We start from the raw sequence: 56680 nt of genomic DNA on the forward strand, positions 1-56680 counted from the left end.
AGTGAAAGTCTTCTCGAGACTGACCTGAAGAAACATATTGTTCTTCACGCTCAGCCGGCCAAACTGTGCGGTTATAGAAAGTCCTTTCTCGATACAAAATTCAAGCACTATAGACTCAAACCATATACGGCAATACACCAACGCTTGGCGCACGTCGAAAACTGATAGTGCTACATGAACCTTTTTCTGAAAGCCCGCAGAATAATCAATGACAACAATGCCTTTGTTCGTGTAGGTCAAGACATTGCTGACAATTTCATCGGCATGGGCATGGCGATCGGCAATAATGCAAAATCGCTCCCAGAAGAGGCGGTCATGAGTCGTCACCACCATTTGAACTCGACTCAGATAGGGGTCATCAAAAAAAAGATCAATGATGTTCGATCGATGATCACTATCGATGGCATTGACTACGTCATCGAACACAATCAGTGGAAAATTATTTTTTTGAGCCATCGCGAGCAGCAACGACAGCCCCAGCGCTCTCAAATGCCCCTCACTCAATACTGTAAAAGCATCAAGCGTGAAACCATTGACATCAGTTATTTTTATTCTGTAGGCATCACCATCTTTCTCGAAGTTTAGCGACTGGATCTGCTCATGCTCCTCATCATGATTATTGATCGACCTGTAGTATTCAGCAGCTTTATTTTCGATGCCTGTAATCCGCGACTTTTCCAGCTCTAACTTAAAGCCCTGCAGATCCCGATAAAGATTGGCGTACTCGGCCTCCAGATTGTGTAGCAGGTGATTGAAGTGACTGTTATCTGTGGCGTCTTCCAGCAGCGCCTCTCTTTTTCTTGAGATATCCCACATCTTCTCATTAATGACCTCGAAGCCTTTTTCAAGCGCCCTTTTTTGATTAAAGAGCTGTTCGAGCGTTTCGCGCATCTGCTTCAACCCGGCAGCTTCGCTTTCAAGTCGCGTAGCTTGTACTTCTGCCTGAGTCACTTCCTTATACTTGACATGGCAGGCATAAAGATATGCCTCTATAGCAGAGGCCTGATTCGTAAAAACAGTGACGAAAAGGCCAAGGACGCTCGCACCGATCTCGGCCCGGTCAGTAGCCGAATGAAAACTGTCGAGTTCAACGTTCAGTACTTCCATAGGAACATCGCAAGGCACGCCTGCTTGCGAGTTTGACTTGACGGCAGCTACGGCTGTCGCGATAGCCGCCGCCAGACGCGCTATGCGGGTTTCGTTTCGGCGTTTTGAATGTCTGAGTTGCTCCAAGGTGCTCAGTTCTTGGAGTTGATGCCGTGCATGCTTAAATGGATTCTCAGAAACTCGGTCCAGGGGAGTCAGACAGGCCGGGCAGTGATTATCTGAGCTGTCAGACTCAACACCTTGCAGGGCCAGATAAATTGCATGGTAATTGACGTCGCTGGCCCGCTTAATGAATTCAGCATCGATAGATTCTTTCCGAGATAGTAGGCGTTCGGCGATAGCTCGAATACGCATAGCTTGCCGGAAGGCAAAAACTACCGGTACTTGAGCGACGCGTAGCCGCTCGACTTTTCGTATTCTTAACTCAGTCAGCTTCGACAGTCTGCGCGTTCTGAATGGCACATCGTAAACTTGGTCAGTTCGCAATCCCAACAGCTGGCACACCTTTGCTACACATGAACGAATGTCTGCACCATGCTTTCGTCTCTGAAGGGCGAATTCTGATCGAATGCGCTCCAAGCCTGCGAGTTCTTCCGCGCGATCAGCACGCCTGTAATCCTTGAGCACAAAACTTTCGGGACGAACAAAGCGCGATATAACCTCCTGTAGTTCCTCTAAACCGAACAAGGTGGCCACGACATCGCCCTCAGCACTGCCCGTGTCCTTGGATCCCAGCAGCGAAAACTCCTGAAGACGATTGCGGTCGATGAAGCAGCTAGACCATGTCAAACTTTGTGTGACTTTGGAGTTATTCGTACCCATAAGCGTTAGCACGGGCCGATTGGAATCTCGCGCGATGTACTGTTTGACCTTCGTCTTACGTCGTAGCGCCTCTTTGATCGTTCCGGTTGCGCCAATTTCCAGCGCCTCGCATAAAGACGACTTTCCTCCGCCATTTGGGGCGTAGAAGATATTCTTGAGCTTGCTGAAACGAAGAGTAGTTCCTTTGTCATCAGCGCCAAATTCGCCAAATCCCCGAAAGTTTTTCACCCGCAGATAGTCGATTGGACTTAAGGCAGAGGGCGCGATCGCGTCCAGTTCCGGTCTGTTATCGAGCACCTTCTTGAAACGCGCAGCTGCACGCTGATAATCACGGCCTAACAGTGCGTCAGCCGCTGTCGAGATATGGTTCTTTATGTGGTCCGAGTAGCGCCCCTTCCCCTGATAGGCCTTGTACATACACCAGAGCAGCACAAGATAAGCGTCCGAGCGCCCTTCAAGATTCTGCCTGGCGAAACTCAAAAGGTACTGACTCATCGGGCCTCCTCCATGATGCGAGCCAGCGTATCCGGACTGAGGCCAGAAAGCCATCTCGGGAGTGTATTGCCAAGGACATCCAATTATCCGCTCCAGAGCACCATTTGTGATAGGCGTCAACTGACGAAAATGGTTCTCATATAGAGTTACGTCAGTACTAGCTCCACCAGCTCGAGAAAGCATTCAGATGTAACACCCGTAGTGTCTGTAACACCTCATTGCGGTCGAGCCAAAGGAGGTGTAATGCTATAAAAATATATATAAATCAACTACATAATAAAATGCGTAACACCTGTAACACCTGTAACACCTTTTTTAGCTCCCCTAGCCCCGCGCGTTGTTACTCCTTCAGCGATATAGATCATGGTTCTGCCCCTCCCACTTAATATTCATATGGCCCCCCAGGTGGTTGAACTACAAACGAGGTAGAGAACCCGCGTGAACGTGCCAGCGAAAAGGTGCCCGGCTTATTGAGCAGGTATACCGGGTGAACTGCTGTTCACCGGTGAGTCTGCACTAGGGACGGGAACCTCGCAGGGGACCCTGGGTATCTCGGGAAGACACGGGGTCGGAAACCCGCCGGATCGTGTTAGCGGAAATGCACCCAGCTTAGTGAACAGGTGAACCTGGTGAACTCCAGTGCACCTGCATTTGCCCTACCGTTTCAACCATCTGCGAGCACCGTTACCAATACGGTAACGATGCCCTCATTTCTTCAAGATCCTTTCAATTTCAACATTGAAATTTCAGTAAGCTGGTGTGGCTGCCGCTACCACGATCCCGCGGGTTTCCGACCCCGTGCCTTTGCGTATGCTCCAGGGTCCCCGTAGATTTCTGGAGGATGATCTACGCTGATCGCTATCCACCCCATCGAAAACCAACGACAGAGCACTCCATGAGTCAGTTAACAACCACAGCACGTTTCGAATGTCCGGTATGTCAGAAACAAGCCTGTGCCACGGTTGAAGTGCCAGAGGTGGACTGGTGTGTTGAGCCTCTCTCAGACTCACTATCTGAAGATGACGGTGAGATGGAATGTGACCAATGCGGAGAGTCTTTCAACATCAACATTCAGAACTCCCCTGCTGGTTGCTTTATCGAGATGGTTGACCATCCCAACGTGGAGGTTGATGCAGAAGAAGCCCCATTTGCATCCGATGACTCACAGGAAAACGAATGGCTGAACAACTCCATCCCGCAGAGACCATACGACATCTACATCTCTAACTATCATCATCTGGGCGACGTGCTTGCAGAGTGCTCAGGCAGCGAAGCAGGAGTCTTTAGGCGCTCTGCTGCGGTAATTCAGAGAATGATTTTCGCCGAGACGATCAGCTCGATGGAGGCGTACCTAGGGGACACACTTCAACAAGCAGTGCTAATCAGTGCAAAGGCAAAGCAGCGTTTGACCGTAAAGGATAAGGAGCTGTCAGCCGAGAAGGTCCCGTTGAATATCATCCTGGCAAATCCAAACGTGGTCAGCGACAAGATCCGTACTTACCTCAAAGGGTTGCTTTATCACAACCTGCCTAAAGTTGAGGCCATGTTTAAAATCGCCCTAGAGGTCGATATTTTTCCAGACGAGGATCTCAAGGTCCGACTTCTTGAGATCGTACAAATCAGGCACGACGTGGTACATCGGAATGGAAAGGACAAGGACGGCGAGGAACACTCATTCCCAACTGCCTGGGTGACGGAGGCGATGGAGAATGTGAGGACATTCGTTGAAAACGTAGAGGCAGCTGTCTCCCGTGCTCGTCTCGAATTACTGTACCCGTCGACTGAAACGAAGCAGCCGGAATGAATTTGTATCCCTGCTTGTATCCCTATCGTTAAAATAGCGCTGCGAGCCACGTATTATATGGAACCCGACAGTCTCCCTCGGAAATAAAAGGTCTTGCTAGCAAGACCTTTTTTGATCCAGGCGGCACATAGCGCTGCAGCCCCTACCTCACCTCAACAATATCCAACGCCCGATTAGCCAACAATTCACTCACCTCAATCACCTGCAAAATCCCCAATGCAACATGCCGTCGCGACCCATCCAGATCAAACGCCAGATCACTGATCATGGCATTCGCCGAAGCCAGGTTTTCACTCAGATTCGCAAGCAAACACTCAGAATCAACCCCCGGATCAATCCGAAAAATGGAGTCGGTCTTGTCAGACGCTTCGCCCTTAGGCTTGGGTTTCAGGTAGTAATCCAGGGCACGAGTGGCCGCTTCGTCGAGCTTTTTGTTACGGGCAGACTGAGCACGGGATGTGGGTTCGTCTGTAACTGGAGGATTCGGTGTAATTTTGACCATAGCCTTAGCTCTCTTTGGTTGAGGCTACTTCCCGCTCGCGACTAAACGATTGGGAGGCAGCTGTACGCAGGTTAGTCGACCGACGAGCTAAGGAATCGGCGCGCCCGAGGGCGCCCTGCGCACAGCCACCATCGAGTGCAGGGATGGGGATACCTGACTGATGGACGCTTGAGCGACTTAGCAACGACGGGCGACTAAACCCGATCACTGATGAGCAGTGACAGGTCCCAAACTACCGATGCAACCCAAGGCGAACAAGCCGGCGGATTCTGGCGTAGTTGTAGGCAAAGGCGCAAGGCGAGGTCGGCTGGCGAATGGCGGGCGCCCAATGACTGACAGCCCGATCTGACGCTTCAGATTGTTCCGAGCCTCAAATAGCCAGTCCTACCGGTATTGAGGAAACCAGAACAACCACTTCAAGAAAGCGCCTACATCGCGCCCCTCTCTTCACGCGTTAGCGTCTGTCCTGCATTTTTTCCGGACGAGACTCACTACGTGGCGACACGCAAAAAAGACATCCCCCAGGTCCGAAACCCACCCAGCGGCGATGGGCATCACGTCACTTATCGGGACATGACCGCCAGCGAACTGGCCGAGCGCGAAACCCGACAGCAGGCTTACCAAGCCATGCTTGCCCGGCAGGCTGCCTATGAACAAGCGCGCTGGGCCACGGTGGATAACAAGCCGTTGTCCACCGCAACCGGATGCGTGTTTGCCAAGAGCTGCAAGCTCCCCAACGGCATCATCGATTACAGCAACCCCAACGGCTACGTGCCGGCAGATCTGGTCAAGCAGTACGGCGACCTCATGTGGCTCGGCGGCCGGAGCGCCGACCCGTCCGGCACGATTCCCCTCAAGCGGATCGGCGCTGGCACGGTTCCGGTTACCTTGGGCAGGCTCGCGCTGGGCGGTTCGGCAACTTCCACGGCTGCGGCTGCCGGCGGCACCGTCGGCGCAGCGCTGCTAACCGGCATCGTCGCCCTGCTCTGGCCGTCCAATCTGGGTGACAGCGCGCTCTACAGCGAAGACCAGTTACGCAACCTCAAACAGGCCCGCAGCCGCATGCGCCTGAGCATCGAGCAGCAGGCCGACGGCAGTCTCAAGGGGTATGGCTTTTACACCGGTCAAAACCACGATTGGGAAATGGTTGATGTTGTTCAGTTCACGTCGCGAGCCGATCAGTTCATCGCCGACCTGGGGGATGGCATCGAACTGATCTGGACACCGGCCACCAATCCAGCTGACACCCTCGGCATTCCCGCCTTGGAAGCGGCGCCCCAGGCACCGCCTATTTGGATCTACCCGCCGACGCCGATGGCTGACAGCATCATCGTCGATCCGATCTATCCGCCGGAGTACAGGGATTTCATCCTGGTGTTTCCGGCGGATTCGGGGGTTCGGCCGGTTTATGTTGTGGTGAGTACGGCCCATCATGACTACCACCCGAAACCAGATTTTTTACCCGCTTTTCCAAGTGCCAAATGGGCGCCACCCAAAACCCGCATGAAAGGAGGAGGGTTACGTCCTCGCTGGAAGGACAATGAGAAATTAATATATGAATGGGATTTCCAACATGGCGCAGTAGAAAAATATAACAAGCGTGGAAAGCACTTGGGCGAATTCGACCCTATTACGGGAGCCCAAACCAAACCAGCTAACCCAACGAGGTGGGTAGAACCATGAAACACAAAATAATGGGTGTCATTGCCGGCGACGACTTCGCTTCATACGAAAAAACGCTCTGCATTGACACTCAGGCTCTAGCAAAAATAATGAACTGGACCAAAGAAGAGAACTACTTTTACGATTACGAACTGAACACATCTCAAATTGAAGCATTGGAAAATGCTTGCTCAATAGAGCTGCCCCGAAACCTATTGCTTTTTTTAACCAGCAGCAACTAACTTTCAGAGCGACAGCTATTGTTTATTTGCCCCGTTAAGGACCAATTCGAGACGTATCCCTGAGATCGGCGAAGCCACCGCCAAGCAGGGCTTTTCCATTCTTAAATTGCAAGGCTGCGAGGCATGAGATGAGCACCTATAAACCGTTGCACTGCGACCTGCACGACTACCTGGAAATTGCCTGCCTATGCGGCTATACGCTGGACATCGAGCTAACTAACGGCCAACGCCTGACAGCCCGTGCGATCACCACACGAACCGCTTCCACCCGGGAAGAGTTTCTCGAAGTCGAAACCACGGACGGCCGCCAGGAGATTCGCCTCGATCAGCTATTGGCAGTTACGCCGCAGGATAAGAACGCCAGGTTTGGCCGAGTTGTGCTGGGCGACGAATGATCACCTAACATGGCATTAGCTGAAGCCAGGCTTTCGATAGGGTTTGCTATGGCTTCCGGCGTGCGATCACAAGGCGACGCGCACCCTCAACTCTTCTTTCCAAACAACCGCTCGGCAATCTGCCGGCCTCGCTCCAACCCTTCTTCCGTCAACCAGATCGACTTATTCCTGTTTACCGGATCGCTGATGAGACCTTGTTCATGCCTCGGTTCATGACCTCGAAGTCGAAACCTTTCCAGGCGTTGCCGGTGTCGGAGCTGAAGGCTGCCAATAAGGCAAGCACAGCTTCTTCTATCAATCTGTCGTCGTATTCCATGGTTGCTGCTCCGCTCGTGTTAGCAGGTAGCGTCGATTTTATGCCTCAGCGCGCCTTAAATCTTATCCGGTCATCACCTCACCAGCTTGCTCCAGCGCCAACCGATGCAAGGAGGCATCCGCCAGTTCCAAGTCATCATCCCAGCCTCACATCAAAGCCCCATTCACCCACTTGGGGGCAGGGATGACTGACTCGTTCCTTAGGTTCACGCCACATACCGTGCCCGGCTAAAAAACAGTGCCGCTCCGATGCCAATAGCACTGGTTGAGGCGATACCCAGATCAAAACCCGAGACGAAAGACGGCAGTGTAAAAATGCTCGCAAACCCTAGGGCAACCAGGGCGATGCCTAGCCATTTCCTGAGGCCGTAGGATTTCATATAGAAAAACAACAGCAGGAACACTACGTATGCCAACGCGTATAGGCCAAACTCATTCATAGTCATCCTTATCGAGTCTGGGAAGGCGGGGATTTTGTCTTAGCTGATGGGGTTTTTCGCAAATGGTACCGACTAAGCGCCTCAGGTAGGGTCGGTGATGTGCGACGCGAGATTGTGGGTCGCCCCCCGCGGATACCTAGCCTCAAATCAAGGCTTCTCTGACGGGTCAGCTACCTGGCGGTGGGTAGTCACGATGAAGGGCTTGCCGGCCAAGTCCATTTGTTCCAAGACAATCTTGTTCTTCTCCACCTCCTTGATGCGCGCCTGCCCCGATGCCCCTGCCGGGTAGATATCACTGAGGTTGGGCATGCTGGGGCCGACAAAATGCGCCACCATCAAAGGCGGAATAGCTACGCCGTCAAGCGTATAGGCCTTGGGCAACGTCTTCATCTGCTCCAATGTGAAGGAAAGGTACTCGCTGTCAGCACTCCAATTACCCGCGCCATTTACGCTGTATTCGAACCGATAGGGTTTCGAATGATCTGTCCCAACCAATGCGGCCACGCCGCTAACGTTGTAATGGTTGTTGGCGAAGTACTCGATCATGCCCTTGAACTCGAACTGAACCCCGCCGGCATTGGGATAGCTGAACTGCTCGGTCCAACGTCCAATGAAATGGCTTTTGTAGTAGTCGGTCCTCATTTCGGCCAACCAGGATGAAATGCTGGGGAACCCCGCCATTAAGCCAACAATTGCGACGATAACGGCCCAGCTTTTTACCGAGTACTGCCTAAGTGTCGAGACAACGGTCATCAATAGCTCCTAATCCATGAGGAGGCGTGCAGCTCTCCGTTTCGCCTGAGCCATTATTGCTTCAGGTCTTCAATCAGCTTACCTACAGCCAAATCAGACACCCGGGAAAACGCCGCACGCGCTGCTTCGGGATCGGTGGCGTACTGCTCAGGGGTGTAAGCGAGGGTGTTGCTTTCATTGAATGCCGAAATGGTATTGAAGTTGCGCCAAACCGAGGTGCCGCTGCGTTTCATGGAGCCGTTGACACCAATGACTGGGTAAAGCACAGAGCTGTAGTTTTTCAGGCTAAGCCCCCACTGCATGACCATGATTTCAACGTCGGCATCCGCTCTCTCGCCTTGCGCCACGATGGTGAACAGCCCTTCTTGCTTGATGCGCCTCTCGAAGCTTTCACGCACCAGTTTGCCCACATCGATACCGTGGGCTTGCATGTTGTTCAGAATCGCTTGGGAAATATCCGCCGTCGCGCCATCGGCCGCCTTGGTGCCCACGACCGAGCCGGCGCCCGTCAACGCGCTTGTGCCAGCGCTCGATGCTCCGGCCAACATGCCAGTCGCTGCGCCTGCTCCAGCACCCAGGCCTGCACCCCACGCCTGAGTCATGCTCGTGTATTTGAAGTTTTCTACGGCAAAGTACACGGGAAGGATCTTGATCGTTTTGATCTGGTGGCGGTCTTCGACACTCAAAGACTTGGTTACACACCCGGAAAGCAGGACGACCGAAAGCAACGCGAGAATCAACTTTTTCATGGGTGGGGAAACCGATTACCTGGATGAATGGGGGCTCTGGGCGCCATGACTGACAACCGTTTCAATAGAAGCGGTCTTCTTCTTTCATGCGATAAATGCGACCGAACGTCCTGAAGGAAATACACAGGAACACCAATGTCAGCAGTACACCGCCAGTCATGACAAAAAAACCGGAGCGATACGTGTGTAGCTCGGTGGCGATGCTATTTATTTTGGGAAACCACCTCACGGCATGGAAATCTTGTACTCGGCGAGCTTGGCCTTGTGCTCCTCACGTACGTACTTCTTGTTGACGATCTGCGAGAACTTCATGAAGTCGGCCTTGGCGCCGTCCTTATCTCCCAAATGGTCGTACGCGATCCCACGCTCGTAATAGGCCCAGGCATAGTCCGCCTGGCGCTCAAGGCCGGTGCTGAATGCTTCAGCGGCCTCTCGGTACTGACCCAGGTCTGTCAGCGCGAGGCCCTGATGATAGTAGGTCGGCATGTGGAAGCCGGAGCCCTTTCCGGCTTCTCCCAGTCCGTTGTCGAGGTTGTACTGCACAAGTTCAAGCGCTTTTTTCGGGTTGCCAGCGTCGCGATACATGCTGCTCAAATCCAGATTGGCGCGCGCATCAGGCTTGGCCTCCAATTGGATGGATTTTTCCTTGGCAGCCACCGCTTCGGGGAAATGCTTGAGGTTGCTGTGGGCGTCGGCCTGCACCGCGTAAATCAAACTTTCCAGCGAGGCGGGCAAGGTATTTTTCTGCAGGCATAGATCACCTTCCTGTAGCGCCAGAGGGTAATTTTCGGCTTTGGACGCCTTAATCTGATTTGTGCAGTGCGCGAGGTTGGCTTTTTGCGGGTTCTGCATTCCGGCACATCCTGTGAGGATGAGGGAGCAGGCGATCAGTGCGGGCCAGCGAGCATTCATGAAAAGCATCCTTGTTAGTCGAACAGACGAGCGTTGAGGTCAGGGCGATAGACCTGCAAGAGCGGCGCGGTCACGGTGCCTTGTAGCGAGCAGAACACGGTGGTGTGCCCTGCCAGCGGCGGTGTTGTGCCGCCCGTGTCGACCATCAACACGCGGTCTACGAAACCAAACGGAGTGACGACGCCGGGGCCGGTCAATCCTTCGGTGCGCCATTGGCCGATCGGGTCACCGACGCGGCGAATTTCGGCGCGGGTAATGGCTTTGCCCTGACCGACAAAACGCGCGTTATCGACGATCAATGGTTTGAGTTTTGCGGCCACCTCTTGCGGCGAACCATCGGCTACGAAACCCCAGAACAGAAAATTGCCGGCATTCTTGATGGTTTCGGCCTGGTTGTAATAGCCGACCATCTGCACGCCGTTGACGATCAGGGGCGTTTCGAAGTGTTGGTAAGTGCCACCTTCCTGTAGCGGGCTCATGATGGTCGGTGCCTTGACCGAGCCGTAATCACTCAGGCGCACGGTACCTGACGGCAGGCGGGCGTCGCGCAGGCTCTCGAAGAAATGCGCATCGCAACGGGAAAATTCGGTCAGCAGTTGTTCGGGCGTGGTGACGGTCTGAGCCTGGGCAGTGCAGGCAGCGGCGACGGCGAGCAAAGCAACGCCAGAAAAAACAGAGCGGAACATTAGAATCATCCGTGAGGTGGAAACGAAGTCTGTCGGCCTATGAATCGCGAACTTTAGCAAGGCGGGCCTGCGGGAGAAGGCCTAAGTGCCGAAGCCTGCAGATAAGGCTACATAGCGAAGGGAACGGGTTTAATTTCAAGCCACTAAATAATTCCGGGGCCGGGTGTATCGGGTTGGGTGGTTTTGGGGCTGCTGCGCAGCCCAGCGGGGATAAATCCCCTCGCCACAAGTTCGGGTGCTCTTGCGTGGCCGTACGGCGGGATGTCATGTGCCGCTGGGCCCCACTTTGCTGTGATATTACGCAACCCAAGCCAGATCAGTTTGGTTGCCGCGTCGTCGGGGCGGGAGCTATCTATTACTTAATGATTGTTATCAAGTCGACGCCTTCAAATCGACGCCCAATGCCTGGGCAAATGCCTTCACCAGCGGACTGCGCACGATGTTGTGACGCAGGATCAGATTAAACGGTGTGCTAATGTGAATGAGGTCCGGCCGCAAGGCTCGCAATTGCCCTTCAGACACCATTGACGCGGCGTAATGCTGTGGGAGAAAACCCACGAAGCGCCCGGTCTTGATCAGCAGCGCCACGGCTTCCACCTGGGTCGCCGAGGCGGAAAAACTGTCGTACCGGGCAAAATTCAGTTTGTCGCGATGGATCGCGTAGCGATGGTTGATGCACTCGTACTCCTTGAGTACGTTGCTGCCGATTTCTGCGTCCGACACCGAAAACAACGGGTGGCCGATCGCGCAGTAGACCTCTGAGCGTTCTTCATACAACGCGTAATAGTCAAACTCTTCGCGCTTCTGATAAACCGGCACGATACCGGCCACCAGGCGCCCCTCTACGACCCCTCTTTCAACCTCATCCAGTTGTGAGGTCTGAAGTTGAAACCTTACTTTCGGTGACTCTTTATTTATTCGTTCAAGCGCTGCAACTAACGGCGAATTAATGTCGGAAATAGTATTGTCAATAACGCCCACACCCAGGTCGCCAACAAGTTCATTCTGCGCGGAACTAAGGCGATCACGAAAGTTATCGACCGAGGCAAATAAATCAATCGACGCCTGATAGACCAATCGGCCTTCTTCGGTCAGATGAAAACCCTCGCGACCTCGGGTGCACAAGCGCATACCGATACGAATTTCAAGGTCGGAAATTTGTTTGCTGATGGCCGCCAACCCCACATTCAGCTCGTTCTGCGCCGCACTGAAACCGCCAGCCTCGACCACGGCCTTGAACACTTTGAGCAGTTTGAAATCCAGCCCGCTGAGGGCCAGCGGCGCCCGATGCAGCGTTTTTGGCGCCGGGTTTCCGGAATTGGAAAGTGGGGTTTCCATAATGCTTATTTACCTCTGGCGCGCTATTCAACAACCTGTGTCCAACAACAAAAATAAAGCTGGCCAATAATAATGAACACAGAAAACCAGGCTTGGCAACCGCTAATAATCCCCGTACTTCAGTGCCAACTCACTGACTTCGAACTGCTAAAAGCTGACACTTCGATCAGCTCTCGCAACGCTGCAACTGCCCTCTTGAAAACTGCTTAGGCCGAACCACGCCCGAATTATTTCCGGCGGGTCTTCTCGGCTCTTCGCATCCATTTCAGTTCGCTTTACCGACGAGGAAAACAACAATGTCTCAACCCACCGAACGTCTCTGGGGGGCCCGTTTCAAAAGCGGCCCCTCCGAAGCCCTGGCGGCCCTGTCCCGTTGCCCTGAGCGTTACTTTCGCCTGACCCCGTACGACCTCGCCGGCTCCAAGGCCCATGCCCGTGAGCTGCAACGCGCCGGACTGTTGAGCGAGCAGGAAACCCACACCATGCTCGACGCGCTGGAAGGTATCGGCGCTGATTTCAAAGCCGGCAGCATCGCGCCAACGCTGGATGACGAAGACGTCCACACGTTCATCGAACGCCTGCTGACCGAGCGCCTCGGCCCATTGGGCGGCAAGCTGCGCGCCGGCCGTTCGCGCAACGACCAGACCGCCAACGACCTGCGTCTGTTCCTGCGCGACCACGTGCGCACCCTGGCCGTCGAAGTACTTGCCTTGCAACAAGCGCTGGTCGATCAGGCCGAACAACACATCGAAAGCATCTGCCCAGGCTTCACTCACCTGCAACAGGCGCAACCGATCGTCTTTGCCCATCACTTGCTCGCTCACGCCCAATCGATGCTGCGTGACGTGCAACGACTGGTGGACTGGGACATCCGCACCGCGCTGTCGCCACTCGGCGCCGCCGCCATGGCCGGTTCCGCCATCGCGCGCCTGCCGCAGCAGTCGGCTAGGGAAATGGGTTACAGCGGCGTCTGCGAAAACTCCATCGATGCGGTGGCTAGCCGCGATCACGTCGCCGAATTCCTGTTTATTGCCAGCATGCTCGGGATCAACATTTCCCGCCTTGCCGAAGAATTTTGTCTGTGGTCATCGCGGCAATTTCGCTGGGTTGCCCTGGACGATGCCTACGCCACCGGTAGCTCAATCATGCCGCAGAAGAAAAACCCGGACATTGCCGAACTGGCCCGGGGCAAGGCAGGTCGCCTGATCGGCAACCTCACCGGTCTGCTCTCTACCCTGAAATCGCTGCCGCTGTCATACAACCGCGACTTGAGCGAAGACAAGAACGGCGTGCTCGACAGCGTCGACACCTTGCTGCTGGTCCTGCCCGCCATGGCTGGGATGGTCGCGACCATGAAGGTCAACGTTGAAGAGTTGCGCCGCCAGGCACCGCTCGGGTTCACCCTCGCGACCGAAGTGGCCGACTGGCTGGCGGTGCGCGGCGTGCCGTTCAAGGAAGCCCATGAAATCACCGGCGCGCTGGTTCAAGCCTGTGAGAAACACGACATCGAGTTGTGGGAAGCCTCGCCGGCGCTGTTGGCCGAAATCGATCCGCGCCTGACCCCGGAAGTACGCGACAGCCTGACGCTAGAAGCCGCCATCGCTGCCCGTAGCGGTTGGGGTGGTACCGCGCCGCAGCAGGTGCGCGAGCAGATCGGCCGGTTGAAGACCGCCCTCGCCGCGCAACACGAATGGACCAAGAACTATCAGGGCTTCCGCCTCTGATAGACAACGCAAAACCCCGGTAGGAGCTGGCAAGCCGGCACCTGCAAGGAAATGTGTTTGACCTGCAATACCCGTGTTCGGAGAAACAACATGAGTCAGACTCAGGCAGAACGACTTCAGGCGGAGCGCAAACTGGCGGAAAACCAGTTTGATATAACCCAGTACGACCACGTGCCACGTCGTTACTACGGGCGGATTTTTTTCGCCACCGTGATCCTCATAGCGATCATCGGCCTGGTGCGCGCCTTTGCCGAAGGCAAGATCGAATGGTCGTACATCGGCCAGTTCCTCACCTCCCAAGCGATCATGTGGGGCTTGCTCAATACCATCGTCATGGCCGTGCTGGCGATGGGGCTGGGTATTGTGTTCGGGGTGATCACGGCGATCATGCGCATGTCGGCCAACCCGATCCTGCGTTACGTCGCGGTGACCTACACCTGGCTGTTTCGCGGCACGCCGCTGATCCTGCAACTGCTGTTGTGGTTCAACCTGGCGCTGATCTTCCCCACCATCGGCATTCCCGGCCTGTTCGAAATGGACACCGTGAGCCTGATGACGCCATTCGCGGCCGCCCTCCTGGGCTTGAGCATCAACCAGGGCGCCTACACCGCCGAAGTGGTGCGCGCCGGCCTGTTGTCGGTGGACACCGGGCAGTACGAAGCCGCCAAGTCGATTGGCATGCCACGCCTTCAAGCGCTGCGCCGGATCATCCTGCCGCAGGCGATGCGGATCATCATTCCGCCGGTCGGCAACGAGTTTATCGGCATGGTGAAAATGACCTCGCTGGCGAGCGTCATCCAGTACTCGGAACTGCTCTACAACGCCCAGAACATCTACTACGCCAACGCCCGGGTGATGGAGCTGCTGATCGTCGCGGGTATCTGGTACCTGGCCACCGTCACCGTCCTGTCCTTTGGTCAAAGCCGTCTGGAGCGTCGTTTCGCTCGCGGCGCCGGCAAGCGTTCTTGAGGAGCCCTACATGAGAAGCATCGTCAAGGCCGTGAGTCTGAATAAGTATTACGACCAGTTCCACGCGCTCAAAGACATCAACATCGAAGTCGAGCAAGGTGAAGTGCTGTGCATCATCGGCCCGTCCGGTTCCGGTAAAAGCACCTTGCTGCGTTGCGTCAACCAACTGGAAAAGATCGACAAGGGTGGCCTGTGGGTCGATGGCGAACTGGTGGGTTACCGCATCGTCGGCAACAAACTGCACGAACTCAACGAGTCCCAGATCGCCCGTCAACGTCTGTCCACCGGCATGGTGTTCCAGCGTTTCAACCTGTTTCCGCACATGACTGTGCTGCAAAACATCATCGAAGGGCCATGCCAGGTGCTCAAGCGTTCGCCCAAAGAGGCAAATGAAGAAGCCCTGGAATTGCTCGCCCGCGTCGGCCTGACCGACAAGCGCAACAGCTACCCGATCGAACTTTCGGGTGGCCAGCAGCAACGCGTCGCCATTGCGCGTGCATTGGCCATGCGCCCCAAGCTGATGTTGTTCGATGAACCCACTTCGGCACTCGACCCGGAACTGGTCGGTGAGGTGCTGTCGGTGATGCGCGACCTCGCGCAGACCGGCATGACCATGATCGTCGTCACCCATGAACTGGGCTTCGCTCGCGAGGTTTCCAATCGCATGGTGTTCATGGACGGCGGGCAGATCGTGGAGGCTGGAAGCCCCGAAGAAATACTAATAAGTCCGCAAAACCCTCGCACCCAAAGCTTCATTTCTGCCGTTCGAACCTAAGCGCCCTTTGGCGCTCACAACACTCAAAAGAGAACGACCATGAAGAACTTCGTAATCCCAGCAGTACTCGCAGGCTTGATGGCCTCCAGCTTCAGCTTCGCCGCCGAACTGCCGGCCAGCATCAAGGACAAGGGCGAGATCGTCGTCGCGATCATGCCGAACTATCCGCCGATGGATTTCAAGGACCCGGCCACCAACCAGTTGACCGGCCTGGACTATGACCTGGGCAACGCCTTGGCCGAACGCTTGGGCATCAAGATCAAATGGCAGGAAACTGGCTTCGAACAAATGATCAACGCGCTCACCACCGACCGCGTCGACATGGTGCTGTCGGGCATGACCGACACCGCCGAACGTCAGGCCAGCGTGACCTTCGTTGACTACTTCACCAGCGGTCCGCAGTTCTACACCCTGCAAAAGAACAAAGACATCAACGAGATCATCGACCTGTGCGGCAAGAAAGTCGGCACCAGCCGCCGCACCACCTTCCCTACGGAAATCGCCGAGTGGAGCAAGGCCAACTGCGAAGCGGCGGGTAAACCGGCGATCAACGTGGTGGGCACCGAAGGCTCCGCCGACGCCCGTGCGCAACTGCGCCAGAGCCGTATCGACGCGGCGATGCAAGGCAGCGAAACCCTGCCGTACCTCAAGACCCAGGAAAAGGACATGTACAAGACCGTGGGCCTGCCGATCTCGTCGCAGTTCACCGGCCTGGGCGTCAGCAAGAAAAAACCTGAGCTGAGCGAAGCGGTGAAAGTCGCACTGCAGAGCATGATCGACGACGGCAGCTACCAGGCGATCCTGAAGAAGTGGGAGCTGGAGCTGGGCGCGATCAAGACGGCGACCATTAACGCCGGGAAGTAACCGCAAGGAACAAGCCTGTCCGTTTGTTGTGGGAGCGAGCCTGCTCGCGATGGTGTGTCAGTCGACACGGGTGCGCTGATACGCCATCGCGAGCAGGCTCGCTCCCCCACGGATTGGGCTTTACCTATGAAATAGCTGGAGCACCACGATGTCCTCCTCACCCCAACCCACCTGGCCGGCGCCGCACAAAGCCTGCCTCGCCCTGGCCTTCGACCTCGACGGCCCCACCGGCGATGCCATGCTCAACGGCTCGATCTGGCACAAGCCTGAGTATTTCGGATTTGGCGGTTATGGTCCTTACCGGGCGCTGCCGCGACTGCTCGATCTGCTCGACGCCTTCGGCATCCCGACCACCTTCTTCGTCCCGGCCTGGGTCGTTGAGAACTGGCCAAAGCAGTGCCAGGCGATTGTCGAGCGCGGGCATGAGGTGGCGTACCACGGCTACAAGCACGAATCCTTTTACGCCCTGACGCTGGAACAGCAGAAGGACGTGATGAAGCGCTGCCGCGAGGTGTTCTGGAACCACTTGAACATCCGCGCCGAAGGCTTTCGCACCCCCTCCGGCGACTGGCGCGCCGAGACCCCGGCGATGCTGGTCGAGGCCGGCGTGACCTATTCCAGCAGCATGCGTGGCGATGACCGCCCGTACCTGGTGAAGGTGCCAGGTTTTGACACGCCCCTGGTGGAGATCCCCGGTCGCTGGGAGATGGATGACTACGCCTCACTGGCTTATACCCGCGCGCCGGATTTTCCGTCAGGGCTGGATCGCACCGCCAGCTATGAGCTGACCCTGGACAACTGGTGTCGCGAATACGACGGTGCCATGAATGAAGGCTTGTGCCTGACCACCCTGTTCCACCCCAAGATCACCGGCAAGCCGGGACGCATCCTGCTGCTGGAAAAACTCTTCGGGCACATGCGCCAGCGCAACGACGTGTGGTTTGCCACCTGCCGCGATGTCGCGCAGTGGTGGCTCAAGGAGCATCACCATGGCTGATTCGGTTTTCTGGCCCCAGGGCTACCGCTGCGCTGTCGTGTTGACGGTCGATTACAACGACATCCACGGCATTCTCACCCAGGCCCCGGAAGTCGCCGGGCGCGACAAGACCCTGTCCGTGTGGCGTTACGGCACACAACGAGGTGTCGAGCGCCTGCTGGGGCTGTTCGACGAACTGAAGGTGTGCAGCAGTTGGTTCATTCCCGGCATCGTTGCCGAAAAAAACCCGCAACACATCCAGGCGATTCAAGCAGGCGGGCACGAGATTGCCTGCGCCGGTTATCGCCACTGCAACTACGACACTCTCGACCTGGCGCAGCAGCGTGACGAAATCGCCCGAGGGTGTGCAGCGTTGCAGGCGCTGACCGGCCAGCGCCCCAGCGGTTTTCGCATCCCCGCCGGCAATGGCGCACCGGGGTTCATCGAGGCCTTGGGCGAACACGGCATAAGCTGGTCGTCGTCATGGCGTGGCGATGATTTGCCTTTCGCTCACCCTACCGCACCCGGGATTATCGAACTGCCGTTGCACTATGAACTGGAGGACGAGCCCTACTTCGCCTTCAACCTGAGCCCGGCGGTGCCACCTGCGCAATCGCGGATCGCTTCCTACAGTCACACTCTGGGCAATCTGCAAATGGACTTCGCCGGGTTTCACCGCTTCGGCCTGTGTTACGTGCTGCGCCTGCATCCCGAGATCATCGGTACGCCGGGGCGAATCGGCGTGTTGCGCGAGCTGCTGCGGGGCATCCAGCAGCACGATGATGTATGGATCGCCCGAGGTTGCGAAGTCGCCCAATGGTGGGCGGACTCGGCGCTGCCAACGGCCGGCGATCACCCCGCCTCGGTGTACGAGCGGCACTATCGGGACTACCTGCTATGACCGAGCGCCTGCAGCGACTGGCGCAGTTCTGCGTCGACACTCGCTTCGAAGACTTGCCTGCGGCGCTGGTGGCGCAGGCCAAACGGCACATCCTCGATACGTTCGGAGCGGCATTGGCCGGCGCGGACAGCGACGTCGCACGGCAGGCACGTCAGGTCTTCGAGGGCGAAACCGGCAACAGCCTGGTCTGGGGCACCAACCTGCGACTCGGCGCCGCCCAGACGGCAATGCTCAACGGCGTCGCCGCCCATGCGCTGGAACTGGACGACACCGGTGGCTGCGACCACTCCGGAGCGGTGGTCCTACCGGCGGTGATGGCCGCGGTGTCGATGGCGCCCGGAACGGTCAACGGTCGTGAGCTGATCACGGCCGTGGTGCTTGGCTATGAAGTCGGTCGCCGGGTGCTCGAAGCCTGCGGCGGCTATTCGGCGCACAACGGCGCGGGGTGGCATTCCACTGCCACCTGCGGGGTGTTCGGCGCAGCAGCCGCCAGTGCGCGCATCCTGAGACTGGACGCCGGGCAAACGCTCGCTGCGCTTGGCATTGCGGGCAGTTTCAGCGGCGGCTTGTGGGCGTTCATCCATGACGGTTCGCAAAGCAAGAAGCTGCACAGCGGTCGTGCGGCTGAAGGAGGATTGCTGGCCGCGCGATTTGCCCAGCAGGGCATCACCGGGCCGGCCAGGCTGTTTGATGACGTCTGGGGCGGTTTTCTCAAGACCCTGGCCGGGCCGACGGCAGAACCGCAAGCGCTGGACGCGGATCTCGGATCGGTGTGGAAACTCGCCCGCTGCTCGATCAAGCCCTATGCCTCGTGCCGTGGCACCCATTCGGCCATCGATGCGCTGGGGTTGCTGCTGGATCAGTTGCAAGTCGGCGCCGATCAGGTCGAAGACATTCAGGTGTCGTTGTGCGGGTTTCTACAGGACATGTGCGGTGGCCAGGATGTCAGCACGCTGCCGGCAGCGCAGATGAGCCTGCCTTACGCCCTGGCGGCGCGGCTGGTACACGGGCATTGCGGACTTGAAGCCTATGACGAGACCGCGCGCCGCGACCCGCGGATTGACCGCTGGCTGTCGCGCATTCGCCTTGAAGTTGACCCGCGACGGTCAGAGGATGGCGAACCCGTGGTCTGCGTGCGGACCGTGGACGGTCGGCAGGCGCGGCTGTGCGTCGATCCGCCCTTGGGTGCGCCAGCCAATCCGTTGAGCGATGCGGCGCTGGAGCAGAAATTTTTCAGCCTGGCGGAGCGAGTGATGCCGCGGGTGCAGGCCGAGGCGTTGCTGGGGCAACTAGCGCGGCTGGAAACGCTGGAGTCGGTTGGACTGCTCGAACGGTGGTTGGGTTGAAACTTTTATTGCCTGATCGGGCGTTATCGCGAGCAGGCTCGCTCCCACAATTGAATTACCTTCCCCTGTGGAAGCGAGCCTGCTCGCGATGGCAGTGCCTCGGCGCAAACAAACGCTAAAAACTGGAATAAGGACATCTGCCCCACCGTGGCCACTTACTCGCTCGTCATCCGCCGCCTGATGATCGTTTCACTGACTATCGTCGTCAGCCGCGCCATTACCAGCCCGTTGCTCACCCTGTTCCTGAGCAACAAACTCGGTCTCAACCAACAGGACGTCGGTTTGTTGCTGGGCATCGCGGTGTTCATTGCCACCCTGCTCGCGCTCTACGGTGGCTACATCATCGATCGCCTGGAGAAACGCCGGTTACTGATCCTGACCATGCTCTCCAGCGCCATCGGATTCATACTGCTAACTTTCGCCCAGAACCTCTACCTGACTACCCTGACCCTGGTGATCACCGAAACCGCGTCGGCCCTGTTCCTGATCGGTTCCAAAGCGATCCTCAGCGAAAACCTGCCCGTGGGCCAGCGGGCCAAGGCGTTTTCCTTACGCTACACCCTTACCAATATCGGCTACGCCACCGGCCCGATGCTCGGCGTGGTGATTGCCGGGGTGTACCCGATTGCACCGTTCTTGATTGCCGGCGCCATCGCTTTCGGCAGCATCTTCCTGATGAGCGGCATTCCCAGCGACTCGGCCCCGGCCCCCGCGATCGGTCAGCCACAGAGTTTTCTCAAGACCCTGGTGACCCTGAAAAACGACCGCACGCTGATCATGTTCACCTGCGGCTGCCTGCTCAGTACCGTGGTCCACGGGCGTTTTACCCTGTACCTGTCGCAATACCTGCTGGTGGTCGAGGACTCCCAGCGCGCGCTGCAAACCATGGCGGCCCTGCTCGCCTGCAATGCGATTGCCGTGATCCTGCTGCAATACCAGATCGGCCGCTTTCTCAAGCGCGAACAGCTGCGCTACTGGATCGCCGGTGGCACCAGCCTATTCATCCTCGGTCTGATCGGCTTCAGCCTGGCCGACAGCCTGGTGTCCTGGTGCGTGGCGATGTTCATTTTCACCCTCGGTGAGATGATCATTTACCCTGCCGAATTCCTCTTCGTTGACACCCTGGCACCGGAAGAACTGCGCGGCAGCTACTACGGCGCGCAGAACCTCGCGGCCCTGGGCGGCGCGTTGAGCCCGGTGATCTGCGGCTTCCTGCTCATGCACACCCCAGCGCCGACGATGTTCTATGCCTTGAGCTTGTTGACGGCGCTGGGCGGCACACTGTGCTTCATGAGTGGGCGGCGAGTCGCGCTACAGCAAAATTGTGCAAACAAGCAGCATTAATATGAATGAGTCAGCATCCGTAACGAACGGCACACCGCGCCTCGCTCCACCCGCTCAGTCTTCAAGGCCCTACCCGTCATCTACGCACGCTTATGAAAATGTCTCTAACTCACTCCAGATGTGCTCGCCGCGTACAGACCCATCCGTGCATCAATCCCGTCTGAAAGAACTGTACAGGGGCGTCAAACCCGGCGGCCTTGATAAGGCTCGCGACCTGTTGCGCAGGCAGGATCGCAACATCTCTGGCGTAAGCAATACGCGCTCGCTCCAGCACTTCTGGCTGAAGACCGTCGGAGGACATCAATGTCATCCAACTGCGTAACAGCGCCTCATAGGCAGGCGATTCGGTATCAGAGGCGAGGTCGGCGTTCGCCAATATTCCGTGGGGTTTAAGGCGCTGGGCTATTTCGCGAAAGAACCTGGTGCGGGCATCTTCTTCCAACAAGAATTGGGAGACCAGCAAGCAGGTAGCCGCGTCGTAGCTGGCCTCGGCGACGAGCGTATCCAGGTAGCCTTCGTGAAAATGGCAGCGCGCGAGAAAGCCATGCTGAACGGCCCTCTGACGACAGACATCAAGCATAGCGCCCGAAGGGTCGACAGCAGTGAAATGCCAGCCGGGGAAGCGCTCCGCCAGATGGGCAAGTTCCGCCCCCGTGCCAACGCCGACGCAGAGTATCCGGGCATTTTCCGGCAGGCCGGCGAACTGAGATTCGAGCAGCAAATAGAGGGCGGCGCGAATCGGCGCCATCCTTTCCCATTGCTTGTCGTAGCTGACAGCTTGCTGGTCGAACAATATCTTGAGGTCTTCACTGCGCATAGGGCACCTTGTGTCGTGATAGACGCATCGCGTAACCGCGGTACTGCTTTCAGTATCCCAGACCTGTCAAGCCCCACACCTTTGCGGCCGCCATGCTGTGGATCAGCACTTCCCAGGACCCCAGTCGAGCATTGATATTAGGATTATCTCAGCAGGTTGCGAGGGGGGACTCAACCCGATCACTGACCTCGGCCTATTCTGACGCTGTCCCCTCTCCCACAGGCAGGCCCCATGATCCACTGCAAACGAGCCTACGAAGCAGCCAGCACCGAGGACGGCGTACGGGTTCTGGTGGACCGTCTATGGCCGCGTAATTGTCGCAAGGACGAACTCCCCATCGCGCAGTGGCTGCCGGAGGTGGCGCCTTCTCATGAGCTGCGCAAGGCGTTCAAAGCGGGGGCGGTTTCGTTTGAGCAGTTCAAGGTGGCCTATCGCAAGGAGTTGGCTGCGCGGCCGCAGTGTTGGTGGCGGTTGGTGGATGTTGCGCGGGGCGGCAATCTCACTCTGGTATATGCCGCCAAGTCCACGGTCGAGAACAATGCCGTGGTGTTGGCTGAATGGTTGGAGGATGAGGTGGAGAAGCGGGCGGAGGGGAGTTCGCCGGTTTGTTATTTGGGTGGGGAGTTCTGATGGGCGGCAGGATGGTTTTGGGGCCGCTGCGCAGCCCAGCGGGAGCAAGCTCCCTCGCCACGGTGGTAGTTATTCTTTTCAGGCGGTGTACGGCTAAGATGGCGCGCAGGCGAGTTCACAAGGAAGGCTGGCGTGATGCAATCCCGTTTTGATCCCTTGGTTCATATCGATTGGAAAACACCCGGCGCTGAGTTGCTTGGGCTGCTGCAGCATTACTATCCCGACATCGGTGTGTTTTCCGGGCCGGAATTCGAGGCGCTGTTGGATGAGCTTTCCAACGAAATGGCCGAGGTCTGTTTCGAGGCGTTGGCACCTGTGCTGGCGCGTCACGGCTTTGACCTGTGGAACCTGGACGCCGGTGGCGATGATTACCGACCGGTGATTGTCCCGGCCGATCAACGCGAGGCTTTTGCACAACACTGGCAAGGCCAAAGCGCAGAACCGAGGTTCACGCCGAGGCTGATCGAAGCGCAAAAGCCTGCCGCCCCCGACCGTAAATCCAGCAAGCCCAAGCGCAGCAAGCTGAACTGGCTACAGGAAGTCCACGACTATCCCGGCCCCACTTACGTGCATGACTACAACTACCGCAACGGCTGGGCCGCCATCACCGAGCAGGAGGAAGACCAGTGGCTGTGTTTTCTGATCGATTACAACCCATGGCCGCCCGCTGAGCAGGACATGCTCGAACACCGCAACGATGGGGTGGACGGCGCAGACTTGCAGCTCATCGATGCCAACACCCAGCGCAGCCTGTGGAAACGTCGGGTGAAAAGCGGCGCTTACAGTTCAGATGACCGCTACCAATACGAGATTCGCCAGGGCGATGACATCCAAAGTTTCGGACCTGTCGGGATGCAATGGTCGGAGTTTGAAGATCCCTGTGTCGTGGTCGACTCGGAGATATTCGAACGTCAGTGTATTTACGAACCCGAGCATTTGACGCGGATCTGGCGGATCACGGCGGACTCCAGCGAGGTCATTTTCGAGTACGCGGATGAACTGACGATCCTGCCCATCGGCCCGCGCCGCTTGCTGTTCATGCAGCACAACGGCCCGCGCTGCTGGATCTGGAATCAAGACCCGCCGCACCAGGCCATTGCCGCCAAGCCGATGCCCGCTGACGCCTATAAACTGCGGGCGGCGACCGCGTACCTGGGCGGTGACGAGGTCCTGCTGTTCAGCGAAGGCGAGCGACAGAACCTTGAGCACTCGGGCTATCAGGAGACGGTGCTGCTGGCGTGGCGCTTCAACTTCGTGACCGGCGCTACGACGAAGGCGCTGTTGGACGGCTTTGGTAGTGAGCTGCGCCAGGACACCCGCCTGCTTGTTACACAGCCCAAGCAGGTCATCACGTTGCGCACGTTTCATGGGCAACTGCATGTTGCCCGGGGGCATGGGGATTGGTGGGTGTGGAATTACCGGACGAATACGTTTGGCACGCAGACCTTGGCGTGGTTTTGGAATCAGTGCAGCAGTGAGGTGATGAAGCTGTCGTCCAAGGATATTGCGCGGGTCAAGCCGGAGATTCGTTACCTGGCGGCGCAGGATCGGTATCTGGCGTTTGAGGCGGAGTTTGTGGCGCGGTTGCCGGGGTTTGCTGAGATACTTGAAACCAAAGGTAGTGATGTTCTGAGTTTCGACTGAAAAAACAGAGGGAGTGGTATGGGGTTCGATTCCGATGATGAGCCGGCAGAAAGGAGTGAGTACTACGCGGCTTGTCCGCCTTCTCCCCATGCGTGGCTTTACATTGCAGTGGATGTCAGGGATATGGGAATCGCCAAAATCGGGTTAACGACCAAGCGAACTCCCGAGATGCGGATCGCAGAAGGAAGAACCTACAACCCCTTTCTCGTGCTGTTCACCACCTACGATCTCGCGCGGTGTACTTGGGGTACGTCAGCCAAAGAGCTGGCTGATATCGAACGCTACATTCATCGCCGAGCTGTGTTCGGTACACCGATCGGGCACCTCGCCACCGGACGCTCGTCAGAATGGTTCCGAATCCATCCTGAACAGGCGGAATCCATCGTCGACGCGATGCTTGCAAAACGGGGTTTTTCAGTTGGCGAGCGATACCTCTATAGCTCCTATGACGGTCCTGATGTCTTCGATCAAATTCGAGTGTCGAGGATGAGAGAGATCAAGACGGTGTACCGGCCAAGCCTACGCGCCGTTATCGACGATTCCATAAATGCGGGCATCCCAGATGAGTACTACCGCGAGTACTACAACTTCCTGAGGGCGTACCATTCGAGACCTCAGGCAGAAAGACCTTACGATTGAATTGCGCGCTGAATGCCTGTCGCCCAAGTACTTTGTCGCCGGGTGACATACATCATCGGTGTGGCTTCTCGGCTTGGTGAGGCATAGGGGCTTACCCTGCTCAAACACAAAGCCAGCCCCGAAACCCTCGCGCCGCGTAATACGACTGCACACCATTGTGATAAACGAACACCCGTTCATAACGATAGTCACCGAATAGCGCACCGCCGAGGGCGCGAAGTTCAGGGGGTGTTGCCAGCCAACTGGACGTTTTGGCATCAAACTCGCCAAGCTGCTGCAAGGCTCGGTACTGGTCTTCAGTCAGCAAGGCGATGCCCATTTCTTCGGCCATTTCCATGGCACTGCCTTTGGGTTTGTTTTCCTTGCGTGCGTCCAGGGCGGCGCGGTCGTAGCAGAGGCTTCGGCGACCGGTTGGGCTTTCTTTGGCGCAATCGCAAAAGGTGACGAGGCCGGCTTGCTGGTCGTGGCCGATCACGTCGGGTTCGCCGCCGGTGGCCTCCATTGCCTGGAGCGACTTCAGGGCGTTAGGGTTGCTTTCCAGCTTGGCCTGGACGTCGGCCCAGAGGATGTCCGGGTGGCGATGTGGGTTCTGGTCGAAGCGGGTTTTCAGGGTCTGGAGAAGGTCTTGTCTTTTCATGGTTTTGGGTCCGTTGCTGGTCGGTTCCAAATTCTGGCAGTACCAGCGTAGCAACCCATTGAAGCATGAGGTCACGAACCATGATGCGCAGCGACGCTCAACCCGTTTTTCTCCTGCACTTGCGTCCAGTCAACCTCGACCAGGACAGCGGCGTTTGCGTACGTTTCTTTGAAGACATGCTGCTCTGCGCGTTTGGTTCCACACAAAAACTGCACGACCCGGATGGCACACAGCGTTACCTTCAATCTCTCCAAGAAAAAGCAGCCGAGCTTCCTGGCAGCATTGTCCATGCCTGGGATGAAACGCAGATCGTGGGCCAGATAGAAATGTCGCGGCTGAAGGCTGAGCCCGCAGTGGGCTACATCCATTTTTTCTACCTAACCCCTGAGTGGCGATCACGTGGTGCAGGGAAGTTGCTGCTGGCCTACGCGACCGACTTTCTTGCAGGGTTGGGGTGCGAGCGGATGAGATTGTCTGTGAGCGACACGAACCACAGGGCGGCACGGTTTTACAGGCACCATGGTTGGATTGATATCGGGGCCAGGCAAGACAAGCCGGAGCTGCGTTTGCGGTTGATGGAAAAGGCCATTGCCGCCTGGTGAGAGCAACTCCCTCGCCACAAGGTTGGGGTTCGGCAGAATGGATTGGAACGTCCTCTCCATCACCCTACGCGTCAATATCCACCATAAAATATCAAGAATTTTGCACGCTATCACAACTTCTGATACCGTGCTGGAATCGTGATACGGAAGAATGACCATGACTGCTATCCGCCAAGACCATGAGCTCTCCGAAAGGCGTGATCTGATCGAGCTCAAAGTCTACGTAGAGAACGTGCTAGGCCTGAAGCTGCGCTTGAAACCGTGGGAGCACGTCAAGATCCTTCCGTATGCATTGCGTGACCGCTACGAATTTTTTGTCACAGAAATCTTCGGGGCCGGCTGCCTCATTCTCAAGGAACGTCCACAGCGTGAAGCCAGCGTTGCGGATGTCGCCAAGCATATCCAGGCCATCCACAACTTGCAGGCATCCAACAAGTTGCCCGATACCGGCGACCTGATGATTTTCGTCACCGACACGCTTCCGAGCTATGACCGCAAGCGACTGGTGGAGAAAGGCGTCCAGTTCATCGTGCCGGGCAATCAGCTTTTTCTTCCGGCCTTTGGTATGGATTTGCGTGAGTATTACCGCCAGCGCCTGGAAAAACCTCAGGTCCTGAGCCCCGCCACCCAAGCCATGCTGATTCAATTTCTGATCAAGGGATGGCACCACCAGCTCCTGACCACTCGCGCAACCTTCGAGAAGTCCTTTACCTACGCGAAAATGACCGTCAGCAGAGCGATCAAGGAACTGACCGACTTGGACATTGTTAAGCCTGGAAAGGAAATGGGTGAGGCCGCGATCCTGTTTCACTTGTCCCCCAGGGAGACTTGGGAGATGGCCAAGGAGTCCATGCGTACGCCGGTCAAAAAAGCACTTTGGCTCAATGCAATTCCCCAGGTTTTTGACGACACCCCAATGTTGCTGGCCGGAGAAACGGCCCTGGCTGAAATGAGTCTTCTCGCCGGCCCAAAAGTCCCTTGCTATGCGATGACGGCAGCGCAGTTCGAGCATATTCGGGAGCATGCTCAAACTGAAAAGAATGCGGCCTACGGGGAGGAATTCGGCGCTTGGGGCTCAACTTCGAAAACGGCCAAGTCGAAACTCGAGACCACGGCGCCCTACCTTGAAGTGCCGCAAAACCATGCCGCGTGTTGCATTCAGTTTTGGAGTTATGAGCCGCCGCGCAGCAACATCGCCACTGGAACGGTGGACCCCTTTTCTCTCTATCTGAGCCTCAAGGATGACCATGATGAACGCGTGCAAATGTGTCTGGATGAAATGATGGAGAACGTGAAATGGTAGTGGGTGTCGACCGGTTTCGAGAGTATTTCAGGGATTTCCAGGGCAGCTACGTTCTGATTGGCGGGGTGGCTGCTTCGATTGCCATGGAGGAACTGGGTGAGGAATTTCGACTGACCAAGGATCTGGATATCGTCCTGGTCGTCGAGGCGCTTGATCGTGCGTTCGTCGGGCAGTTCTGGAAGTTCATCAAGGACGGTGGCTATGCCATTCGCCAGAATGGTGACAGCGATGGGGACTCCCCGGTTTTTTATCGCTTCCAGAATCCGGAGGACAAATCCTTTCCCGTTCAGGTCGAGCTGTTTTCCCGTGTCCCGGATGGCCTGGAGCACGAAGAAGCGGCCAGAATGACCAAAGTCCCCGTGGAGGAGCAAGCCGCCAGCCTGTCTGCGATCATTCTTGATGATGAGTACTACGCCTTTCTCTTGGAGGGCGTCGATCATACTCAGGAGATCAGCCACATCGGTGCTGATCGGCTCGTTCCCCTCAAAGCCCATGCCTGGCTTAACAAGAAGGCGCAGCTTGAGCAAGGTATTCCAGTAGACAGTCGCGATATCAAAAAACACTTTAGGGATGTGATCGTACTGACCGTCGGTCTCACCGAAGGAATGGCCCAGCTACCGGAACGGCTGGCGCGCGATTTGAAGAGCTTTCTTGACCAAGTGCCTGCTGAGCTGGCGTCAAATCCCCAAGCCTACAAAGGTGTAGATGGCCACCGTTTGATCAAGACGATTGAAGAAGCCTTCCGCCTCACTTGAATCATGTTTTTTGCACGCTATCAGATGTATTGATAGCGTGCGAGAAAGTTGTTACGACGTAGGGCATGTCCTCGAGCGTCATCCCGAACTTATTGTCACCAAAGGCTCGAACGGTTGGAGACGAACATCTAAGTCAGAGCACGACACGCCTCTGGTGATTGAAAGTAGATGCTCCTTCGATTTGTGCACATCCCAAACTGGGATTTAACGTTCGATGCCCCAACCTAACGCTCCGCCTCCCCCTGTGGATAAATATCACTGACATTCAACGACAACTTCGCAGCCACCTCATAACCATCAGCCTTGCTGAAGTTCAACTGAAACTCCTGATAAGCAGGACCGGCCAGCCAACGGTTAACTTGCAGACCTTGATACCTGGAGCTTTCCCCGGGCGTGAGTTGCCCGAACAGCGGATAGCCCGCGTCGGCAAAAATCCTGTCAGCTTCGAACCAGTCCATCTCCTTATCAAGGCTCACACGTTGCTCCACCATTGCCCATGCCTCTGGCGTGACCTTCTGGCCGACATCCAGGAAGACCACCTTGCTTTCTTTCGCGGCGATCAGGAAAGGCAAGGTCATGGGTGTGCCCGTCGAATCCAGCAGCTTGTATTTCATACCAGCGTATTCCCCACCGCCTTCTTCCCTGCGCTCCCATATTCGCCAATCGATGACGCTTTCCGGGTTGAAGCTGTTGTTGGTGAGGATGATTTTGTAGCGCTGTTTGAAGAGTACGTCCTGATCATCTTTATAGGCCTTGTAGAACGACACCTTGCTGTGTTCGGCGCCGACCCGGATGATGATCGGAGTCCTGCGGCTGGCGACACTGTCCTGATATTGCTGGTAACTGAAGAAAGCGGATGCAATGGAGACGAGTAAGGCGAGCGTCGCAATTCCATCTGTGCGGGTGAGGGTCTTGAACCATTTCATCATGAGGCGGTGTGTCCGGATATTCGTGGTGGATGGGTTGGCGTCTTCGCGAGCCTTGTCCGAATGAAGACCCAGAGGATAGCATTGAGCCATCAATCCTCAAGGAAGCCCGAAAATGCCTGGAACGCCCGCCCCTCTGAGCGTCACAACGAAGATCAGCTCATGACCCTCCTCACCGCCGACGCCATCGGGCAACGTGCTACGTTTTTCATCATCGTTTTATCCTGCTTGCTTGTCCTGGGCATCACGAAGACCTTGAGCAAAGCCCATCAAAAATCGAATCAAGACTCTCAGTTGTTCATGTACGGCACCATTGCCACGTCCTTCATCATAGTCATGTCTGCGGTACTGATTTGGGGCAGCAAGGATCTTCCCGCGTGGCTTCAAGGCATCGGCAGCATCTACGCAATCATCGTGGCAATACTCGTATCCCGGCATGAAGGCCGAAATGCCCAGGAAAGAAGCAGACGGGAACGAGCAGAAGATCACAGACGTGAAGCCCAAAGAGTCAACCAAGAGAAGATAGAAACCACCAGGGCGATCTACCAGATCGTGCTTCGCGCGTTCATGAGCTTCAGCTACGTGCGTGAGAATGCCTATGACAAGAGTCTGTCAGCCAAGGATATCGGCCCGCGCAAGGGCGAGCCCGACCTGAAAATAACAGGCGGCAAACAATGGCGGTCACTGGGTTTCAAGGCTGCCGACATTCGCGTACAGCTTCGGCAACTGGAAGCATTTGTAGAGCAACTGGAAAAAATTTCCCCCTTTGAGCATAGGGATGCAGTTCTCGCCCTGCTGACATCCGAATTCTGCGCCTCGATCAAAGTGTTATTGGCTGATTTGAAGACAGGCTGGAATATCGAAAGTCAACGAACGGCGCCCGGCTCCGGCGCAAAATCGACGATCAAGTACCCTCCTTGCGTAAAAAACGCCACCTACACAGAAACTGAAAAACTCATTGGCGTCACCGAGTATCTGGCCCATGGGATTTTTCATATGTATCTGGATGAGCCGGAGTGCAATCGTATCGAGGAGGTTTTCCTGAGTTGGTCCCAAAGGGCAAACAAAATTTTTTTAAGTCATGGGCCCCAGGCATCATCCGGTGCGCAAGAGGATGTTAATCAGGCACAGCAGAGCTGACTTTTACGACGACATTCCTGCATGGGTAGCTAAGGTGAAGTAACCCGTTAGCGGCTAGCACTGAACAGGAGGCCCGTATGAGGAACTTCACGATCCAACACATCGACCACATCGTCCTGCGCGTAAAAGACATCGAGCGCAGCCTCGCTTTCTATACGTCGGTGCTTGGTTGCGAGCTGAAGAAGCGCCGGGACGATCTTGGAATGATTCACCTCAGCACCGGTGTTTCGATGATTGATCTGGTTGCTGTCGACGGGCCGTTGGGTCGCGCGGGTGGGCCGGCGGCTGGCAAGCAAGGGCACAACGTCGACCACCTCTGCCTGCGCATCGAACCGTTTGATGAACAAGCCCTCATCGCTCATTTGGCCTCAGCCGGCCTGAGCGTTGAGAAAGCGCAGATGCGCTATGGCGCGGAGGGGAAAGGTTGGTCGATCTATTGCTTCGATCCGGATGGCAATCAGATTGAGCTGAAGGGGCCCGCGCTGGAGCCCTGAGTTTCATGGTCTGTCTGGGCCGGTGATGTTGGATGGGCCGCCGTCATCGCGAGCAGGCTCGCTCCCACAGGGGATGTATGGCGGACACAAAATCCGTGAACACCACCAAAAAACTGTGGGAGCGAGCTTGCTCGCGATAGCGGTCTGTCTGAAACGGTGATGTTGGATGGGCCGCCGTCATCGCGAGCAGGCTCGCTCCCACAGGGGATCTGTGGCGGGCACAAAATTCGTGAACACCACCAAAAACTGTGGGAGCGGGCTTGCTCGCGATAGCGGTCTGTCTGAAACGGTGATGTTGAATGGGCCGCCGTCATCGCGAGCAGGCTCGCTCCCACAGGGATCTATGGCGGACACAAAATCCGTGAACACCACCAAAAAACTGTGGGAGCGAGCCTGCTCGCGATAGCGGTCTGCCTGAAACGGTGATGTTGAATGTGCCGTCGTCATCGCGAGCAGGCTCGCTCCCACAGGGGATGTGGGGCGGGCACAAAATTCGTGAACACCACCAAAAAACTGTGGGAGCGAGCTTGCTCGCGATAGCGGTCTGCCTGAAACGGTGATGTTGAATGTGCCGCCGTCATCGCGAGCAAGCTCGCTCCCACAGGGGATCTGTGGCGGGCACAAAATTCGTGAACACCGTCAATCAAAACTGTGGGAGCGAGCCTGCTCGCGATGGCGGTCTGTCTGAAACGGTGATGTTGGATGGGTCGCCGTCTTCGCGAGCAAGCCCGCTCCCACAGGGGGGTGTGGTGGACACAGGTTTTGTGGAGGTTATTGCGTCGTCGACTCAACCGCTCCCCGCACCCGCTGCAGCATGTTGATCAAATGCAACCGCATCGAAGCCCGGGCCGCTTCGGCATCATGGCGCGCCAACGCTGCGTAGATCTGCTCGCGCTCACGAATCACCAAGGCGCGATTCTCAGCCGTGACAGCTGGCCCGGCCTGTTGAACCACCGCGATCAACGTATTGCCCACATGGGCCATGGCATCGATAAAGAAGCTGTTGCCGGTGCACTGGGCGATCTGTAAATGAAATTCGAAATCCACCTGGGCGCTTTCGGCATCCGCGGCTTCAGAAGCGTTCGCCACATCCAGCGCTTCACGCATCGCCAGTAACTGCTGCGGCGTAGCGCGTTGGGCGGCGATGCCAGCGGCTTCGACTTCCAGGCTCTGGCGCAATTCGATCACCGCCAGCGCGTCGTACGCGCCACCCTTGACGTGCTTGCTGCCCTGGAAATCCCCCGGGCGAGCAGTGTCGACCACGAAGGTGCCGATGCCGTGACGCGTTTCCACCAGGCCTTCGGCCTGCAACCGCGACATGGCTTCGCGAACCACCGTACGACTGACGCCACGGTCCTTGATGATGACCTGCTCGGTCGGCAGTTTGCTGCCTGCGGGCAGTTCGCCGGCCAGTATCTGCTGCGTCAGATCGACCACCAGTTGCTGGGTCATGCTCAGGCGTCGATCGGGTGTGACACGGTCCATTGCACCTATCCATTAAAGCCAGACGATCGCGGCATTATAGCCGCGACCTAACGTCGAAACGCACTATAATGCCGGCTGATCACACTAGAGCAAGCCGATGACGGATCAAGCGTTATCTCCATTGAATAAACCGCGCCGCCTCGCCGAAACACTGGTGGACCGCTTTGCCCAGCGCATGCGTGAAGGCATTCTCAAGCGCGGCGAAAAGCTCCCCACCGAAGTGCATATCATGGAAGCCGAGGGCGTCAGTCGTTCGGTGGTGCGTGAAGCGCTGTCGCGCTTGCAGGCGGCGGGGCTGGTGGAGACGCGGCATGGGGTCGGCACCTTTGTCCTGGACATGCCGGCGCCGGAGGGCTTTACCCTCGGGCCGGCGACGATTGCCACGTTGTCGGATGTGCTCAACCTGCTGGAGTTTCGCCTGAGCCTGGAAGTCCAGGCCGCCGGCATGGCTGCCGAGCGCGCCACGCCCCAAGCCCTGGCCGAACTGGCCCAGGCGCTGGAAGCGTTGCTGCAAGGCCCGGAAAAGTCCGGCACCACCATCAATGCCGATTTCCAGTTCCATCTGAAAATCGCCAAGGCCGCTGGCAATTACTACCTGATCGACATCATGAAGCACCTGGGTACCAAGCTGATCCCACGTACCCGGATGAACTCCGCCTATTCCGGGCAGAGTGATCGCAGCGCCTACCTGCAGGGGATCAACGCCGAACATCAACAGATCTTCGACGCCATCGCCAGTGGTAATGTCGACGCGGCGCGGGCGGCCATGTACCTGCATTTGAGCAATAGCCGCATGCGCCTGTGTGAAACGCAGCAGCGGCAGGCTTTTTACAACGAATGACCCCGCACCCCCCTGTGGGAGCGAGCTTGCTCGCGATGACGGCGGTACATTCAACATCGATGTCTGCCGATCCGACGCCATCGCGAGCAAGCTCGCTCCCACAGTTTTGATCCCGGTGTTCACAGACTTAGCGTCGACCCGTGCTCCTACAATTTAGAAGAAGCTGTATTTAACACCGACCCGCAGCCGCAACTGGCGATCGCTGTCGACCGAGTTGACTTTAATATCACCCACTTCAAAGAACGGTGCCCAGCGTTTATCCCACTGGTATTTGACCACGGCGTTCTGTTCATAGTCGTCGGTGCCGCCGTTATAGCGAATGTAGTCGGCATCGAAGTAAGTCAACTGATATTCATAGGCCCACGGTCCTTGGGGGCCATAGTTGATATATACATCGTAACGATTGACCGTCTGATCGTCCTGCCCATTATGCGGCACGTCACGGTCGATCTTGTCGCGGTCCAGTTTGGCTGAATCCAAACGGTAGCGACCGGCGATGCTCAACTCTTTGGTCACGCGGTAACCCAGGCGCAGGCCCAGCTTGTAGGTGGTGGATTCTTCGTCGCTGTCCAAGGCCAACGAGGGCGTCAGCATCCAGCGATCATTGATCTTGTGCTGGTAGTTGACGGTAAATTCATGACCGCTGCCGACGGTATTGTCGAAGGCGACGTCTTGCCGGTCACCGGCGGTCTTGTATTTGAGTTCACCCTCCAGACCCAGGCCACTGTCCAGCCGAATACCAAACTTGGCACGGTCGGCATGCATGCGACTTTTTTCCGCATATTGGTGGCGTACATTGATATAGCCGGTATCGGCCTGGGCAATAACCGAAGTAAACAAGGAAGCGAGAGAAAGTATTACCAATGTCTTTTTCATGTTTTTTTATTCTTGTTGGTTGAACGGGTTAGTTGGGTTAAACGCTAAATCACAGGCGAGCGCGTGCGCGGCATTGAAACCTGGGGTTCAACGTCTTTTACGGGTTAAAACAAATGCAACTGATGAATCAGGGTTTAATTCAAACGGCGACAGGGATGCCTTGTATGTCGCGACTGGCCTGCACCAGCAAACGGGTGTACGCGTGCGTGGCACCGTCACTCGCCAGAAGCTGACTGTCGAGCGTCTCCACCACCCTGCCCTGCTGCATCACCGCGACCCGATCGCACAAGTGCGCAACCACCGCCAGATCGTGGGTCACCATCAGGTAGGTCAGGCCTTCCTGGCGGCGCAAGTCGGCCAGCAGGTTGAGGATTTCCGCCTGCACCGAGACATCCAGCGCCGAGGTCGGTTCGTCCAGCAACAGCACCCGGGGACGCAGGATCAACGCGCGGGCGATCGCCACGCGCTGGCGCTGGCCACCGGATAATTGATGCGGGTAACGAAAGCGGAAGCTGTCGTTCAAGCCGACCTTGCGCAGGATCTCGCTGACCTTCTGCGCACGCCCGTCGATGCCGTGGATGCGCAACGGTTCCTGCAACGCGGCATCAATGGTGTAGCGCGGATGCAGCGAGGCGTAGGGATCCTGGAACACCATCTGCACCGTACGATAGTGGTTCAGCGGCAGGTTGCGGGTCACGGCCTGGCCGGCGATCTGCAGTTGCCCGGTCCAATGCTGATACTGCCCGGCCAGACAGCGCAGCACGGTGGTCTTGCCCGAACCGGACTCCCCTACCAGGCCGAATGCCTCGCCTTCGGCAACACTCAAATCAACGTCGTGCAATACCGCGTTCAGTGCCGCGCCGGTGCCAAAACAAAGGTTCAGGCCGGCGATTTCAATCATGCTCATGACAGGCTCCTCAAGCATTCAACCACTGCGGGTCACGCTGCAACACCGGCAGCGTGGCGCGCCGATGATCCAGGCTCGGCAGTGCGGCCAGCAGGCCACGGGTATAGGGATGGCTGGCTTGATCCAGGTCGGCGGCGGCAATCGACTCGACCACACGGCCGGCGTACATCACCAGCACGCGGTCACAGAAATTCCGCACGAGATTCAAATCGTGGCTGATGAAAATCAGCCCGAGGTCGCGCTCGCTGACCAACTCCTCCAGCACGTTGAGCACCTGCCGGCGCACCGACACATCCAGGGCAGAAGTGGGTTCGTCGGCGATGATCACCTGGGGGTCGGTGATCACCATCATGGCGATCATGATCCGCTGGCCCATGCCGCCCGAGACTTCATGGGGGTACAGGTCGTAGACCCGCTGCGGGTCGCGAATGTGTACCTTGGCGAGCATGTCCAGGGCGCGTTCGCGGGCCTCGCGATGGGGCACTTTGTGATGGGCCAGATAGGCCTCGGCGATTTGTTCGCCGACCCGCACCACCGGGTTCAGCGAGTACTTGGGGTCTTGCATGATCATCGACATGCGCGCACCGCGAATCGCCTGGATCTGCTTTTCGCTGGCGGCCAGCAAGTCGATATCGGCAAAACGCAACGTCTTGGCGGTGACTCGCGCCGTCGGCGGATGCAAGCGCAAGAGACTGCGGCCAACGGTGGACTTGCCCGAACCGGACTCACCAACGATGGCGAGTTTTTCCCGGCCCAAAGTGAACGACACGTCACGCACCGCCCGGGAGATTTTGCCGGCGTTGCGAAACTCCACACACAAGTCCTGTACGGCAAGTTTTATCTCAGTCATGGGGCTGCTCCTCAGGATTGGCTACGTGGGTCAAGGACGTCGCGCAAACCGTCGCCCAACAGGTTGAAGGCCAGGCTGACCAGCATGATCGCCGCACCGGGCGCCGCCACCAGCCACCAGCTTTCGAGCATGTAGCGCCGTCCGGTCGAGATCATAGCGCCCCATTCCGGCAACGGTGCCTGGGCGCCGAGGCCGAGAAAGCCCAGGGCGGCGGCGGTGAGAATGATGCTCGCCATGTTCATGGTCAGGCGGATGATCACCGAGGACAGGCACATCGGAATGATGTGGCGCAGGATGACCCGGGTACTCGACGCGCCTTGAAGCTGCACCGCCACGACGAAGTCAGCGTTGCGCAGCGGCAGGGTTTCAGCGCGAGCGAGTCGGGCAATCGGCGGCCAGGCGGTCAGTGCGATGGCGATCACCGCATGCTCAAGGCCCGGGCCGAGGGCAGCGATGAACGCCAGCGCCAGGACCAGGCTGGGAAACGAGATGAAGATGTCGGTGATGCGCATGAACAGGCTGTCGACCCAACCGCCGAAGTAACCGGACACCGTGCCCACCAGCAAGCCGATTGGCCCGACAATCACGGTCACCAGCAAAACGATGTACAGGGTGATGCGCGAGCCGTAAACCAAGCGGGCGAAGACATCGCGACCGTATTCGTCAGTGCCGAACCAGTGGACGCTGCTGGGTGCTTGCAACGCCCCGGCAAGGTTCTGCAACAGCGGATCGTGACCGGCAATCCATGGCGCGAAAACCGCGACCAGCATCAGGGTCGAGACGACGATCAGGCCGGCAAAGGTCATCGGGTTGCGCAGCAGGAAACGCAGCAGGCGCAAGGCACTGACGGCCATCGCTGCCGTACTTGAAGATGGCAGCGCGGCACTGCCGGCTGCGCTGGAAGCAAGAGGCAGGTTCATTAGCGAGTCCTCGGGTCGAAGATCTTGTACAGCGCGTCGCTGATCAGGTTCAGCGTCACGAAGATGAGGCCGATCAGCAGGACACAGGCCATCACCGCGTTCATGTCGCCAAGCAAAAGGCTGCTGGTCAGGTACTGACCGAAGCCCGGCCAGGCAAATACGGTTTCGATCAGCACCGCGCCTTCCAACAGCCCGCCGTAGGCCAGCGCAACGATGGTCAACAGCTGCACGCGGATGTTGCCGAAGGCATGGCCCCAGACAATGCGCCGCTGGGACAAACCCTTGACCCGGGCGGTGATGATGTATTCCTGGGACAGCTGCTCGAGCATGAAGCTGCGGGTCATGCGGCTGATGTAAGCCACCGAGTTGAAACTGAGGATCACCGCCGGCAGCAGGATGTGGCGCAACGCGCTGCGAAAGGCCTCCCAGTCGCCGGACCAGGCGGTGTCGATCAACAGCAGCCCGGTGTGTTTGGGGATCAGCCCATCGTAGGCCAGGCCGATGCGCCCGACGCCACCGGCCCAACCCAGCCAGGCGTAGAACACTAGGAAGGCCATCATGCCGATCCAGAAAATCGGCGTGGAGTAACCGAACAGCGTGATCAGCCGCGCGATATGGTCCCCGGCACGCCCCTGATGTGTCGCCGCGTAGACGCCCAGCGGCAAGCCCGCCAACACGCCGAACAGAATGGCCAGGGTGGCCAGTTCCAAGGTGGCCGGGAAGACCCGGGCGATGTCGGTGATGACCGGGTTGCCTGTCAGCAAGGCCATGCCGAAGTCACCGTGCAGCAGATCCCCGAGGTAGATCGCGAACTGCGTCCACAACGGTTTATCCAGGCCCAGCTCTTGGTGCACCTGGGCATAGGCCGAGGTGTCAGCGTCCGGGCCGACAATGGCCAGCACCGGGTCCAGGGGCATGACCCGTCCGATGAAAAAGGTCAGTAGCAGCAGCCCCAGCAGCGTCACCGCCACCGACCCGCTGCGCCGGGACGCCGAAGCGACCCGGGATGTCCAGATTGAAAAGGATGCAGTCGACATGTTCATTCCTGCCTTGGCCCTGCGGCCGTCGATTTCAGCGCTGCTTGTAAACGTCCCGAAGACGTGTGGTGGCGGCGGTATGGCCGATGTAGTTGCGCACGTCAGCGTGGATCACCACTTCGTCGACCATCTGTGAAACCGGCATGATTGCTCCGGCCTGCTGGTCGTAGAGGGTCTGGATCTGCGCGTACATTTCCCGCTGGCGCGCGGAGTCTTGCTCGCGCTCGGCCTGCTCGATCAACTGATTGAGCTGCGGGTTGAAGAACGAGGTGCGCCAGCCCTGGAAGTTGCTCAGCTTGGCTTCGGTGCGGTTGTCCGGGTTGTAGACCAGGGCCCGCAGGCTTGAATGCGGATGACGCTCCGCCCCGCCACCACCACGACCGACGAGGATGTCGAACTGGCGGTCGCGCATTGCACCGTAAATCTGATTTCCCGTGCCGGTGATGATCGTGGCCTGGATACCTGCCTGGGCCAGCGTCGCTTGCAGGCTGGTGGCGATGTTGATGAACGGCGGATCGGTCAGCGAGCGGATGCTCACCTTGAAGCCTTCGGCGTGCCCCGCCGCCGCCAGCAGACGCTTCGCCTCGGCCACATCCAGGCGATAGCCAGGATCTTCCAGGCGTGCCGGCAGCCCCAGTTGCATCGGCCGCTGATTGATCACCCCGTAGTGCGGCATCACCACATCGTTGATGCCCTGGTAGTCGATCAGCAGGCGGATGGCTTGGCGCACGCGGATGTCCTGGAACAGCGGCTGTTGCATGCTCATCGCCACGTAATACAGCGTGCCACGGGCGATGCTCTGGATGCGTACCTCATCGACCTTGCCCAGCGCCTTGATGTCAGTGGCCGCCATGCCTCGGGCGACGTCCAGGTCACCGCGCTCGACCATCAGGCGCAAGGCCTGGGACTCGGTCATGTTGCGCATGATCACCCGGCGCAACTTCGCGGGGCCGCGCCAATAGTCGTCATGACGACTCATCAGAATCACGTCGTTGGCGCGCCAGATGTCGAGCTTGAAGGCACCGGAGCCGGCTGTGTGGGTCGCCAGCCACGCGGCGCCCTGATCATCACCGACCTGATGTTGCAAAGCGACCGAGCGATCAATGATGAAGGCGCTGGGAGAGGTCGCCAGAGTGTTAAGCACCAGCATCGGGTCGGTGCTGCGCGGCAGGTCCATGACAAAGGTATGCGGCCCTTCGGCGCGCATCAGTTTGCTGACGTTGTCGGCGGTGAAACCGTAGGCTTTCCAGGTCGAAGCCAGGGCGCGGTTGAGGGTGACCACCCGTTGTAGCGACCAGGCGACGTCTTGCGCGGTGAGCGGTGCGCCGGAGTGAAAACGCACGTCATCGCGCAACTGGAAGGTCAGGCGCATGCGGTCGGGGCTGACCTCCCAGGTTTTCGCCAGGGCCGGGATCAGCGTGTCCGGTTGCGCCGCGTCCTGCTCCAGGAGCATGTCATAAACGTTGGCGTTAACCTCGGCGACCTCCAGGCCGGTTGCCGCGGCGGGGTCCAGGGACAGCAGGTTTATCATGCTCATGCCCACCACCAATTGGTCGGCGGGCGTTTCGCCTTGAGCCAGGCTGACGGGCACCTGCACTGTGCACAGGGCCACGGTGACACACAGCAGCCTGGTCAGGCGCTTGGGCCAGAGTTTCATGGTTCAGTCCTTTCTTATATTTATAAAGACTTGTCGTCCGGGCAGCTATCGGCCGCGGACGTGGTGCGCGATCAATGTCGAGACAAGGTATTGGCCTCGATATACGCGAAGTTGATGTCCTCGCCCAACCCAGGCCGATCAGACAGGTGCACAAAACCGTCGGCGTCCATCGGGTCGACGATGCTATTGAGGTGCGCAGGGACTTCTTCGTAGTCGAGGAAGGGATGCAACAGGCCGCGCTCGTACCAGCGGCAATTGCTGATTGCACCGACTACAGCCAGGTTCGCCGCGCCATTGCCGTGGACTTCACAGTCCATGCCGAACGACTCGGCCAGGTGCGCCACCTTCAGGCACGGCCCGATCCCCCCGACCCCGGCCACGCCCGCGCGCAGGATGTCACAGGACTTATGGGTGACCCAACTGGCGCGGCTGTGGAACTTGCCGGCGATGCTTTCCGGGCCCAGTACCGGGATGTCCAGATTGGCCGCCAGCCAGGCATAGGACTCAGCGGAATCTTCCATCATCGGTTCTTCGAACCAGGCGAAATTGAGTTGCTCGAGCGCCCTGCCAATGGTCAGCGCGTCCATGCGGCTGTACCAGTGGTAGCCGTCGAGCATCAGCGCGATGTCCGGACCGACTGCCTCACGCACGGCGGCGCAGGCTTGAATGTCCATCTGCGGATTCGGGGCGAAGGAAATCGGCGGCATCCAGGTGTGCAACTTGATGGCCTTGTAGCCGCGCTGGACCAGTTTTTCGGCGAACTGGCCGTACTCGTCCGGCGTGGACAAGCCCCCCGGCAGATCATCGCCACACATCGTCGAACCGTACGCCGGCACTTTGTCGCGATAGCCGCCAATCAGCTTGTGTACCGGCAACTTGAGCTTGCGCCCGGCCAGGTCCCACAGCGCTTGTTCCACCAGCGCCAACGCGCGGTCGGTGAACTGCCCGGCGCTGCCGCGCTGCCAGTGCGCCAAGTCTTGCCAGATGCTTTCGCGGTCCATTGGGTCCCGGCCGATCAGCACCTTGCGCACAAAGGACTCGATGATGTGCGGACGAACCAACTCAGGCGGACCGAAGGCATAGCCCTCGCTGCCGTCATCGCAGCCAATTCGCAGCAAGGCCATCTTGATCAGAACCTCCTCGCCCGGATGAGCGTGGCCGGCGCTGTCTTGAGCGCGGCGCGAAGGGGTGGAAAAGACTTCGACGTGAACGCCTGTGATTCTCATAAGGGGAAGAACACCATGTATTGTGATTTTTATTTGTATGTCGTCATACAACATAGCTGATTATTCGGACGTTTCCGTCAGACTGTCAACCGGTAAATCACACAAAAACCAACATATGATGGGATTTCCATAGCGAAGAGGTTATTTCTCACATCATAAACAACAGAAGTCGTCATACCACAGCGTTACCAGGTAGGACTTGGAAAGACCGGAACACCGGCGATCAAAACTGTGGGAACGAGCCTGCTCGCGATAGCGCTCTGCTTGAACCGGTGGTGCTGAATGTGCCGCCGTCATCGCGAGCAGGGGATGTGTGGCGGGTACAAAACTCGTGAACACCACCAATCAAAACTGTGGGAGCGAGCTTGCTCGCGATAGCGGTCTGCCTGAAACGGTGATGTTGAATGTGCCGCCGTCTTCGCGAGCAAGCTCGCTCCCACAGGGGATGTGTGGCGGGCACAAAATTCGTGAACACACCGATCAAAACTGTGGGAGCGAGCCTGCTCGCGATAGCGGTCTGCCTGAAACGGTGATGTTGGATGGGCCGCCGTCATCGCGAGCAGGCTGAACTGGCCTAATGATTTTGGACACTTCAATCGGGCGCTATGATGGCGCCCAAATCTGAGGTGTTTGGATATGCGCAAATCTTATTCCAGTGAGTTCAAGCTCAAGGCTGCCAGCATGGTGCTGGACGAGGGCCAGTCCGTTCCCGAAGTCTGTGCCAGCCTGGATATTGGCCCTACCGCCTTGCGCCGTTGGGTCGACCAGGTTCGCAAAGAGCGCTTGGGTTCGACCCCCGAGGGGGCTAAGGCGATTACCGCCGATCAGCGAGAGATTCAGCAGCTCAAAGCGTTGCTCAGGCAAAAAGACCTGGACATTGAAATCCTAAAAAAGGCCAGTGCTCTCCTGCTTTTGGACTCCAAAGATCATTCTCGTTGATCAACGAGCTGGACGAGCAGTACGGCGTTAACAATTGCTGTCGGGCGTTTGGGGTCAACCGCAGCAGCTTTTACGCCTGGCGTCAGCGCCAAGGCAAGGTGAAGCCTGAGCGGGAGAAACTCAAAGCCGTGCTGGTCGAGCATCACAAGGAATCCAGAGCATCCGCCGGGTCTCGCACCCTTTCCAAGGAACTGCAAGCAAAGGGGCATCGTGTCGGGCGACATCTGGCTCGCAGTTTGATGCGCGAAGCCGGTGTTGCCAGTCATCAGCGGCGGCGGCACAAGTACAAATCTTCCGGCGTGGAAGCGCTGGTAGCGCCGCATGTGCTCAAGCGCAAGTTTGATGTCACGGCGATCAACCAGGTGTGGTGTGGAGATGTGACGTACATCAAGGTGGGTAAGCGCTGGATGTATTTCGCGGCAGTGTTGGATTTGTTTGCTCGCCGGATCGTGGGGTGGTCGTTTTCAATGATTTCCGATGCCACGCTGACCTGCGAAGCGTTGCGAATGGCGGTTCAATTGCGAGGCTGTCCAAAAGAGGTGCTGTTTCATTCTGACCAAGGTTGCCAATACACCAGCCACAAATTCAGGAATGAGATGCGCAAGCATGGACTCCTGCACAGCATGAGTCGTAAAGGTGAGTGCTGGGACAACGCCCCGATGGAGCGTTTCTTTGGGAGCCTGAAATCAGAGTGGGTGCCAGACGATGGCTACAGCTCGGAGCATGAAGCCCGCGTGGATGTGCAACGTTATGTGATGCGATACAACAACGTCAGGCTCCATAGCTACAACGACTACCGGTCGCCGGTAGCCATGGAGAAACTGGCGGCGTGAAACCTTAACTGGTGTCCAGAATTACTTGACCAGTTCAGGCTCGCTCCCACAGGGGATCTGTGGCGGGCACAAAATTCGTGAACACCACCAAAAAACTGTGGGAGCGAGCTTGCTCGCGATAGGGGTCTGTCTGAACCGGTGATGTTGGATGGGCCGCCGTCATCGCGAGCAAGCTCGCTCCCACAGGGGATCTGTGGCGGGCATAGAATCTGTGAACACCGCGATCAAAACTGTGGGAGCGAGCTTGCTCGCGATAGGGGTCTGTCTGAACCGGTGATGTTGGATGGGCCGCCGTCATCGCGAGCAAGCTCGCTCCCACAGGGGATGTATGGCGGGCACAAAATTCGTGAACACCACCAATCAAAGCTGTGGGAGCGAGCCTGCTCGCGATAGCGGTCTGTCTGAAGCGGTGATGTTGAATGTGCCGCCGTCATCGCGAGCAGGCTCGCTCCCACAGGGGATGTGTGGCGGGCTTTCGCTTATAGCGTTCCAATACAAAATACGTATTCACTTACTTCCATCAGGTCTTGGCTACTGTCAGATATGACAGTGGTCCTCACTGCGGCTCACTTCTAACCTGATCCAGCCTCGCAAGTACGCGAAGCCAATCTTCGATGACCCGCAAGGAGTTCATGATGAACACAAGATACTGTCCCACTAAACCGACCCTGCTGGCTCTTTCCCTATTATTGAGCGGCATGACTTTTCAAGCTTTCGCGGCAGGACGCGAGCCTTGCAGCGCGGACAAGGTCGCGCAAGCCAAGGAGTTGAAACCAGGGGGGATGGGTGAAACGGCTCTGTCCGAAGAAGAGTACGTAACGCAACTGAACCTGGAAGCGGTCAGGGTCACCGGAGTCGTCATGACCAAGGACTTGAGAAATGATCGTCTCACTGTGGTTACCGACAACTCCAGCAGCAAAATAGTGACCGACATGTACTGCAAATGAACGGTCCCGAAGAACTCGCCACATGCCCCTCATTGAAGTGGCATGTGGCTGTCACCCTGCCGCTTGAATGCTCAACGTAACAGGCGTCACTTCACCCATCGAGTTTTCGTATTCATTCAGGGTCCGCTGACATCAGGCCAAAAGATGCCTGGAGATCAGCTTCGATATTTCGACGATGCCCGTCTTGCCGGTGAATTCAAACTTCACCTTGCCCAGGGATGAAAAGTAAATCTCCAGTTCCGAATCCAGGTCGAAGGTACCGGAGGTTTCTACCGAGTAGGCCACGATGTTCTTATAAGGCAGAGAGGTGAAGTCCTTTTTGCTGCCGGTGATGCCTTGCACGTTCACCGCGATGATGCGCTTGTTGGTGAAGACTACGCCGTCGCGCATGGACTTATAGGCGTCGATGACCTGTTCACCATCCAGCAGCAGCGCTGTTACGCGTTCGGCGTATTCATCGTTCTGCTTGAGCTTGAAGAAGCCTTTGTTGTTGAAATCGATCATCCGTAAATCCTTGTGGGGTTGAAAAGCGTTCCAGGCTTCCTGGGCCCATATCGAGACGGGCGCGGGGATTCTCGCGCAGCCAGGAGTAGCATCACAAGGCCATGACCGAGCATTTCGCCGTCTCACCGGGCTAAATCCTCCGACACCCGATGCGTGGCCAGCGAACAGGCCAGTAGCCATTATTTCGCTTTTATGGTTTCCTGACCCCCGTTACGGTTGCAGGCTGAAACCTTTCGCCCTGTTTCGGTCCCGATGGTTGTCGCCCCAGCCCTGGAAGGCTCTAACGCACCCTTTTGAGGCGTTAGCCAATACCCGCGATTTTTCCCGCACTGACCGTCACAATCCCCCGGCAAACTGTTTTTCTGCCTAGACTTGCAACTGTCCCGCCGTGCGCTGCGTTTTGAATGAGCCCGCACGATAAATACAAAAACAAAAGAGGAAACCCCACAATGTTCAAACCTATCTGGAAAGCGCTCGCCTGTACGCTGGCACTCAGTGCGTTGAGCACGGCCATGGCGGCGGATCCTGTCGTCATCAAGTTCTCCCACGTAGTAGCCGAACAAACGCCCAAGGGCCAGGGCGCACTGATGTTCAAGAAGCTCGTGGAAGAGCGTCTGCCAGGCAAAGTGAAGGTCGAGGTGTACCCCAACTCCTCGCTGTTCGGCGATGGCAAGGAAATGGAAGCCCTGCTGCTGGGCGACGTGCAGATGATTGCGCCGTCGCTGGCCAAGTTCGAGCACTACACCAAGTCCGTGCAGTTGTTCGACCTGCCGTTTCTGTTCGATGACATCTCCGCTGTGGACCGCTTCCAGTTGAGCCCTGAAGGCCAGAAGCTGCTCAAGTCCATGGAAAGCAAGAACATCACCGGCCTGGCCTATTGGCACAACGGCATGAAGCAGTTGTCGGCGAACAAGCCACTGCGTGAACCCAAGGATGCCCGTGGCCTGAAGTTCCGCGTGCAGGCCTCGGCCGTGCTGGAAGAGCAGTTCAAGGCGGTGAACGCCAACCCGCGCAAAATGAGTTTCGCCGAGGTGTATCAAGGCCTGCAGACTGGCGTGGTCAACGGTGCGGAAAACCCGTACTCGAACATCTACAGCCAGAAAATGCATGAAGTACAGAAGTACATCACCGAGTCCAACCACGGTGTACTCGACTACATGCTGATCACCAACACCAAGTTCTGGAACGGCCTGCAACCTGACATCCGTACCGAACTGGACAAGATTCTGGTTGAAGTCACCACCCACGTGAACAACGAGGCGGCGCAACTGAACCAGAAAGACAAGCAGCGCATCCTGGACGCCAAGACCACCGAAATCATCACCCTCACGCCTGAAGAGCGCGGCGAGTGGCGCGACAAGATGAAGCCGGTATGGAAGAAGTTTGAAGGTGACATCGGTGCTGACCTGATCAAAGCCGCCGAAGCCTCCAACAAGGCTCAGTAATGGGTTGGCCGGTGCTGCCGCCCTGGCAGCGCCGGCCTGTCGTCCCCCCTGCAGGAGATGTCATCCATGAACGCCCTTCGGCGCATCTGGGAACACTTCGAGGAAGGTTTCATTGCCTTTCTTCTGGCCGCCATGACGCTGGTTACTTTCGTCTATGTGGTGCTCAACAACCTCTACACCGTTTTTTACAGCCTCGGCGACAACTGGCCAGCCGCCAGCGAGCCGGCGTTCGCCATTGGTGACGGCATCATGGGCATGGCCCAGGCGATGACCTGGAGCAGCTCGCTGACCAAGGCCCTGTTTGGCTGGCTGATCTTTTTCGGCTTGTCCTACGGCGTGCGCACGGCCGGGCATATCGGCGTGGATGCGCTGGTGAAACTGGCGAGCAAACCGGTACAACGCTTTATCGGCGTGATCGCTTGCCTGTGCTGCCTGACTTACGCCGGGCTGCTGGCCGTCGCCAGTTACGAGTGGATCAATACCCTGATGATCGCGCAGATCGGCGCAGAGGACCTGGGCCACTTCGGCATCATGCAATGGCACATCGGCCTGATCGTGCCGGTGGGTTTTGCGTTGGTGTTTATCCGTTTCGCGGAAATCCTCGTGCGCATCCTGATGAATCGTCAGACCGGCTTGGGCCTGGCCGATGAAGCGGCCGAAGCCATCAAATTGACTGAACACGAGGAAGACAAGCCATGACCATTGCCTTCCTGTTCGTGGCGCTGTTCGTGCTGATGTTTATCGGCGTGCCCATCGCCATTTCGTTGGGGCTGGCCGGTTCGCTGACCATCATTTTCTTCAGCCCGGACTCAGTGCGCTCCCTGGCGATCAAGCTGTTCGAAACCTCTGAGCACTACACACTGCTGGCGATTCCGTTCTTCCTGCTGGCCGGTGCGTTCATGACCACCGGTGGCGTGGCGCGACGCCTGATCGACTTTGCCAACGCCTGCGTCGGGCATATCCGTGGCGGTCTGGCGATTGCGGCGGTACTGGCGTGCATGCTGTTTGCCGCGTTGTCGGGTTCAAGCCCTGCGACGGTGGCGGCGGTCGGTTCCATCGCCATTGCCGGTATGGTGCGCTCGGGTTATCCACAGGCGTTCGGCGCCGGCATCGTCTGCAACGCCGGCACCTTGGGCATCCTGATTCCGCCGTCGATCGTGATGGTGGTGTACGCCGCCGCGACCGAAACCTCGGTGGGCAAGCTGTTCATGGCCGGGGTGATCCCGGGCCTGCTGCTGGGTTTATCGTTGATGGTGGCGATCTATATCGTCGCTGTGAAGAAAAACCTGCCGGCCCTGCCTCGGGCAACGTTGCGCGAATGGCTGTCCACGGCGCGCAAGGCCCTCTGGGGTCTGCTGCTGATGGTGATCATCCTCGGCGGGATCTATTCCGGGATGTTCACACCCACCGAAGCGGCTGCGGTGGCGGCGGTGTATTCGGCCTTCATCGCACTGTTCGTCTACAAGGACCTCACGTTCCGTGAGACGCCCAAAGTGCTGCTCGAATCGGCCAAGCTGAGCATCATGCTGATGTTCATCATTGCCAACGCCATGCTCTTCGCCCATGTGCTGACCACCGAGCAACTGCCGCAGCAAATCACCGCTTGGGTGATCGATGCCGGGCTGACGCCGGTGACCTTCCTGCTGGTGGTGAACATCGTGCTGTTGATTGCCGGTGCGTTCATGGAGCCTTCGGCGATCATCCTGATCCTGGCGCCGATCCTGTTCCCTATCGCCATGCAACTGGGCATCGACCCAATCCACCTGGGCATCATCATGGTGGTGAACCTGGAGATCGGCCTGATCACGCCTCCGGTGGGGCTGAACCTGTTCGTCACCTCGGCGGTGACCGGCATGTCGCTGCCCGCCACCATCCGCGCAGCTATGCCATGGCTGATGATCCTGCTGGCGTTCCTGATGCTGATTACCTATGTGCCATGGATCTCGCTGGCCTTGCCGAACTGGTTGGGGATGAGCTAGCCCCGACTCAAGACAGGCGCAGCGGCGAGGGCATTTGTTCCCTCGCCACTGCGCTGTCGGGCTAAGCCTGCGTGTCGCACCGTCGACCAATAAAAGGGAAGCCTCACCATGCTAAAACCTCTTTGCAAAGCGCTCGTCTGTACCTTGAGTTTCAGCCTGCTGGGCTCAGCCATGGCGGCTGAACCGATCGTGATCAAATTTTCCCATGTCGTGGCCGAGCAAACGCCCAAGGGCCAGGGCGCGTTGATGTTCAAGAAACTGGCGGATGAACGATTGCCAGGCCGGGTGAAGGTCGAGGTGTATCCCAACTCCACGTTGTTTGGCGATGACAAGGAGATGGAAGCGCTGCTGCTGGGTGACGTGCAGATCATTGCGCGCTCGCTGGCCAAGTTCGATCAGTACACCCGATCCGTGCAGTTGTTCGACTTGCCGTTTCTGTTCAACGACATTGCCGCGGTGGACCGCTTCCAGCAGAGCCCGGAAGGCCAGAAACTGCTCAAGTCCATGGAAAGCAAGAACGTCACTGGCCTGGCCTATTGGCACAACGGCATGAAGCAGTTGTCGGCCAACAAACCACTGCGTGTACCCGAGGATGCCCGTGGCTTGAAGTTCCGGGTGCAGAGTTCGGCCGTGCTGGAAGAACAATTCAAGGCCGTGAGCGCCATCCCCCAACCGATGATTTTCTCTGTGGTATACCAGGGCCTGCGCACCGGTTTGGTCAACGGCACGGAGAACACCTACTCAAACTTCTACAACCAGAAACAGCATCAAGTGCAGAAGTACATCACCGAATCCAACCACGGCATTCTCGACTACATGCTGATCGCCTCGTCCGACTTCTGGAACGGCCTGCCGCCGGATATCCGCACCGAACTGGACAAGATCGTGGTCGAGGCCACCGCCTATGCAAACAGTGAGGCGGACCGACTGAACCAGCAGGACAAGCAGTTCATCCTCGACGCCGGGACCACCGAGATCATCAGCCTCACCCCCCAGCAGCGCAACGCCTGGCGCGAGAAGATGAAACCGGTGTGGGCCAAGTTTGAAAAAGAGATTGGGCCGGATTTGATTAAAGCCGCTGAAGCTTCCAATCAGGCGCAGTGAGGCAGCAAAGCCCAGTGCAGCCTGTGGCGAGGGAGCAAGCTCCCTCGCCACAAGAGCTGGAGCACGCCGCCTTTTCACCGAGTCCCAGTTCTCCAGCGCATTGCGTTATGATCCCCGCCTCCATCGGAGCCAGAGCTTTACCTGCGAATGTTGCCGTCCTCATCTGACATCTCCCCTGCCCTGCCCCCTGTCCTGGTCGGCCCGCTGCTGCGGCGACTGGAGCCCACACGGCTGGTGATGTGGCTGGTGGGTACACGCCCCCTCACGTTGACGCTGCGTGTGGCCGGTGTGGGCGATCTCACCCTGGATGCCCCGCGCTGCACCGTAGTGCCGGTGGGGCAGCAGGCTTTTGTGCACCTGATCGATGTACGACTCGACACCGCCCTGCCCCAGGACGTGGTGATTGACTACGACCTGCTGGTGGACGGCGCGCCCATTGCCGAATGGGCGCCCCATCTGTTGTATGGCCAGGCGCAGTGCCCGAACTTCGTCCTGCATTCGCGTATCGATCAACTGGTCCATGGTTCCTGCCGCAAACCCCACTATCCGACCCACGACGGCTTGCTCTGCGTCGACCGGCTGTTGGCACAAGCCCCACAGCAGCGTCCGGCGTTGTTGATGATGAGCGGCGATCAGGTCTATGCCGATGACGTCGCCGGGCCCATGCTGCGGGCGATTCATGCGTTGATCGAGCGGCTGGGGCTGTTCGAGGAATGCCTGGACGGCGCGGTGGTTGAAGACAGCGCCAAGCTCTATGAACACCCGGCCAGCTACTACCACCGCGCCGATTTATTACCGGCGCTGGAAAGCAATGAAACCCTACGCGAGCGTTTTTTCGGCGGGGCCCGCAAGCCGATATTCACCAGCAGCAGCGCCGACAATCATCTGGTGACCTTCGCTGAAGTGATGGCGATGTATTTGCTGGTGTGGTCACCCGTGCCGTGGACCCTGATCGACCCGCAACCGCCGGAACTGACCGCCGAGCGGCGCCAGCGCTATGCGCTGGAACAGCAGCGCATCGAGGGTTTCAAGACCGGTCTTGGGGGCGCGGCGCGGGTGTTTGCACACCTGTCGTGCCTGATGATTTTCGACGATCACGACATCACCGATGACTGGAATCTATCCGCGCAGTGGGAAGAAACGGCCTACGGCCACCCGTTCTCCAAGCGCATCATCGGCAACGCGTTGATCGCCTACATGCTCTGCCAGGGCTGGGGCAACAACCCGGACGCGTTTGATGAGGTGATCCAGCAAACCCTGGCCCTGAGCGACACCGCCCGGGACCGCTACCTGGACAGCGGCCCACAGGACAAACTGATCGACACGCTGCTGGGTTTCCAGCAATGGCACTACGTGTTGCCGACCACCCCGGCCCTGGTGGTGCTCGACACCCGCACCCGCCGCTGGCGCAGCGAGCGCAACCTCAAGCAGCCTTCGGGACTGCTCGATTGGGAAGCCCTGAGCGAACTTCAGCAGGAACTGCTGGATCATCCCTCCGCGATTATCGTTTCACCGGCGCCGATCTTCGGTGTGAAGCTGATCGAAACCGTGCAACGGGTGTTCAGTTGGTGCGGTTATCCGCTGCTGGTGGACGCGGAAAATTGGATGGCCCATCGCGGCGCGGCGCAAGTAATCCTGAACATTTTCCGGCACTCACGCACGCCCGGTAATTACGTGGTGCTGTCCGGGGATGTGCATTATTCCTTCGTCTATGAGGTGCTGATCCCACACCGTAAGGGCGGCCCGCGCATCTGGCAGATCACCAGCAGCGGCATCAAGAATGAGTTCCCGCCGGCGCTGCTGGAATGGTTCGATCGTCTGAACCGTTGGCTCTACTCTCCCCGCTCGCCCCTGAACTGGTTCACCAAGCGTCGCAGCATGCGCATCATTCCTCACACCCCCGAACACGCCGAGGCGGGAGAGCGGTTGTGGAACTCGGCGGGGATCGGGCAGGTGTTCTTCAATGAACAGGGGCAGCCGACGCAGATATTCCAGCACAACGCCAACGGCCAACCGCCGACGCGCATGCTGGCGCCGCAAGAGCCTTCGGCCTGAACCGAGTGAGTCCTGTGTGGGAGCGAGCCTGCTCGCGATAGCGCAGGCCCATCCAACATCCTTGCAAGCTGACCTTCCGCTATCGCGAGCAGGCTCGCTCCCACAAGGGATTTGCAGTGTTATGGGCTTGCGGCCAAATGAAATAACTCAAAACGCCAACTGCAGCGTCTGCTGACCTTCCAGGCTCAGCAGGAACTGTTTGGCCGCAAGGCCGCCCGCAAAGCCGGTAAGGCTGCCGGAGGTGCCGATGACGCGGTGGCAGGGGGCGATGATGGAGATGGGGTTGCGGCCGTTGGCGGCGCCTACCGCCCGCACCGCCGTGGGCTGGCCGATCTGGATGGCGATGTCGCGGTAGCTGCGGGTTTCACCGAACGGAATGGTCAGCAGCGCCTGCCAGACCCGGACCTGAAAGTCGGTGCCGGCAAAGTCCAGCGCCAGGTCGAAACGGCGGCGCTGGCCGGCGAAATACTCCATGAGCTGGTGCTCGGTTTCCTTGAGGACCGGATGCTGGCTGTCCTCTTCCAAAGGCCCCAGGCGCACGCGGTTGAGACGCTCGTTTTCCCAGAGGATGGCCGCCAGTTTTGTATCCCGGGCGACGAGGATCAGTTGGCCTACGGGGGATGGGATGGTTTTGTACAGGGGTAACATCAAGCATTCCTTATCGCTGGCCAACCGCTTGGCACAAGTAACCAGTCCTAGCCCAACAACCCCAGCACCTTCGCCCGCGCCACGGCCTGGGTGCGGCGCTCCACGCCGAGTTTGCTGTTGATGTGGCTGGCGTGGGTCTTGACCGTGTGCAGCGAGATGAACAACTGCTCGCTGATTTCCTGGTTCGAACAGCCCTGGGCAATCAATTGCAGCACCGCCCGCTCGCGACTGCTGAGGGTTTCAACGGGGGCCGGTGAATCGGCAGCCACCGTCGACGGCAAGCGCTCAAGCAGGTTCTGGCGCAAGGGACTGGAGGGTGCGCGCAACAATTGCTCGCGCAGCCACTCCCGATGTTCGCCCAGCAACCATTCGAACGGCTGCAGCACCCCGCCAGCGGCGGCTTCGAGGGCTTGGGCCAGGGTACTGCGGGCTTCGGGTTCGCGGCCGACGCTCAGCAGCAAGGCGACCTTCTGGTTGAGCGCCATCACACTGAGCATCTGCCGGCCGGTTTGCTGGCCGTGTTCAAGCAAGGCATTGAGCCGTCCTTCGGCCAACATGGGCTGGCCGCGGATGGACTCCAGCACCGCCTGTTGCAATTCGACGTGCAGCGGCAGTTGCGGGTGGAATTCCGGCGGCGCGGCGGCCCGCTCACCGGTGTAGGTCTGCCCCAGCCGCGCCAGCCAGGCTTCGGCCAGGTCCGTACGCCCCTGGGCCAGCCAGAGTTCGCATTTGACCAGGGTGATCATCGCCAGGTAATAAATCGGCGGAACGTCCCAGATATGCATCAGGCGCTCGGCTTCGGCCAGTTCGGCAAAGGCCCGGGCGAATTCGCGAGCGTGGCCTTCAACCCGCGCGATCACGCAGTGACCGATCAACACGCTGATGTCGCGGCACGCCCGCGCTTCGGTAAGACCGGCCTGCAACCGCGCCAAGCCGGCCTGGGGCTGCATGCGCAAAGTCAGCAGGAACCCTTCGTACAGAATCAATCGCGCCCGCACGGCATACAGCCGTTGCGGCGAGAGTGCGTGCAGGCGTTGCAGGCCCTGGCGCACCTCATCGAGCGCCCGCAGGATCTCCCCTCGTGCTTGCAACACCCGGGCGCGGTCGTAATGGGCCAGGGCCTCGAACAACGGGTTACCGACGCGCTGCGCCAGCTCCAGGGAGTCACGGTTCAAGGCCCGGGCGCGCCACAGGTCACCGTCGGCAATCGCCAGGTTCGACAGCGTGGACAGGCACATCAGACGTTGGCCATAGCGCTTTTGCGGCAGGCTCTCCAGGGCTTCGGTGCAGTAACGCACAGTGGCCTCGCGATCCCCACGGCCACGGGCAATGATTCCGCTCAGGGCCAGCCATTGGGCAAGCATGGATTTTTGCGCAGTGGCCGAAGGCGCCGGCAGGAACCGGCTCAGGTGGGCGGCCAGTTCTTCAGCGGCGTCCAACTGGCAGGCCAGCCCCAGCGCCCAGCTGTACAGCACGATCAAGCGCGGCGTGCTGATGAGCAGGCTGTCGGGCAAGTCCATTTTCCAGCGCAGCAACATGCCGACGTTCTGCTCGGCCAGCAATTGCTCCTCCGAGAGGTTCTGCACCAGGTTCGCCGCCACATCCAGGTGCCCGGCCCGCAGCGCCTGTTCCACGGCCTCGTCGATCAGGCCCTGGGCATTGAACCAGCGGCAGGCCCGCAGGTGCAGGGTCGCAGCCGGCACCATGGCCGGCGCACTGGGACGGCTGCGCAGCAAATCGGAAAACAGATGGTGGTAACGGTACCAGTGGCCATGCTCGTCCAGCGGCACCAGGAACACCTGGTGCGCCGCCAGATACTCCAGAATTTCGGCGCTGTCATGGGCTTCGCGCACGGCATCACACAGTTCGCTGCAGAAACGTTCCTGGGACGCGGTGTCGTAGAGAAACGCCTGCACTTCGGCGGGCAGACAGTCGATGACTTCCTCAAGCAGGTAATCGCGAATCAGCCCTTCGCCGCCATGCAGAGCCTGGGGCATCCGGCCCTCAGTCCCGGCCTCGGAAGCGGCCAGCAACCAGAAACGCAGCCCGGCCACCCAGCCTTCGCTGCGCTGGATCAGGCTCTCCAGGGCTTCCCCGCGCAACGAACTGCTGTGGTGCTGCAGCAGGGTCAGGGCTTCTTCATGGGTCAGACGCAAGTCCTGCTCGTTCAGTTCGAGCAATTGGCGTGACAGACGCAGGCGCGCCAGATGCCAGTCCGGGCGCTGCCGACTGGTGACCAGCACCAGCAAACCTTCGGGCAGGTGATTAAGGAAAAATTGCAGGCAACGATCCAGCACCGGGCTTTGGGCCAGGTGGTAGTCGTCGAGCACCAGCAGCAAGGGTGTATCCGGCGACAGATGCGCGGACAGTTCATCCAGCAGGCCGTCGAGCCATTCTTCGAAGGCGAAAGGTTGGTGGCGCTGGCGCATTTTCAGCAGCCCCAACGCCCGACCTCCCAACTGCGGGAAGAACGCCTGGAGCCCTTCGAGCAGCCGTTCCAGAAAGCGTCCCGGGTCGTTGTCCCGGGCACTGAGCCCCAGCCAGAGGCTTTGCCAATAGGCCGGCAGGCTCTGGCAGAACTCCACCGCCAGTGAGCTTTTGCCGAACCCCGCCGGTGCGCTCACCAACAGCAACCGACCTCCAAGCCCCGCACTCAAGCGCTCGCACAACCGCGGCCGCACGACATGGCCGTCAGGCAAGGGCGGGCGGTAGAAGCGCCCGTCCTGGACCGCGACGGCGGTGCGGGCAGAACCCGGGAGTGAAGACAGATCAGTCATGGCCGGCTCTTGTTGAAATGCGGGTGGCGGCGTTGCAGATGTCCGCAGACTAGCGGTAAACGAGGAGGTATTGAAGGGAGTTGCTACAAATGGCTACAAAAAGGCTACAAGCCGACCGATTCGAAAATCTCAGGCAGCCACCGCTCTTGTGGCGGGGGAGTTTGATCATTCCCACGCAGGAGCGAGGGAATGCTAGAGCTTTTTGGGGCTGCTTCGCAGCCCAGCGGGGATAAATCCCCTCGCCACAGGGGTTTTGTGTTGGGCAAAAAAAAGCCCCGAACCAGTCGGGGCGTTTTTTCGAGGATGCGGCCTCGGGTGAAGCTGTTTAGCGGATACCCTCCTGGCGCAATGCGTTGGGAGTGAACTCGGCGGTGCTGGCGGTGAAGCCGAAGTCGTAGGCCGATTTCTCTTCGTTCTTCATGCCCAGCGCCAGATAGCGGCCGGACTGCAGGTCGTAGAGGGTTTCCAGGGCGTACCACGGCACTTGCTTGTCGTAGTAGTTCTCGGCATGGGCCTCGGCAACGCGCCACAGTTGGCCACGACCGTCGTAATGGTCGATCACCGCGGCTTGCCAGGTGTCTTCGTCGATGTAGAAGTCACGCTTGGCGTAGATGTGGCGTTGGCCTTCCTTCAGGGTCGCGGTCACATGCCAGACCCGACGCAGCTCGTAGCGAGCCAGGTCCTGGTTGATATGGCCGGCCTTGATGATGTCGGCGTACTTGAGCTGAGGCGAATCGATCTTGTAGCTGTTGGAGGCAATGTACAGTTCTTTCTTGCCCACCAGCTTCCAGTCGTAGCGATCCGGCGCACCGTTGTACATGTCCAGGTTGTCGGAGGTACGCAGGCCGTCGGCAGCGGTGCCCGGGCCGTCATAGGAGACCTGTGGCGCACGGCGCACACGGCGCTGGCCGGCGTTGTAGACCCACGCAGAACGCGGTTCCTTCACCTGGTCGAGGGTTTCGTGCACCAGCAGTACACCACCGGCCAGACGCGCCGGCGCGGTGACTTGCTGCTTGAAGTAGAACAGGATGTTGCCAGGGTTGGCCGGATCGAAATCCTTCATCTTGTCGCGGAACACGAACTGGTCCCTGAAGTACACCAGGCTGTAGGAGCCGTTGGGCTGCGGCGTGGCCTGGGTCACCAGGCGGGTCACGCTGCCGCCGCGATAGCGAGTGATGTGGTTCCAGATCACTTCCACACCGCTCTGGGGAATCGGGAACGGCACAGCCGTCTCGAAGTTCTCCAGACCGTTACCGCCGGACACCAGCTTGGTGTTCACCGCGTTTTTCTTGATGGAGGCATACACGTCATCCGGCACGGTGGCGCCGCGATGGGATGGGTAGACCGGCATCTTGAAGGATTCCGGGTATCGCTTGAACATCGCATACTGGCCCGGCGCGAGCTTGTCTTTGTACTGGTCGACGTTCTGCGCAGTGATGGTGAACAGCGGCTTTTCACTGGCGTACGGGTCGGAAAGGAAACCCTTGCTGTCCACGCTGCCGGCGTTCTTGGCCATGGGTTTCCAGGCCGGGATCGAACCGTCGGCATTGCCGGCCATTTCGGCGCCCATCGGCGTCAGGCTTTTGCCCAGTTTGTCGGCTTCGGCGGCAGGCACAGCCGCCATGACGCTGGCGGCCAGCAGGGATAGCCCCAAAACACCGACCTGCAACAGACTCTTTGTTATTTTCATAGTGTGTCGTCCTGAAATACTGTGCTTAGAAGGTCACGCCGACGCTGAGCGCCAGGAAATCGCGATCGTCCACGGTGCTGAAGTCGCCACCAAAGAAGTTGGTGTAGGCCAGGCTCGCGTTGTAGGTGTTCTGATACTCGGCATCCAGTCCGAGACTGACGGCTTTGCGGCCTTCTTCAAAGTTGGCGCCCGGGCCTGGCGAGTAGCCTTTGACGTCATGGGACCAGGCCACGTTGGGCTTGAGGTTCACACCGGCGAACACGTCCGGGTATTCCCAGATGGCGCGGGCACGGTAGCCCCAGGAAGTGGAGGTGGTGAAGCCGTCGTTGTTGCAGTTGCTGTTCACATCGGCACTGGTCTGGCCACCACCGGCCGCAGTCGAGCCATTGAGCAGGTTACAGAAACCGTTGGGCAGTTCGCCCGGACCAAACACCGGGTCACGGCCGTAACGAGCGTCGGACCTGCTTTCCAGGCCGCCCACGTAGGTCACGCCGACTTCGCCCACCAGGGTCAGACGGCTGGCGCCCATGACCTGATCCAGGAAGTGGGTGAACGTGGTCTGGAACTGAGTGATTTCCTTACGGTTATAGCCATGCAGGTCCTGACCCGGCGAGCCAGGGAGGATCGAAGCATTGCCAAGACCGGGAAGCGGGGTCACACCGGCGAAAAGAATGTCCGTGGTGCTCAGTTGCACCGGGGCGTTCGGACGATAGCTCAGTTCACCGCTCCACGCCGTACCGGTAGGCAAGGTGGTGGAGAAACTCAAACCGTAGAGACGGATGTCTTCAGGGTACTCGATGAAATAGTTCGAGTTACCCGCCACCAGCAGAGGCGACAGTGCGGCGAACGCAGGCGGCAGTCCTGCTGCCAGGTCAAAGACGGACTGTGGAGCACCGGTGGCACTGAAAATCGGCGCACGGCTGTGGTAGTTCATGAAGTAGGCACCAAACTCGGTGTCCAGCGGCTCGAACATGTACTTGAACGACACGCCCCACTGGCCACTGTCGCGAGCATCACGATCCGGACCGCGACGCACCAGCACGCCTTCTTCGTTGACGTTGACGCCCAGCGCCTCCGCTGGGCCCAAGGCGGCCGCCGGGAGCGTGGAGCGTTTGTTCAGCACTCGCAGGTTGTCGGTGCAACCATCGGCAACCACGTCCGGCTGCGAGAAGAACGTACCGCAGTTGTCCACCACGGTCTGGTCCCACTCCAACTGGTAGAACGCCTCGGCCGACAGGTTGTCGGTCAGGCT

General features: G+C 58.3%; 55 protein-coding genes and 1 pseudogene (2 of these 56 cut by a window edge). 29 read left to right on the top strand and 27 right to left on the bottom strand.

Going from position 1 to position 56680, the window contains the following annotated elements:
• Positions 1-2424, bottom strand: partial view of an ATP-binding protein gene (locus HQ912_RS23560; RefSeq protein WP_173407368.1) — the 5' portion only. The gene continues 453 nt to the left of window position 1, outside the view; 2424 of the gene's 2877 nt are visible here — the first part of the coding sequence; its start codon is at positions 2422-2424; its stop codon lies off the left edge, out of view.
• An 895-nt stretch (positions 2425-3319) separates the two neighbouring features.
• On the opposite strand from HQ912_RS23560, the gene HQ912_RS23565 reads away from it, so the two are divergent.
• Positions 3320-4228 carry a hypothetical protein gene (locus HQ912_RS23565; RefSeq protein WP_173407369.1) on the top strand — a complete coding sequence of 303 codons (909 nt, stop codon included), beginning with the start codon at positions 3320-3322 and terminating at the stop codon, positions 4226-4228.
• A gap of 142 nt (positions 4229-4370) precedes the next feature.
• Here the strand turns inward: HQ912_RS23565 and HQ912_RS23570 are convergent, their stop codons facing one another.
• A complete protein-coding gene (locus tag HQ912_RS23570; protein WP_107321523.1) occupies positions 4371-4730 on the bottom strand; it encodes a DUF6124 family protein in 360 nt (119 codons plus the stop codon).
• Positions 4731-5225: 495 nt separating this feature from the next.
• On the opposite strand from HQ912_RS23570, the gene HQ912_RS23575 reads away from it, so the two are divergent.
• From HQ912_RS23575 to HQ912_RS23585, 3 genes are all read left to right on the top strand, one after another.
• Positions 5226-6413, top strand: coding sequence for a colicin E3/pyocin S6 family cytotoxin (locus tag HQ912_RS23575; protein WP_173407370.1), 1188 nt, complete (start codon positions 5226-5228; stop codon positions 6411-6413).
• Positions 6410-6634 carry a hypothetical protein gene (locus HQ912_RS23580; protein ID WP_107321521.1) on the top strand — a complete coding sequence of 75 codons (225 nt, stop codon included), beginning with the start codon at positions 6410-6412 and terminating at the stop codon, positions 6632-6634. The genes HQ912_RS23575 and HQ912_RS23580 overlap by 4 nt, the downstream gene beginning before the upstream one ends.
• A 128-nt stretch (positions 6635-6762) precedes the next feature.
• Positions 6763-7029 carry a Rho-binding antiterminator gene (locus tag HQ912_RS23585; RefSeq protein WP_107321520.1) on the top strand — a complete coding sequence of 89 codons (267 nt, stop codon included), beginning with the start codon at positions 6763-6765 and terminating at the stop codon, positions 7027-7029.
• An 86-nt stretch (positions 7030-7115) separates the two neighbouring features.
• Here HQ912_RS23585 and HQ912_RS28205 read toward each other — a convergent pair whose 3' ends face one another.
• The 9 genes and pseudogenes from HQ912_RS28205 to HQ912_RS23620 form a co-directional block, all read right to left on the bottom strand.
• Complete coding sequence (locus HQ912_RS28205) at positions 7116-7268, bottom strand: DUF6429 family protein (RefSeq protein WP_409936851.1); 153 nt, start codon at positions 7266-7268, stop codon at positions 7116-7118.
• Positions 7202-7345 (bottom strand): hypothetical protein, encoded by a 144-nt coding sequence (locus tag HQ912_RS27940; protein ID WP_218277733.1) that lies wholly within the window; start codon positions 7343-7345, stop codon positions 7202-7204. Before HQ912_RS27940 ends, HQ912_RS28205 begins: the two co-directional genes overlap by 67 nt.
• A 205-nt stretch (positions 7346-7550) precedes the next feature.
• A complete protein-coding gene (locus HQ912_RS23595; protein ID WP_107321519.1) occupies positions 7551-7784 on the bottom strand; it encodes a hypothetical protein in 234 nt (77 codons plus the stop codon).
• Between the two features lie 147 nt (positions 7785-7931).
• The gene (locus tag HQ912_RS23600; protein WP_107321518.1) at positions 7932-8537 is read right to left on the bottom strand and encodes a hypothetical protein; all 606 of its coding nucleotides are present in this window, start codon (positions 8535-8537) and stop codon (positions 7932-7934) included.
• A gap of 53 nt (positions 8538-8590) precedes the next feature.
• On the bottom strand, positions 8591-9286 hold the full coding sequence (locus HQ912_RS23605) for a hypothetical protein (RefSeq protein ID WP_107321517.1): 696 nt from the start codon (positions 9284-9286) through the stop codon (positions 8591-8593).
• 225 nt (positions 9287-9511) lie between these two features.
• Entirely contained in the window at positions 9512-10198 is a 687-nt protein-coding gene (locus HQ912_RS23610; protein ID WP_173407371.1) for a tetratricopeptide repeat protein, read from the bottom strand.
• A 14-nt stretch (positions 10199-10212) separates the two neighbouring features.
• Positions 10213-10884 (bottom strand): hypothetical protein, encoded by a 672-nt coding sequence (locus tag HQ912_RS23615; RefSeq protein WP_260990052.1) that lies wholly within the window; start codon positions 10882-10884, stop codon positions 10213-10215.
• Between the two features lie 143 nt (positions 10885-11027).
• Positions 11028-11222, bottom strand: a pseudogene (locus tag HQ912_RS28210) (hypothetical protein); the annotation flags it as partial.
• 34 nt (positions 11223-11256) lie between these two features.
• Positions 11257-12222 (bottom strand): LysR family transcriptional regulator, encoded by a 966-nt coding sequence (locus HQ912_RS23620; RefSeq protein ID WP_107321514.1) that lies wholly within the window; start codon positions 12220-12222, stop codon positions 11257-11259.
• 296 nt (positions 12223-12518) lie between these two features.
• Here HQ912_RS23620 and argH point away from each other — a divergent pair, with 296 nt between their 5' ends.
• The 8 genes from argH (at position 12519) to HQ912_RS23660 (ending at position 21121) form a co-directional block, all read left to right on the top strand.
• The gene (gene argH, locus HQ912_RS23625) at positions 12519-13946 is read left to right on the top strand and encodes an argininosuccinate lyase (protein ID WP_107321513.1); all 1428 of its coding nucleotides are present in this window, start codon (positions 12519-12521) and stop codon (positions 13944-13946) included.
• Positions 13947-14036: 90 nt separating this feature from the next.
• Positions 14037-14915, top strand: coding sequence for an amino acid ABC transporter permease (locus tag HQ912_RS23630; RefSeq protein ID WP_107321512.1), 879 nt, complete (start codon positions 14037-14039; stop codon positions 14913-14915).
• Positions 14916-14925: 10 nt separating this feature from the next.
• The gene (locus HQ912_RS23635; RefSeq protein WP_107321511.1) at positions 14926-15690 is read left to right on the top strand and encodes an amino acid ABC transporter ATP-binding protein; all 765 of its coding nucleotides are present in this window, start codon (positions 14926-14928) and stop codon (positions 15688-15690) included.
• 39 nt (positions 15691-15729) lie between these two features.
• Positions 15730-16554, top strand: coding sequence for an ABC transporter substrate-binding protein (locus HQ912_RS23640; RefSeq protein ID WP_107321510.1), 825 nt, complete (start codon positions 15730-15732; stop codon positions 16552-16554).
• Between the two features lie 148 nt (positions 16555-16702).
• The gene (locus HQ912_RS23645) at positions 16703-17551 is read left to right on the top strand and encodes a polysaccharide deacetylase family protein (RefSeq protein WP_107321509.1); all 849 of its coding nucleotides are present in this window, start codon (positions 16703-16705) and stop codon (positions 17549-17551) included.
• Positions 17544-18431 carry a polysaccharide deacetylase family protein gene (locus HQ912_RS23650; RefSeq protein WP_107321508.1) on the top strand — a complete coding sequence of 296 codons (888 nt, stop codon included), beginning with the start codon at positions 17544-17546 and terminating at the stop codon, positions 18429-18431. Before HQ912_RS23645 ends, HQ912_RS23650 begins: the two co-directional genes overlap by 8 nt.
• Positions 18428-19777: an MmgE/PrpD family protein gene (locus tag HQ912_RS23655; protein WP_107321507.1), complete on the top strand. Its 1350-nt coding sequence runs from the start codon at positions 18428-18430 to the stop codon at positions 19775-19777. The genes HQ912_RS23650 and HQ912_RS23655 overlap by 4 nt, the downstream gene beginning before the upstream one ends.
• A 147-nt stretch (positions 19778-19924) precedes the next feature.
• The gene (locus tag HQ912_RS23660) at positions 19925-21121 is read left to right on the top strand and encodes an MFS transporter (protein WP_173407373.1); all 1197 of its coding nucleotides are present in this window, start codon (positions 19925-19927) and stop codon (positions 21119-21121) included.
• Between the two features lie 109 nt (positions 21122-21230).
• Here the strand turns inward: HQ912_RS23660 and HQ912_RS23665 are convergent, their stop codons facing one another.
• A complete protein-coding gene (locus HQ912_RS23665) occupies positions 21231-21938 on the bottom strand; it encodes a class I SAM-dependent methyltransferase (protein ID WP_107321505.1) in 708 nt (235 codons plus the stop codon).
• Between the two features lie 231 nt (positions 21939-22169).
• Between HQ912_RS23665 and HQ912_RS23670 the strand changes: the two genes are divergently transcribed.
• The 3 genes from HQ912_RS23670 (at position 22170) to HQ912_RS23680 (ending at position 24851) form a co-directional block, all read left to right on the top strand.
• Positions 22170-22568, top strand: a complete 399-nt coding sequence (locus tag HQ912_RS23670; protein ID WP_047227447.1) for a DUF488 domain-containing protein — start codon at positions 22170-22172, stop codon at positions 22566-22568.
• Between the two features lie 135 nt (positions 22569-22703).
• Positions 22704-24212 carry a hypothetical protein gene (locus tag HQ912_RS23675; protein WP_173407564.1) on the top strand — a complete coding sequence of 503 codons (1509 nt, stop codon included), beginning with the start codon at positions 22704-22706 and terminating at the stop codon, positions 24210-24212.
• Positions 24213-24230: 18 nt separating this feature from the next.
• Complete coding sequence (locus tag HQ912_RS23680; protein WP_047227445.1) at positions 24231-24851, top strand: GIY-YIG nuclease family protein; 621 nt, start codon at positions 24231-24233, stop codon at positions 24849-24851.
• A 100-nt stretch (positions 24852-24951) separates the two neighbouring features.
• Here the strand turns inward: HQ912_RS23680 and HQ912_RS23685 are convergent, their stop codons facing one another.
• Positions 24952-25488 carry a DUF4256 domain-containing protein gene (locus HQ912_RS23685; protein ID WP_047227444.1) on the bottom strand — a complete coding sequence of 179 codons (537 nt, stop codon included), beginning with the start codon at positions 25486-25488 and terminating at the stop codon, positions 24952-24954.
• An 80-nt stretch (positions 25489-25568) separates the two neighbouring features.
• On the opposite strand from HQ912_RS23685, the gene HQ912_RS23690 reads away from it, so the two are divergent.
• The 3 genes from HQ912_RS23690 (at position 25569) to HQ912_RS23700 (ending at position 28148) form a co-directional block, all read left to right on the top strand.
• On the top strand, positions 25569-26090 hold the full coding sequence (locus HQ912_RS23690) for a GNAT family N-acetyltransferase (RefSeq protein WP_172833805.1): 522 nt from the start codon (positions 25569-25571) through the stop codon (positions 26088-26090).
• 157 nt (positions 26091-26247) lie between these two features.
• Positions 26248-27393, top strand: coding sequence for a hypothetical protein (locus HQ912_RS23695; RefSeq protein ID WP_047227443.1), 1146 nt, complete (start codon positions 26248-26250; stop codon positions 27391-27393).
• The gene (locus HQ912_RS23700) at positions 27387-28148 is read left to right on the top strand and encodes a hypothetical protein (protein WP_047227442.1); all 762 of its coding nucleotides are present in this window, start codon (positions 27387-27389) and stop codon (positions 28146-28148) included. Before HQ912_RS23695 ends, HQ912_RS23700 begins: the two co-directional genes overlap by 7 nt.
• Before the next feature lie 224 nt (positions 28149-28372).
• Here HQ912_RS23700 and HQ912_RS23705 read toward each other — a convergent pair whose 3' ends face one another.
• On the bottom strand, positions 28373-29077 hold the full coding sequence (locus HQ912_RS23705) for a hypothetical protein (protein ID WP_047227441.1): 705 nt from the start codon (positions 29075-29077) through the stop codon (positions 28373-28375).
• 159 nt (positions 29078-29236) lie between these two features.
• On the opposite strand from HQ912_RS23705, the gene HQ912_RS23710 reads away from it, so the two are divergent.
• Entirely contained in the window at positions 29237-30214 is a 978-nt protein-coding gene (locus HQ912_RS23710; RefSeq protein WP_173407374.1) for a hypothetical protein, read from the top strand.
• 77 nt (positions 30215-30291) lie between these two features.
• Positions 30292-30708 (top strand): VOC family protein, encoded by a 417-nt coding sequence (locus HQ912_RS23715; protein ID WP_047227439.1) that lies wholly within the window; start codon positions 30292-30294, stop codon positions 30706-30708.
• A gap of 771 nt (positions 30709-31479) precedes the next feature.
• Here the strand turns inward: HQ912_RS23715 and HQ912_RS23720 are convergent.
• Positions 31480-32193 (bottom strand): FadR/GntR family transcriptional regulator, encoded by a 714-nt coding sequence (locus HQ912_RS23720; protein WP_047230511.1) that lies wholly within the window; start codon positions 32191-32193, stop codon positions 31480-31482.
• Between the two features lie 97 nt (positions 32194-32290).
• Between HQ912_RS23720 and HQ912_RS23725 the strand changes: the two genes are divergently transcribed.
• Entirely contained in the window at positions 32291-33034 is a 744-nt protein-coding gene (locus tag HQ912_RS23725) for a FadR/GntR family transcriptional regulator (protein ID WP_047230512.1), read from the top strand.
• 153 nt (positions 33035-33187) lie between these two features.
• On the opposite strand, the gene HQ912_RS23730 is transcribed toward HQ912_RS23725, so the two are convergent.
• The 7 genes from HQ912_RS23730 to HQ912_RS23760 all read right to left on the bottom strand — a co-directional run bounded on the left by HQ912_RS23730 (position 33188) and on the right by HQ912_RS23760 (position 40507).
• On the bottom strand, positions 33188-33910 hold the full coding sequence (locus HQ912_RS23730; RefSeq protein WP_076386258.1) for an oligogalacturonate-specific porin KdgM family protein: 723 nt from the start codon (positions 33908-33910) through the stop codon (positions 33188-33190).
• Between the two features lie 139 nt (positions 33911-34049).
• On the bottom strand, positions 34050-34817 hold the full coding sequence (locus tag HQ912_RS23735) for an ABC transporter ATP-binding protein (protein ID WP_076386259.1): 768 nt from the start codon (positions 34815-34817) through the stop codon (positions 34050-34052).
• A gap of 10 nt (positions 34818-34827) precedes the next feature.
• A complete protein-coding gene (locus HQ912_RS23740) occupies positions 34828-35667 on the bottom strand; it encodes an ABC transporter ATP-binding protein (protein WP_076386261.1) in 840 nt (279 codons plus the stop codon).
• An 11-nt stretch (positions 35668-35678) separates the two neighbouring features.
• Positions 35679-36587, bottom strand: a complete 909-nt coding sequence (locus HQ912_RS23745; protein ID WP_047230516.1) for an ABC transporter permease — start codon at positions 36585-36587, stop codon at positions 35679-35681.
• On the bottom strand, positions 36587-37624 hold the full coding sequence (locus tag HQ912_RS23750; RefSeq protein WP_076386263.1) for an ABC transporter permease: 1038 nt from the start codon (positions 37622-37624) through the stop codon (positions 36587-36589). Before HQ912_RS23750 ends, HQ912_RS23745 begins: the two co-directional genes overlap by 1 nt.
• Before the next feature lie 34 nt (positions 37625-37658).
• Complete coding sequence (locus HQ912_RS23755; RefSeq protein ID WP_076386265.1) at positions 37659-39281, bottom strand: ABC transporter substrate-binding protein; 1623 nt, start codon at positions 39279-39281, stop codon at positions 37659-37661.
• A gap of 71 nt (positions 39282-39352) precedes the next feature.
• A complete protein-coding gene (locus tag HQ912_RS23760; RefSeq protein WP_047230519.1) occupies positions 39353-40507 on the bottom strand; it encodes a mandelate racemase family protein in 1155 nt (384 codons plus the stop codon).
• Positions 40508-41143: 636 nt separating this feature from the next.
• Here HQ912_RS23760 and HQ912_RS27945 point away from each other — a divergent pair.
• The 3 genes from HQ912_RS27945 (at position 41144) to HQ912_RS23770 (ending at position 43226) form a co-directional block, all read left to right on the top strand.
• Positions 41144-41446 (top strand): IS3 family transposase, encoded by a 303-nt coding sequence (locus HQ912_RS27945; protein WP_047230570.1) that lies wholly within the window; start codon positions 41144-41146, stop codon positions 41444-41446.
• A complete protein-coding gene (locus HQ912_RS23765) occupies positions 41443-42279 on the top strand; it encodes an IS3 family transposase (protein ID WP_047230569.1) in 837 nt (278 codons plus the stop codon). Before HQ912_RS27945 ends, HQ912_RS23765 begins: the two co-directional genes overlap by 4 nt.
• 635 nt (positions 42280-42914) lie before the next feature.
• On the top strand, positions 42915-43226 hold the full coding sequence (locus HQ912_RS23770) for a hypothetical protein (RefSeq protein WP_047229442.1): 312 nt from the start codon (positions 42915-42917) through the stop codon (positions 43224-43226).
• Between the two features lie 132 nt (positions 43227-43358).
• On the opposite strand, the gene HQ912_RS23775 is transcribed toward HQ912_RS23770, so the two are convergent.
• A complete protein-coding gene (locus tag HQ912_RS23775; RefSeq protein ID WP_047229441.1) occupies positions 43359-43730 on the bottom strand; it encodes a PH domain-containing protein in 372 nt (123 codons plus the stop codon).
• Positions 43731-44179: 449 nt separating this feature from the next.
• Here HQ912_RS23775 and HQ912_RS23780 point away from each other — a divergent pair, with 449 nt between their 5' ends.
• The 5 genes from HQ912_RS23780 to HQ912_RS23800 all read left to right on the top strand — a co-directional run bounded on the left by HQ912_RS23780 (position 44180) and on the right by HQ912_RS23800 (position 50313).
• Positions 44180-45175: a TRAP transporter substrate-binding protein gene (locus HQ912_RS23780; RefSeq protein ID WP_047229440.1), complete on the top strand. Its 996-nt coding sequence runs from the start codon at positions 44180-44182 to the stop codon at positions 45173-45175.
• A gap of 66 nt (positions 45176-45241) precedes the next feature.
• The gene (locus tag HQ912_RS23785; RefSeq protein ID WP_107322914.1) at positions 45242-45874 is read left to right on the top strand and encodes a TRAP transporter small permease; all 633 of its coding nucleotides are present in this window, start codon (positions 45242-45244) and stop codon (positions 45872-45874) included.
• The gene (gene dctM, locus HQ912_RS23790) at positions 45871-47154 is read left to right on the top strand and encodes a C4-dicarboxylate TRAP transporter large permease protein DctM (protein ID WP_047229438.1); all 1284 of its coding nucleotides are present in this window, start codon (positions 45871-45873) and stop codon (positions 47152-47154) included. Before HQ912_RS23785 ends, dctM begins: the two co-directional genes overlap by 4 nt.
• A gap of 108 nt (positions 47155-47262) precedes the next feature.
• Complete coding sequence (locus HQ912_RS23795) at positions 47263-48258, top strand: TRAP transporter substrate-binding protein (RefSeq protein WP_160893504.1); 996 nt, start codon at positions 47263-47265, stop codon at positions 48256-48258.
• A gap of 147 nt (positions 48259-48405) precedes the next feature.
• The gene (locus tag HQ912_RS23800; RefSeq protein WP_160893506.1) at positions 48406-50313 is read left to right on the top strand and encodes an alkaline phosphatase D family protein; all 1908 of its coding nucleotides are present in this window, start codon (positions 48406-48408) and stop codon (positions 50311-50313) included.
• Positions 50314-50460: 147 nt separating this feature from the next.
• On the opposite strand, the gene HQ912_RS23805 is transcribed toward HQ912_RS23800, so the two are convergent.
• From HQ912_RS23805 to HQ912_RS23820, 4 genes are all read right to left on the bottom strand, one after another.
• Positions 50461-50961 carry a methylated-DNA--[protein]-cysteine S-methyltransferase gene (locus HQ912_RS23805; RefSeq protein WP_173407375.1) on the bottom strand — a complete coding sequence of 167 codons (501 nt, stop codon included), beginning with the start codon at positions 50959-50961 and terminating at the stop codon, positions 50461-50463.
• Positions 50962-51008: 47 nt separating this feature from the next.
• On the bottom strand, positions 51009-53738 hold the full coding sequence (locus HQ912_RS23810) for a LuxR C-terminal-related transcriptional regulator (RefSeq protein ID WP_173407376.1): 2730 nt from the start codon (positions 53736-53738) through the stop codon (positions 51009-51011).
• Between the two features lie 325 nt (positions 53739-54063).
• Positions 54064-55428 (bottom strand): DUF1329 domain-containing protein, encoded by a 1365-nt coding sequence (locus HQ912_RS23815; RefSeq protein WP_047229433.1) that lies wholly within the window; start codon positions 55426-55428, stop codon positions 54064-54066.
• A gap of 25 nt (positions 55429-55453) precedes the next feature.
• Positions 55454-56680 carry the 3' portion of a DUF1302 domain-containing protein gene (locus tag HQ912_RS23820; protein ID WP_047229432.1) on the bottom strand. Its footprint extends 639 nt past the window's final position, so 1227 of the gene's 1866 nt are visible here — the last part of the coding sequence; its start codon lies off the right edge, out of view; it ends in the stop codon at positions 55454-55456.

Source organism: Pseudomonas sp. MPDS, from assembly GCF_013283895.1.
Classification (GTDB): Bacteria; Pseudomonadota; Gammaproteobacteria; order Pseudomonadales; family Pseudomonadaceae; genus Aquipseudomonas; species Aquipseudomonas rhizophila.

Excerpts from the sequence above, each read along its gene's own strand:
- HQ912_RS23780 (WP_047229440.1), top strand. The coding sequence starts at position 44,180 with ATGTTCAAACCTATCTGGAAAGCGCTCGCCTGTACGCTGGCACTCAGT.
- HQ912_RS23795 (WP_160893504.1), top strand. The coding sequence starts at position 47,263 with ATGCTAAAACCTCTTTGCAAAGCGCTCGTCTGTACCTTGAGTTTCAGC.
- dctM (WP_047229438.1), top strand. The coding sequence starts at position 45,871 with ATGACCATTGCCTTCCTGTTCGTGGCGCTGTTCGTGCTGATGTTTATC.
- HQ912_RS23705 (WP_047227441.1), bottom strand. The coding sequence starts at position 29,077 with ATGATGAAATGGTTCAAGACCCTCACCCGCACAGATGGAATTGCGACG.
- HQ912_RS23775 (WP_047229441.1), bottom strand. The coding sequence starts at position 43,730 with ATGATCGATTTCAACAACAAAGGCTTCTTCAAGCTCAAGCAGAACGAT.
- HQ912_RS23695 (WP_047227443.1), top strand. The coding sequence starts at position 26,248 with ATGACTGCTATCCGCCAAGACCATGAGCTCTCCGAAAGGCGTGATCTG.
- HQ912_RS23650 (WP_107321508.1), top strand. The coding sequence starts at position 17,544 with ATGGCTGATTCGGTTTTCTGGCCCCAGGGCTACCGCTGCGCTGTCGTG.
- HQ912_RS23670 (WP_047227447.1), top strand. The coding sequence starts at position 22,170 with ATGATCCACTGCAAACGAGCCTACGAAGCAGCCAGCACCGAGGACGGC.
- HQ912_RS23750 (WP_076386263.1), bottom strand. The coding sequence starts at position 37,624 with ATGTCGACTGCATCCTTTTCAATCTGGACATCCCGGGTCGCTTCGGCG.
- HQ912_RS23685 (WP_047227444.1), bottom strand. The coding sequence starts at position 25,488 with ATGAAAAGACAAGACCTTCTCCAGACCCTGAAAACCCGCTTCGACCAG.
- HQ912_RS23805 (WP_173407375.1), bottom strand. The coding sequence starts at position 50,961 with ATGTTACCCCTGTACAAAACCATCCCATCCCCCGTAGGCCAACTGATC.
- HQ912_RS23565 (WP_173407369.1), top strand. The coding sequence starts at position 3,320 with ATGAGTCAGTTAACAACCACAGCACGTTTCGAATGTCCGGTATGTCAG.
- HQ912_RS23760 (WP_047230519.1), bottom strand. The coding sequence starts at position 40,507 with ATGAGAATCACAGGCGTTCACGTCGAAGTCTTTTCCACCCCTTCGCGC.
- HQ912_RS23675 (WP_173407564.1), top strand. The coding sequence starts at position 22,704 with ATGCAATCCCGTTTTGATCCCTTGGTTCATATCGATTGGAAAACACCC.
- HQ912_RS23700 (WP_047227442.1), top strand. The coding sequence starts at position 27,387 with ATGGTAGTGGGTGTCGACCGGTTTCGAGAGTATTTCAGGGATTTCCAG.
- HQ912_RS23580 (WP_107321521.1), top strand. The coding sequence starts at position 6,410 with ATGAAACACAAAATAATGGGTGTCATTGCCGGCGACGACTTCGCTTCA.
- HQ912_RS23770 (WP_047229442.1), top strand. The coding sequence starts at position 42,915 with ATGAACACAAGATACTGTCCCACTAAACCGACCCTGCTGGCTCTTTCC.
- HQ912_RS23745 (WP_047230516.1), bottom strand. The coding sequence starts at position 36,587 with ATGAACCTGCCTCTTGCTTCCAGCGCAGCCGGCAGTGCCGCGCTGCCA.
- HQ912_RS23810 (WP_173407376.1), bottom strand. The coding sequence starts at position 53,738 with ATGACTGATCTGTCTTCACTCCCGGGTTCTGCCCGCACCGCCGTCGCG.
- HQ912_RS23800 (WP_160893506.1), top strand. The coding sequence starts at position 48,406 with ATGTTGCCGTCCTCATCTGACATCTCCCCTGCCCTGCCCCCTGTCCTG.
- HQ912_RS23725 (WP_047230512.1), top strand. The coding sequence starts at position 32,291 with ATGACGGATCAAGCGTTATCTCCATTGAATAAACCGCGCCGCCTCGCC.
- HQ912_RS23620 (WP_107321514.1), bottom strand. The coding sequence starts at position 12,222 with ATGGAAACCCCACTTTCCAATTCCGGAAACCCGGCGCCAAAAACGCTG.
- HQ912_RS23600 (WP_107321518.1), bottom strand. The coding sequence starts at position 8,537 with ATGACCGTTGTCTCGACACTTAGGCAGTACTCGGTAAAAAGCTGGGCC.
- HQ912_RS23785 (WP_107322914.1), top strand. The coding sequence starts at position 45,242 with ATGAACGCCCTTCGGCGCATCTGGGAACACTTCGAGGAAGGTTTCATT.
- HQ912_RS23690 (WP_172833805.1), top strand. The coding sequence starts at position 25,569 with ATGATGCGCAGCGACGCTCAACCCGTTTTTCTCCTGCACTTGCGTCCA.
- HQ912_RS23570 (WP_107321523.1), bottom strand. The coding sequence starts at position 4,730 with ATGGTCAAAATTACACCGAATCCTCCAGTTACAGACGAACCCACATCC.
- HQ912_RS27945 (WP_047230570.1), top strand. The coding sequence starts at position 41,144 with ATGCGCAAATCTTATTCCAGTGAGTTCAAGCTCAAGGCTGCCAGCATG.
- HQ912_RS23735 (WP_076386259.1), bottom strand. The coding sequence starts at position 34,817 with ATGAGCATGATTGAAATCGCCGGCCTGAACCTTTGTTTTGGCACCGGC.
- argH (WP_107321513.1), top strand. The coding sequence starts at position 12,519 with ATGTCTCAACCCACCGAACGTCTCTGGGGGGCCCGTTTCAAAAGCGGC.
- HQ912_RS23585 (WP_107321520.1), top strand. The coding sequence starts at position 6,763 with ATGAGCACCTATAAACCGTTGCACTGCGACCTGCACGACTACCTGGAA.
- HQ912_RS23740 (WP_076386261.1), bottom strand. The coding sequence starts at position 35,667 with ATGACTGAGATAAAACTTGCCGTACAGGACTTGTGTGTGGAGTTTCGC.
- HQ912_RS23710 (WP_173407374.1), top strand. The coding sequence starts at position 29,237 with ATGACCCTCCTCACCGCCGACGCCATCGGGCAACGTGCTACGTTTTTC.
- HQ912_RS23635 (WP_107321511.1), top strand. The coding sequence starts at position 14,926 with ATGAGAAGCATCGTCAAGGCCGTGAGTCTGAATAAGTATTACGACCAG.
- HQ912_RS23595 (WP_107321519.1), bottom strand. The coding sequence starts at position 7,784 with ATGAATGAGTTTGGCCTATACGCGTTGGCATACGTAGTGTTCCTGCTG.
- HQ912_RS23730 (WP_076386258.1), bottom strand. The coding sequence starts at position 33,910 with ATGAAAAAGACATTGGTAATACTTTCTCTCGCTTCCTTGTTTACTTCG.
- HQ912_RS23665 (WP_107321505.1), bottom strand. The coding sequence starts at position 21,938 with ATGCGCAGTGAAGACCTCAAGATATTGTTCGACCAGCAAGCTGTCAGC.
- HQ912_RS27940 (WP_218277733.1), bottom strand. The coding sequence starts at position 7,345 with ATGGAATACGACGACAGATTGATAGAAGAAGCTGTGCTTGCCTTATTG.
- HQ912_RS23655 (WP_107321507.1), top strand. The coding sequence starts at position 18,428 with ATGACCGAGCGCCTGCAGCGACTGGCGCAGTTCTGCGTCGACACTCGC.
- HQ912_RS23720 (WP_047230511.1), bottom strand. The coding sequence starts at position 32,193 with ATGGACCGTGTCACACCCGATCGACGCCTGAGCATGACCCAGCAACTG.
- HQ912_RS23610 (WP_173407371.1), bottom strand. The coding sequence starts at position 10,198 with ATGAATGCTCGCTGGCCCGCACTGATCGCCTGCTCCCTCATCCTCACA.
- HQ912_RS23815 (WP_047229433.1), bottom strand. The coding sequence starts at position 55,428 with ATGAAAATAACAAAGAGTCTGTTGCAGGTCGGTGTTTTGGGGCTATCC.
- HQ912_RS23640 (WP_107321510.1), top strand. The coding sequence starts at position 15,730 with ATGAAGAACTTCGTAATCCCAGCAGTACTCGCAGGCTTGATGGCCTCC.
- HQ912_RS23755 (WP_076386265.1), bottom strand. The coding sequence starts at position 39,281 with ATGAAACTCTGGCCCAAGCGCCTGACCAGGCTGCTGTGTGTCACCGTG.
- HQ912_RS23630 (WP_107321512.1), top strand. The coding sequence starts at position 14,037 with ATGAGTCAGACTCAGGCAGAACGACTTCAGGCGGAGCGCAAACTGGCG.
- HQ912_RS23680 (WP_047227445.1), top strand. The coding sequence starts at position 24,231 with ATGGGGTTCGATTCCGATGATGAGCCGGCAGAAAGGAGTGAGTACTAC.
- HQ912_RS23615 (WP_260990052.1), bottom strand. The coding sequence starts at position 10,884 with ATGTTCCGCTCTGTTTTTTCTGGCGTTGCTTTGCTCGCCGTCGCCGCT.
- HQ912_RS23715 (WP_047227439.1), top strand. The coding sequence starts at position 30,292 with ATGAGGAACTTCACGATCCAACACATCGACCACATCGTCCTGCGCGTA.
- HQ912_RS23605 (WP_107321517.1), bottom strand. The coding sequence starts at position 9,286 with ATGAAAAAGTTGATTCTCGCGTTGCTTTCGGTCGTCCTGCTTTCCGGG.
- HQ912_RS23645 (WP_107321509.1), top strand. The coding sequence starts at position 16,703 with ATGTCCTCCTCACCCCAACCCACCTGGCCGGCGCCGCACAAAGCCTGC.